This is a genomic window from Nocardia vulneris, assembly GCF_001613425.1.
GTDB classification, from domain to species: Bacteria; Actinomycetota; Actinomycetes; order Mycobacteriales; family Mycobacteriaceae; genus Nocardia; species Nocardia vulneris.
In genome coordinates this window covers 1-55,089 of record NZ_BDCI01000004.1, presented here as the reverse complement: position 1 = coordinate 55,089, position 55,089 = coordinate 1, and the positions used below count along the sequence as shown (strand labels likewise).

At 67.2% G+C, this 55,089-nt stretch carries 59 protein-coding genes and 1 tRNA gene; 32 read left to right on the top strand and 28 right to left on the bottom strand.

Annotation, left to right across the window (positions count from 1 at the left end):
- Positions 1-157 precede the first annotated feature (157 nt).
- The 14 genes from NVU01S_RS06155 (at position 158) to NVU01S_RS06095 (ending at position 11,550) form a co-directional block, all read left to right on the top strand.
- Positions 158-3,109, top strand: coding sequence for a phage tail tape measure protein (locus tag NVU01S_RS06155; RefSeq protein ID WP_043673565.1), 2,952 nt, complete (start codon positions 158-160; stop codon positions 3,107-3,109).
- A 2-nt stretch (positions 3,110-3,111) separates the two neighbouring features.
- Positions 3,112-4,014 (top strand): hypothetical protein, encoded by a 903-nt coding sequence (locus NVU01S_RS06150; RefSeq protein ID WP_043673563.1) that lies wholly within the window; start codon positions 3,112-3,114, stop codon positions 4,012-4,014.
- Positions 4,014-4,466 (top strand): hypothetical protein, encoded by a 453-nt coding sequence (locus tag NVU01S_RS06145; RefSeq protein WP_043673560.1) that lies wholly within the window; start codon positions 4,014-4,016, stop codon positions 4,464-4,466. Before NVU01S_RS06150 ends, NVU01S_RS06145 begins: the two co-directional genes overlap by 1 nt.
- Positions 4,467-6,647: a Gp37-like protein gene (locus NVU01S_RS06140; protein WP_052280794.1), complete on the top strand. Its 2,181-nt coding sequence runs from the start codon at positions 4,467-4,469 to the stop codon at positions 6,645-6,647.
- A gap of 8 nt (positions 6,648-6,655) precedes the next feature.
- Positions 6,656-7,063: a phage gene 29 protein family protein gene (locus NVU01S_RS06135; RefSeq protein ID WP_052280793.1), complete on the top strand. Its 408-nt coding sequence runs from the start codon at positions 6,656-6,658 to the stop codon at positions 7,061-7,063.
- Positions 7,064-7,143: 80 nt separating this feature from the next.
- Complete coding sequence (locus NVU01S_RS06130; RefSeq protein WP_052280809.1) at positions 7,144-7,704, top strand: M15 family metallopeptidase; 561 nt, start codon at positions 7,144-7,146, stop codon at positions 7,702-7,704.
- Positions 7,701-8,624 carry a hypothetical protein gene (locus tag NVU01S_RS06125; RefSeq protein ID WP_043673748.1) on the top strand — a complete coding sequence of 308 codons (924 nt, stop codon included), beginning with the start codon at positions 7,701-7,703 and terminating at the stop codon, positions 8,622-8,624. The genes NVU01S_RS06130 and NVU01S_RS06125 overlap by 4 nt, the downstream gene beginning before the upstream one ends.
- The gene (locus NVU01S_RS06120; RefSeq protein WP_052280792.1) at positions 8,621-8,875 is read left to right on the top strand and encodes a holin; all 255 of its coding nucleotides are present in this window, start codon (positions 8,621-8,623) and stop codon (positions 8,873-8,875) included. Before NVU01S_RS06125 ends, NVU01S_RS06120 begins: the two co-directional genes overlap by 4 nt.
- Positions 8,876-8,932: 57 nt before the next feature.
- The gene (locus NVU01S_RS43210) at positions 8,933-9,160 is read left to right on the top strand and encodes a hypothetical protein (RefSeq protein WP_156161658.1); all 228 of its coding nucleotides are present in this window, start codon (positions 8,933-8,935) and stop codon (positions 9,158-9,160) included.
- Between the two features lies 1 nt (position 9,161).
- On the top strand, positions 9,162-9,611 hold the full coding sequence (locus NVU01S_RS06115; RefSeq protein WP_156161657.1) for a hypothetical protein: 450 nt from the start codon (positions 9,162-9,164) through the stop codon (positions 9,609-9,611).
- The gene (locus tag NVU01S_RS06110; protein ID WP_156161656.1) at positions 9,612-10,526 is read left to right on the top strand and encodes a hypothetical protein; all 915 of its coding nucleotides are present in this window, start codon (positions 9,612-9,614) and stop codon (positions 10,524-10,526) included. It begins immediately after the preceding gene.
- A complete protein-coding gene (locus tag NVU01S_RS06105; protein WP_156161655.1) occupies positions 10,527-10,850 on the top strand; it encodes a hypothetical protein in 324 nt (107 codons plus the stop codon).
- Positions 10,847-11,158 carry an LtfC-like domain-containing protein gene (locus NVU01S_RS06100; protein ID WP_043673552.1) on the top strand — a complete coding sequence of 104 codons (312 nt, stop codon included), beginning with the start codon at positions 10,847-10,849 and terminating at the stop codon, positions 11,156-11,158. The genes NVU01S_RS06105 and NVU01S_RS06100 overlap by 4 nt, the downstream gene beginning before the upstream one ends.
- Positions 11,159-11,202: 44 nt before the next feature.
- Positions 11,203-11,550, top strand: coding sequence for a phage tail fiber protein (locus NVU01S_RS06095; RefSeq protein ID WP_052280790.1), 348 nt, complete (start codon positions 11,203-11,205; stop codon positions 11,548-11,550).
- Between the two features lie 131 nt (positions 11,551-11,681).
- Here the strand turns inward: NVU01S_RS06095 and NVU01S_RS06090 are convergent, their stop codons facing one another.
- Both NVU01S_RS06090 and NVU01S_RS06085 read right to left on the bottom strand, forming a co-directional pair.
- Entirely contained in the window at positions 11,682-12,011 is a 330-nt protein-coding gene (locus NVU01S_RS06090) for a hypothetical protein (RefSeq protein ID WP_043673550.1), read from the bottom strand.
- A gap of 21 nt (positions 12,012-12,032) precedes the next feature.
- On the bottom strand, positions 12,033-12,413 hold the full coding sequence (locus tag NVU01S_RS06085) for a hypothetical protein (RefSeq protein ID WP_043673548.1): 381 nt from the start codon (positions 12,411-12,413) through the stop codon (positions 12,033-12,035).
- 43 nt (positions 12,414-12,456) lie between these two features.
- On the opposite strand from NVU01S_RS06085, the gene NVU01S_RS06080 reads away from it, so the two are divergent.
- Both NVU01S_RS06080 and NVU01S_RS06075 read left to right on the top strand, forming a co-directional pair.
- Positions 12,457-13,665, top strand: a complete 1,209-nt coding sequence (locus NVU01S_RS06080) for a hypothetical protein (RefSeq protein ID WP_043673545.1) — start codon at positions 12,457-12,459, stop codon at positions 13,663-13,665.
- A gap of 32 nt (positions 13,666-13,697) precedes the next feature.
- Complete coding sequence (locus NVU01S_RS06075) at positions 13,698-14,783, top strand: alpha/beta hydrolase family protein (RefSeq protein ID WP_167829405.1); 1,086 nt, start codon at positions 13,698-13,700, stop codon at positions 14,781-14,783.
- On the opposite strand, the gene NVU01S_RS06070 is transcribed toward NVU01S_RS06075, so the two are convergent.
- The 6 genes from NVU01S_RS06070 to NVU01S_RS06055 form a co-directional block, all read right to left on the bottom strand.
- Positions 14,780-15,514, bottom strand: a complete 735-nt coding sequence (locus NVU01S_RS06070; protein WP_156161654.1) for a DUF732 domain-containing protein — start codon at positions 15,512-15,514, stop codon at positions 14,780-14,782. The two genes, NVU01S_RS06075 and NVU01S_RS06070, sit on opposite strands and share 4 nt — an antisense overlap.
- A gap of 74 nt (positions 15,515-15,588) precedes the next feature.
- Positions 15,589-15,765 carry a hypothetical protein gene (locus tag NVU01S_RS43205; protein ID WP_156161653.1) on the bottom strand — a complete coding sequence of 59 codons (177 nt, stop codon included), beginning with the start codon at positions 15,763-15,765 and terminating at the stop codon, positions 15,589-15,591.
- A 108-nt stretch (positions 15,766-15,873) separates the two neighbouring features.
- Positions 15,874-16,017 carry a hypothetical protein gene (locus tag NVU01S_RS43200; protein ID WP_156161652.1) on the bottom strand — a complete coding sequence of 48 codons (144 nt, stop codon included), beginning with the start codon at positions 16,015-16,017 and terminating at the stop codon, positions 15,874-15,876.
- Between the two features lie 50 nt (positions 16,018-16,067).
- Positions 16,068-16,328: a hypothetical protein gene (locus NVU01S_RS06065; protein WP_043673540.1), complete on the bottom strand. Its 261-nt coding sequence runs from the start codon at positions 16,326-16,328 to the stop codon at positions 16,068-16,070.
- Positions 16,321-16,830, bottom strand: a complete 510-nt coding sequence (locus NVU01S_RS06060) for a hypothetical protein (RefSeq protein ID WP_043673537.1) — start codon at positions 16,828-16,830, stop codon at positions 16,321-16,323. The genes NVU01S_RS06065 and NVU01S_RS06060 overlap by 8 nt, the downstream gene beginning before the upstream one ends.
- Positions 16,827-17,015 (bottom strand): hypothetical protein, encoded by a 189-nt coding sequence (locus NVU01S_RS06055; RefSeq protein ID WP_043673534.1) that lies wholly within the window; start codon positions 17,013-17,015, stop codon positions 16,827-16,829. The genes NVU01S_RS06060 and NVU01S_RS06055 overlap by 4 nt, the downstream gene beginning before the upstream one ends.
- A gap of 324 nt (positions 17,016-17,339) precedes the next feature.
- On the opposite strand from NVU01S_RS06055, the gene NVU01S_RS06050 reads away from it, so the two are divergent.
- Positions 17,340-18,509, top strand: coding sequence for a helix-turn-helix domain-containing protein (locus tag NVU01S_RS06050; RefSeq protein WP_043673532.1), 1,170 nt, complete (start codon positions 17,340-17,342; stop codon positions 18,507-18,509).
- The gene (locus NVU01S_RS06045; RefSeq protein ID WP_043673529.1) at positions 18,509-18,727 is read left to right on the top strand and encodes a hypothetical protein; all 219 of its coding nucleotides are present in this window, start codon (positions 18,509-18,511) and stop codon (positions 18,725-18,727) included. The genes NVU01S_RS06050 and NVU01S_RS06045 overlap by 1 nt, the downstream gene beginning before the upstream one ends.
- Positions 18,728-18,911: 184 nt before the next feature.
- On the opposite strand, the gene NVU01S_RS06040 is transcribed toward NVU01S_RS06045, so the two are convergent.
- From NVU01S_RS06040 to NVU01S_RS06030, 3 genes are read right to left on the bottom strand one after another with little or no spacing between them, the layout of a single operon-like run.
- The gene (locus tag NVU01S_RS06040; RefSeq protein ID WP_043673527.1) at positions 18,912-19,190 is read right to left on the bottom strand and encodes a hypothetical protein; all 279 of its coding nucleotides are present in this window, start codon (positions 19,188-19,190) and stop codon (positions 18,912-18,914) included.
- Complete coding sequence (locus NVU01S_RS06035) at positions 19,187-19,474, bottom strand: hypothetical protein (protein ID WP_043673525.1); 288 nt, start codon at positions 19,472-19,474, stop codon at positions 19,187-19,189. The genes NVU01S_RS06040 and NVU01S_RS06035 overlap by 4 nt, the downstream gene beginning before the upstream one ends.
- A 10-nt stretch (positions 19,475-19,484) precedes the next feature.
- On the bottom strand, positions 19,485-20,807 hold the full coding sequence (locus tag NVU01S_RS06030) for a site-specific integrase (protein ID WP_043673523.1): 1,323 nt from the start codon (positions 20,805-20,807) through the stop codon (positions 19,485-19,487).
- Between the two features lie 294 nt (positions 20,808-21,101).
- Between NVU01S_RS06030 and NVU01S_RS06020 the strand changes: the two genes are divergently transcribed.
- Together NVU01S_RS06020 and NVU01S_RS06015 are read left to right on the top strand one after the other, a co-directional pair.
- Positions 21,102-21,178, top strand: a tRNA-Pro gene (locus tag NVU01S_RS06020).
- Positions 21,179-21,365: 187 nt separating this feature from the next.
- On the top strand, positions 21,366-21,695 hold the full coding sequence (locus tag NVU01S_RS06015) for a VOC family protein (RefSeq protein WP_244467327.1): 330 nt from the start codon (positions 21,366-21,368) through the stop codon (positions 21,693-21,695).
- A gap of 86 nt (positions 21,696-21,781) precedes the next feature.
- On the opposite strand, the gene NVU01S_RS06010 is transcribed toward NVU01S_RS06015, so the two are convergent.
- Positions 21,782-22,435 (bottom strand): TetR/AcrR family transcriptional regulator, encoded by a 654-nt coding sequence (locus NVU01S_RS06010; RefSeq protein WP_052280788.1) that lies wholly within the window; start codon positions 22,433-22,435, stop codon positions 21,782-21,784.
- A 163-nt stretch (positions 22,436-22,598) separates the two neighbouring features.
- On the opposite strand from NVU01S_RS06010, the gene NVU01S_RS06005 reads away from it, so the two are divergent.
- Entirely contained in the window at positions 22,599-23,843 is a 1,245-nt protein-coding gene (locus tag NVU01S_RS06005; protein ID WP_167829404.1) for a phthiocerol/phthiodiolone dimycocerosyl transferase family protein, read from the top strand.
- A 51-nt stretch (positions 23,844-23,894) separates the two neighbouring features.
- The gene (locus NVU01S_RS06000; protein WP_082032125.1) at positions 23,895-26,156 is read left to right on the top strand and encodes a tetratricopeptide repeat protein; all 2,262 of its coding nucleotides are present in this window, start codon (positions 23,895-23,897) and stop codon (positions 26,154-26,156) included.
- Positions 26,157-26,183: 27 nt separating this feature from the next.
- Here NVU01S_RS06000 and NVU01S_RS05995 read toward each other — a convergent pair whose 3' ends face one another.
- The 4 genes from NVU01S_RS05995 to NVU01S_RS05980 form a co-directional block, all read right to left on the bottom strand.
- Positions 26,184-28,244, bottom strand: a complete 2,061-nt coding sequence (locus NVU01S_RS05995) for a helix-turn-helix transcriptional regulator (protein ID WP_043673516.1) — start codon at positions 28,242-28,244, stop codon at positions 26,184-26,186.
- 203 nt (positions 28,245-28,447) lie between these two features.
- Positions 28,448-29,383 (bottom strand): hypothetical protein, encoded by a 936-nt coding sequence (locus NVU01S_RS05990; protein ID WP_052280786.1) that lies wholly within the window; start codon positions 29,381-29,383, stop codon positions 28,448-28,450.
- Between the two features lie 3 nt (positions 29,384-29,386).
- A complete protein-coding gene (locus NVU01S_RS05985; RefSeq protein WP_043673513.1) occupies positions 29,387-30,436 on the bottom strand; it encodes a 3-oxoacyl-ACP synthase III family protein in 1,050 nt (349 codons plus the stop codon).
- Between the two features lie 87 nt (positions 30,437-30,523).
- Complete coding sequence (locus NVU01S_RS05980; protein WP_043673511.1) at positions 30,524-31,360, bottom strand: SDR family oxidoreductase; 837 nt, start codon at positions 31,358-31,360, stop codon at positions 30,524-30,526.
- 281 nt (positions 31,361-31,641) lie between these two features.
- Between NVU01S_RS05980 and NVU01S_RS05975 the strand changes: the two genes are divergently transcribed.
- Complete coding sequence (locus tag NVU01S_RS05975) at positions 31,642-32,409, top strand: trans-aconitate 2-methyltransferase (RefSeq protein ID WP_043673508.1); 768 nt, start codon at positions 31,642-31,644, stop codon at positions 32,407-32,409.
- 14 nt (positions 32,410-32,423) lie between these two features.
- On the opposite strand, the gene NVU01S_RS05970 is transcribed toward NVU01S_RS05975, so the two are convergent.
- From NVU01S_RS05970 to NVU01S_RS05950, 5 genes are all read right to left on the bottom strand, one after another.
- Complete coding sequence (locus NVU01S_RS05970) at positions 32,424-33,065, bottom strand: TetR/AcrR family transcriptional regulator (protein ID WP_043673505.1); 642 nt, start codon at positions 33,063-33,065, stop codon at positions 32,424-32,426.
- 145 nt (positions 33,066-33,210) lie between these two features.
- The gene (locus NVU01S_RS05965; RefSeq protein WP_043673502.1) at positions 33,211-34,464 is read right to left on the bottom strand and encodes an EstA family serine hydrolase; all 1,254 of its coding nucleotides are present in this window, start codon (positions 34,462-34,464) and stop codon (positions 33,211-33,213) included.
- A 161-nt stretch (positions 34,465-34,625) separates the two neighbouring features.
- Entirely contained in the window at positions 34,626-37,220 is a 2,595-nt protein-coding gene (locus NVU01S_RS05960; protein ID WP_043673499.1) for a polynucleotide kinase-phosphatase, read from the bottom strand.
- On the bottom strand, positions 37,220-38,965 hold the full coding sequence (locus NVU01S_RS05955) for a 3' terminal RNA ribose 2'-O-methyltransferase Hen1 (RefSeq protein ID WP_043673496.1): 1,746 nt from the start codon (positions 38,963-38,965) through the stop codon (positions 37,220-37,222). The genes NVU01S_RS05960 and NVU01S_RS05955 overlap by 1 nt, the downstream gene beginning before the upstream one ends.
- Before the next feature lie 72 nt (positions 38,966-39,037).
- The gene (locus NVU01S_RS05950; RefSeq protein ID WP_373864189.1) at positions 39,038-41,497 is read right to left on the bottom strand and encodes a phosphoketolase family protein; all 2,460 of its coding nucleotides are present in this window, start codon (positions 41,495-41,497) and stop codon (positions 39,038-39,040) included.
- Between the two features lie 182 nt (positions 41,498-41,679).
- Between NVU01S_RS05950 and NVU01S_RS05945 the strand changes: the two genes are divergently transcribed.
- From NVU01S_RS05945 to NVU01S_RS44765, 7 genes are all read left to right on the top strand, one after another.
- A complete protein-coding gene (locus NVU01S_RS05945; protein WP_043673493.1) occupies positions 41,680-42,255 on the top strand; it encodes an FKBP-type peptidyl-prolyl cis-trans isomerase in 576 nt (191 codons plus the stop codon).
- Positions 42,256-42,424: 169 nt separating this feature from the next.
- Positions 42,425-43,825, top strand: coding sequence for a trigger factor (gene tig / locus NVU01S_RS05940; RefSeq protein ID WP_043673733.1), 1,401 nt, complete (start codon positions 42,425-42,427; stop codon positions 43,823-43,825).
- 179 nt (positions 43,826-44,004) lie between these two features.
- The gene (locus NVU01S_RS05935; protein WP_014982580.1) at positions 44,005-44,595 is read left to right on the top strand and encodes an ATP-dependent Clp protease proteolytic subunit; all 591 of its coding nucleotides are present in this window, start codon (positions 44,005-44,007) and stop codon (positions 44,593-44,595) included.
- 69 nt (positions 44,596-44,664) lie between these two features.
- Positions 44,665-45,330 carry an ATP-dependent Clp protease proteolytic subunit gene (locus NVU01S_RS05930; protein WP_014982581.1) on the top strand — a complete coding sequence of 222 codons (666 nt, stop codon included), beginning with the start codon at positions 44,665-44,667 and terminating at the stop codon, positions 45,328-45,330.
- A 443-nt stretch (positions 45,331-45,773) separates the two neighbouring features.
- Complete coding sequence (clpX, locus tag NVU01S_RS05925; RefSeq protein WP_042264750.1) at positions 45,774-47,054, top strand: ATP-dependent Clp protease ATP-binding subunit ClpX; 1,281 nt, start codon at positions 45,774-45,776, stop codon at positions 47,052-47,054.
- Positions 47,055-47,253: 199 nt separating this feature from the next.
- Positions 47,254-47,715 carry an STAS domain-containing protein gene (locus tag NVU01S_RS05920; RefSeq protein ID WP_244467324.1) on the top strand — a complete coding sequence of 154 codons (462 nt, stop codon included), beginning with the start codon at positions 47,254-47,256 and terminating at the stop codon, positions 47,713-47,715.
- Positions 47,716-47,744: 29 nt separating this feature from the next.
- The gene (locus tag NVU01S_RS44765) at positions 47,745-48,029 is read left to right on the top strand and encodes a ribosomal protein bL12 (protein ID WP_043673487.1); all 285 of its coding nucleotides are present in this window, start codon (positions 47,745-47,747) and stop codon (positions 48,027-48,029) included.
- A 12-nt stretch (positions 48,030-48,041) separates the two neighbouring features.
- Here the strand turns inward: NVU01S_RS44765 and NVU01S_RS05910 are convergent, their stop codons facing one another.
- Positions 48,042-48,494 carry an Lrp/AsnC family transcriptional regulator gene (locus NVU01S_RS05910; RefSeq protein ID WP_014982585.1) on the bottom strand — a complete coding sequence of 151 codons (453 nt, stop codon included), beginning with the start codon at positions 48,492-48,494 and terminating at the stop codon, positions 48,042-48,044.
- Positions 48,495-48,604: 110 nt separating this feature from the next.
- Between NVU01S_RS05910 and NVU01S_RS05905 the strand changes: the two genes are divergently transcribed.
- On the top strand, positions 48,605-49,222 hold the full coding sequence (locus NVU01S_RS05905) for a LysE family translocator (protein ID WP_043673484.1): 618 nt from the start codon (positions 48,605-48,607) through the stop codon (positions 49,220-49,222).
- A 3-nt stretch (positions 49,223-49,225) separates the two neighbouring features.
- On the opposite strand, the gene NVU01S_RS05900 is transcribed toward NVU01S_RS05905, so the two are convergent.
- From NVU01S_RS05900 to NVU01S_RS05890, 3 genes are all read right to left on the bottom strand, one after another.
- Complete coding sequence (locus tag NVU01S_RS05900) at positions 49,226-49,867, bottom strand: PhzF family phenazine biosynthesis protein (RefSeq protein ID WP_043673481.1); 642 nt, start codon at positions 49,865-49,867, stop codon at positions 49,226-49,228.
- A 318-nt stretch (positions 49,868-50,185) separates the two neighbouring features.
- Positions 50,186-51,166 (bottom strand): aldo/keto reductase, encoded by a 981-nt coding sequence (locus NVU01S_RS05895; RefSeq protein WP_043673479.1) that lies wholly within the window; start codon positions 51,164-51,166, stop codon positions 50,186-50,188.
- The gene (locus NVU01S_RS05890; RefSeq protein ID WP_043673476.1) at positions 51,166-52,050 is read right to left on the bottom strand and encodes an EamA family transporter; all 885 of its coding nucleotides are present in this window, start codon (positions 52,048-52,050) and stop codon (positions 51,166-51,168) included. Before NVU01S_RS05890 ends, NVU01S_RS05895 begins: the two co-directional genes overlap by 1 nt.
- Before the next feature lie 63 nt (positions 52,051-52,113).
- On the opposite strand from NVU01S_RS05890, the gene NVU01S_RS05885 reads away from it, so the two are divergent.
- Complete coding sequence (locus tag NVU01S_RS05885) at positions 52,114-52,620, top strand: Lrp/AsnC family transcriptional regulator (protein ID WP_175068870.1); 507 nt, start codon at positions 52,114-52,116, stop codon at positions 52,618-52,620.
- Between the two features lie 308 nt (positions 52,621-52,928).
- Here NVU01S_RS05885 and NVU01S_RS05880 read toward each other — a convergent pair whose 3' ends face one another.
- The 3 genes from NVU01S_RS05880 to NVU01S_RS05870 all read right to left on the bottom strand — a co-directional run.
- Positions 52,929-53,744, bottom strand: a complete 816-nt coding sequence (locus tag NVU01S_RS05880; RefSeq protein WP_043673473.1) for a hypothetical protein — start codon at positions 53,742-53,744, stop codon at positions 52,929-52,931.
- A 191-nt stretch (positions 53,745-53,935) separates the two neighbouring features.
- Positions 53,936-54,313 carry a nuclear transport factor 2 family protein gene (locus NVU01S_RS05875; RefSeq protein ID WP_043673470.1) on the bottom strand — a complete coding sequence of 126 codons (378 nt, stop codon included), beginning with the start codon at positions 54,311-54,313 and terminating at the stop codon, positions 53,936-53,938.
- 116 nt (positions 54,314-54,429) lie between these two features.
- Positions 54,430-55,089, bottom strand: a 660-nt coding sequence (locus NVU01S_RS05870) for a PLP-dependent transferase (protein ID WP_175068869.1), incomplete at its 5' end; no start/stop codon positions are given.

Below are 55,089 nucleotides of genomic sequence, written 5' to 3'. Positions count from 1 at the left end.
AAGCACCTGCACGACCCCTCGGCCGTCGTGCGAGTCCGGCGAGAGCGAATGGCCGCGGACTCGATACCTGAAGACCTTCGCGCCATCGGATCAGATCCGCTCCCAATCGACGAGATGGATGCCTGGCTCGGCTGGGACCAGTGAGTGAGGTGATCACATGGCCGGTGGCGTGCAGTTAGCCCACGGGTACGTCACCGTCAGCGCCGAAACGGCGGGGATCCCACGCCAACTGGACCAGGCGTTCGGCCGGGCGGGCGAGCGCGCGGGCCGCGCCGGCGGCGAGGCCGCCGGCGGGGGGATCCTAGAGGGCCTACAGGGCAAGGCGGGTGCGTTCGGCGCGGTACTCGGCACGGCCATGGCAGTGGCAGGCGTCAGCGCTGGCGGACTGTTCGTCAAAGCGCTAAGCGACGGCCTGCGGCGCGAAAAGGCCCTGGATCTCACCCAAGCACGGTTGGGCATCGACGACGCGACCATGGCCAAGATCGGCACTGCGGCCGGGCGCGCTTACGCCGCGAACTTCGGTAACAGCGTCGAAGAGAACATCGATGCCGCTCGCCGCGCGATCAACAGTGGGTTGCTGGACTCCTCGGCCACCGCGCAGGAGACCCAAGCGGTCATTTCGCAGCTGAGCGGCATCTCGGACCTGATGGGCGAGGAGATCCCCGCGGTCGCCCGCGCCGCAGGCCAAGCGATCAAGACCGGCATCGCCGGGTCGGCCACCGAGGCTTTCGACCTGTTCGCCGCGGCCGAACAGAACGGCCTGAACGTCAGCGAGGACTTCCTCGACACCATCACCGAATACGGTACGCAGTTCCGCAAACTGGGCCTAAGCGGTCCCGAGGCGATCGGCCTGATCAACCAGGCGGTTCTCGCCGGCGCTCGCGACACCGACGTTGCTGCGGACGCGATCAAGGAGTTCAGCATCCGCGTCGTGGACGGTTCGAAATCCACGGTCGAGGCGTTCCAAACCCTCGGCTTCAACGCCGACGACCTGACGAAACGATTCGCGACCGGCGGCGCCACCGCGCGCGCGGCAGTCGGAGATCTCCTCGGCGAGATCAACAAGATCGAAGACCCGGTCGAGAAGAATTCGATCGCTCTCGCGCTGTTCGGAACCCAGTTCGAGGACCTCGGCGACGCGCTGAACCAGTTCAACCTTGATGACGCCGCTGCGTCGCTGGGCAAGGTGGAAGGTGCCGCTCAATCCGCACTGAACACCATGGGCGGCAACGCTGCGTCGTCGATCGAATCCGCGAAGCGATCCATCCAAATAAGCACCGACGCGATCGGTTCCGCGCTCGCGAAGGCGTTTGGCCCGGAGCTGGCCAAAGTTGCGGACTGGGTTACCCAGCACCAGCCGGAGATCCTGGCCTTCCTCGCGAAACTCGCCGACGGGGCGTTCGCGACGGCAGACGCGTTCCTGTCATTCAGTTCGATCAGCCTGCGCGCGTTCGCGACCCTCGCCGAGGGCGTGGGACCGTTGCTCGAGCACCTACTCGACCCTGTCGGGAAAGTCGCCGAGGTCATCGGCAAGCTCACCCGCAACGAGGGCCTCGAAGATCTTGGCCACACGCTTCAAAACCTCGAATCGACGATGGACGGAGCGGCCGACGCCGCGATCGGCCTTGCAGACGGGATCGACAACACCACCCGCCCCGGCCTGGACCGAATGCGAGATTCGGTCGCCTCCAATATCGAGCAGGCGGTTGCCGCCCAGGAGGTATTCAGGGCACTCGGCGATCAGGTCACGGCGCTTCCTGACGGCCACGACATCATCGTCAAAGAGAACACCCCTGAGGTAACGGCCCGTCTGGAGGCGCTGGGACTCAAGGTCACCCAAATCCCTGGCACCAAGGATGTGGTCGTCAACGCCGCGACAGCAGACGCTCAAGCAAAACTCGACGCCTGGATCGTCGCCAATACCGGACGCCCGCTCGAGCAGAAGGTAACGGTCCGTTTCGTAGACATCTACGGCAACACCACGAACGACCCCGCGCAGCAAACCAACCAGGTCACCGTCGGCAACACCCCCCGTGGCCGGTACGCCGCCGGTGGCCTGTTCTATGGGCGCGGCGGCCCTACCGACGACGCGAATATCATTGCCATCTCCAACCGGGAGCATTTGGCGTACATCACCCGTGCCCAAGCCGCGAACCCAGCAACCATTCCGTTCCTCGACGCCATCAACAGCGGCTGGGTGCCTCCGCCCGAGTTGTTGCACGGGATGGTCCCCGGGTTCGCTGGCGGCGGCCTGGCATCCAAACGCGCGCTGGACTATGCCCGTTCGCACGACGGCGAACCGTACGTCTATGGAGGGCTGGACTGCTCGGGCTACCTCTCGGGGATCTACAACCAGCTCACGGGCCAGTCTGTGCGATTCACCACCGCATCGGACTTCGCAGCCCTGGGTTTCAAACCGGGCATGGACCCCGGCGGGTTCAGTATTGGCACCAACGGCGGCGTCGGCACCAACGGCCACATGGCCGGCACACTGCTCGGAACCAACGTCGAATCCGACGGATCCAACGGCATCCAGTTCGGCGGCAGCGCGGACGGGGCGGCCGCGTTCCCGAAGGTCTGGCACCTGCCGCGCGAGCTGTGGTCTCCACCAGAAACTGACGACCCAAGCAGGCAGTCCGGCGCACCTGGGTTCAACACCCCGCAGGGCAGCAGGGCGGGAAGTCCCGGATCCGGTGCAGGTACGGGCGGCCTCGGAGGTAGCGCGGCGCCGTCCAGCGGCGGCACCTACGGGGGTGTGGCGGTACCCGCTGGCGTCGTGCCGGTGTGGGTCGTCGGCAGCGGCGGCGGGGGTGCGAACCCGGTGACGCCCGCGCCGGCGGAGTCGTTCGCGCCTCAGTCATCAGCGCCGCCGTCCTCGGCGCCGGGGGTGCAGACCCTCGAGCAGGTCGACGCCGCGGGCCGAATGAGTCAGGCAGGCACGGACTTCGTCAACGCCAACATCGACCAGTTCCTGTCCGACCTCGGTGCGCGCCGCAGTGGCGGCGCGATCCAGGCGATCGGGCAGGCCGTCTTCGACTGGACGACCAAGGCGATCCAGGAAGAGATCCGGCGCCGTAGTTCACAGGCCAACACGTTCGTGAGGAGGTGAGGGTGGCTACGACGATTGTCGAGCTCGAGAGCTACACCGGGGAGTGGTTCCGCCTGCACGGTCCTGGCCAGGGCGACCGCGGCGTTATCCTCACCGCCCTCGACGGCATCGTCGATGCACCAGTGCGGACCATCTGGACCCAGACCGCGTTCCAGCTCGGCTCGAGCCCTGGCGGCGTCCGCTGGGACGCCCGCGACGTCACCTTCAAGGTGTTCATCCGCGGCGAAGGCGAAACCTGGGAGGACCTGGACTCGGAGTTCCGCAAGGCCTGGTCCTACAGCCAGGACTCGAAGCTGTGGATCGAAACCCCCAACTCTCGAAGGCACCTGTCGTGCCGGCCATTCGAAGCCCCCCGCGTAGGGCTCGCCCGCGACCCGGGCAAGCGCGGTTACGTGGAAGTGGAGATGCAGTGCCGGGCGGGGATCCCGTGGTTCGTGGAGGCCGATGTCACCGACACCTGGGTATCGCAAGCCTCCGGCGCACAGTCCGGGACAGTGACGGTGTCCAATCCCACCGACCGGCCGATGTGGCTGAAGTGGACCATCTCCGCGCCGGGGACATGGACGCTCCCGGACTACTCCTGGTACGGGTCGGAGACCTTCTCGGCCGATGACCTGCCTGCCGACATCGCAGACCAGGCTGCCACGTCGACGGCGCGCACGATCGTCATGCCCACTCTCTCCTCCGGTGCCGCGGTCGACATCGACACCGACCCGTTCGAAGAGCAGGTCGTGCGGCCCGGTACACCGAACTTTTGGTCGCTGATGAACGGCGTGCAGTTCTTGTTCCCCGTCCCGCCGTGGACTCCGCCCACTGATCTCCCGGTCGCCTGCAACGGGCCGACCGGGTCGACGGTGCTGGTGCACTGCGCCCGCAACTGGACCCGAGCCTGGGGGATGCGCTGATGGCCTACACGAAGCAGACCTGGGCCAACGGTGAGGTCGGCGGGACGGAGGTCGACGCCGACGCACTCAACTACATCGAGGAGGGGATCTATCAGGCGTCGCTGACCCAGCCGAAGCCGTGGGCGCATGAGCTGATCGTCACCAACTCCGCCACCCGTGCCTCCGGGTTGAACGGTGCAACGCTGGGCATCGCGATGCCCGCGGGGATCACGCTGACCCGGATTCGGGTGAGGTTCGGCACCGCGGACGGCAGCGGCTCCACGGTGATCACGATCAAGAAGAACGGGTCCGCGACGGGGATGCCGACGGTCACGGTAGCGCAACCGGCGACGAACCAAACCTGGACCGGCACAGTGAGTCTCGCCCAGAACGACGTCCTCACCGCAGACGTGGCCCCAGGCGGCACGCCCGGCACCGGCCTGGCGATCCTGTTCTCCGGGACCTACGCGTAAATGCCCACCTATCTCTACCCTGGGGAGAACGTCTACCCGGGGGAGTCGGTGTTTCCCTCGGTCCCGCCGCAGGACCTCACCGCGGTGCACGCCCAAGCTGTCGCCGAGCGACGGGAGCGCAGACTCCGCCGCATCCGGCCTCCGCTGATCCGGCTGTGGGATGGCGACTGGGTGCTGCGTGGTGTGGTCCGCAACGAGATCCGTAGCGAGTGGCAGCTCCTCGACAACGAGACCGGTATCGGCGTCCTCGAGATCCCCATGTACACGCCGAAGGGCGAGAAGTACTACCTCGCCGAGTGGGCGATGGACCCCGACCGCGACCCGTACGGCATCCACGTCACCGTCGACAAAGACGGCTTGCGGTGGGGCGGGCGCATGGAAGAGGTCGACACGATCTTCACCGACCAGGGCACCGCCTCGGTGAAGATCACCTTCAAGCACGACCTGGAAGAACTCAAGCACATCCGGTGCTGGCCGAATCCTTTCTTACCGGCCGAGATCCAGTTCCCGCGGCTGTGGTTCATGTTCGGGCCGGCGAAGTGGGCGGTGAAGCTGACCCTCGCGGTGAACATCATGCGCCTGGAGTCGTCGCTGTGGATGCTCCCCGACGACCCGCTCGACCCCTCGCAGTGGTTCAACTTCGACATCTCCACCTGGAGCATGGTCGTCGCGCCGGGCGCGATCGACGAGGACAACTCCCCGTTCGCGATCCCGTTCTCGCGCATGAAATCCGCCTACGACATGTCCAAGCGGATCATGCAGGACGGGCAACTGTCTTGGGTGGCGAGGCGTTACCTCGACGGCGACCCGCCACCGTGGCCGGGCGCGAACCTGCGCCACGGCTGCCTGGTGTGGGACATCGTCGACAAGTCCGGCTGGACTACCGGCACATCCTTCGGCGGGAACCTCCTCACCGGGCTGGTGCGGGCGTTCACCACGATTGAATCCGACGGCCTCACCGAGGGTGTCGACATCATCAACGACCCGTCGTTCCCGGTTGAGTACACCCAGCCCGGATGGATGGGCACCCTCCCCGAAGCGCCGTGGGTGATCCTGCGCCACGGCATCGGCGTGCAATCATCCAGCTTCAAGCAACGGCCCGCGACGGATGTCCAAGTGACAACGGGCGGGCACTCGATGCCCGGCGTCAACGAGCTCATCAGCGCAGCGATCCAATGCGTGGCCGGGGAGACGATCATCGATGGCCCCGACGGCAAGGAGCGCATCGATGCGCTCGCCGCGCGAGGGACCCCGTTCCGCGTCTGGGCGTTGACCCCCAATGGCGAGCGAGTAGGCGCGACAGCAGATTTCGCATTCAAGAAGGGCCGCACCGAACTCTTCGAGTACACGCTCGCGAACGGCCAGACGATCACCGCGACGACGCGGCACCGCTGGCTGACCCGGGCGGGCTGGGCAGAAGCCGGGGCGACTGCGATCGGGACCGAAGTAGCCGCAGTAAGTCCGGCGACGGCGGTCGACATCGCCCCGCCCAACGACGACCTGCCGGACGCGGCCTGGATCGGAGTGCCCGATGGGGGAGCTGTCGAGTACTCACCGGTTGTATCGGCTAGGTCGGTCGGGGTCCAGGACTTCTACGACATGCACGTTCCGGGCTGGGTGACTTACTCGGGCAACGGCGTTTGGTCGCACAACACGGCCGGAGACCTCATCGCTGCAGCGGTGTTCATCCCGCCCATCGGCGGTACCCTCGACGCGATCCTCAAGCCGCTCTACACCGACGTCCTGTTGGCCTTCATGTCCTGGAAGTCGCCCGAGCGCGCACAACGGTTGGGGTGGAGCCACTATCACGAGAAGTGGGGCGACGGCGCTGACCGCGCCTACAGCCTCGCTGCCCTGATCGCTCTGCGGACCGGGTTCTGGCTGACCCGCGAGCAGACCTCCCACAGTGTGGTCGTCGCTGACGGCGCGCCGTACCTCGTCGGGGCGCGCGGGTTCGGGCACATGGACATCGGTGACCGCGTCGGCACCACCGTCAAGGGTATGCCCGCCGGACGGGTGTTCGTCGACCGCATCACCGAACTCACCCTCGCGGCGTCACGTGACGAAGCGCCCGCTTGGAAGATTCAGGTCGGCGAGCGGGAGTTCGAAGACCCCGTCCTGAAGGCGCTCGAAGTTCTCCAGGACGTCCTCTCGATTGCCCAAGATCTGGGCGTGCTCTAGGAGGTGACATGACCCGCATCCCGCACCAATCCGAATGCAACATGGACGACCCCGAGGAGCACGCCCTGTGGGCGCTCGTGTGCCCGCCGGCGACCGGTCAGACGCCGATACTGCTGCCGCTGTTCGTGGCCAAGAATCTCGCAAAAGCATTGTGGAACTGCGGATTCCGGCACCATCCCGAGTTGCAGACCGTGAAGTTCCAGCGTCCCTTCCGGGGGCAGCAGCATCCAATGAACGGCATGGGTCGCTGGGTGCCGATCGACACCCCCGAACCCGACCTGCCGATCCTGCCGAACCTCGCCGAGATGACCCCGCACGAGGTCGACGACATCGTCCAGCAAGCCCGCGCGCTCGGCGCCGTCCCCGAGATCCCCGAACCGCCGAACCATGCGCGCGTAGTGAACGGAGACGCATAGATGAATCACGACACCATGACCCTGGTCCTGCTCATCCTGGCCATCGTCTCGCTCGCGCTGCAGCTTGCTCGGTGGCCGCGATGAGCTTCCGCACCGTCTACGGCAACACCCACAGCGAAAACGGCTGGCGGATGTGCAACCGTAACGAATGCGAAATCGCTTCCGTCCCTCTGCATTTCATCGATACCGCCCCGCTCCGCAAGGGCGACGTGAGCACCATCCTCGGCGCGTGGATGGTCTGGTACGACCGCAACGTCGAGGAGATCGTCTCCCCGGTGTGGGGCTGGTCGGCCACCAACGACGTCCCCAACTCCAACCACCTCTCAGGCACGGCGATCGACCTCAACGCCCCGCAATATCCGTGGGGCCGCCGGGTGATGCCGCAAGCCCGGATCGCGAAAGTCCGTGCAGGACTGAAGCTGTTCGAAGGCACCGTCTTCTGGGGCGCCGACTGGAACCGAGCCGATGAGATGCACTACCAGATCGGCTACGAAGAGGGCTACCCGTGGATCGCCGAATTCGCAGCCCGTCTGCGTGACGGACACCTCGGCATCTACGGGCCCGAGCCAGCCTCACAGTACAGCCAGCGAGTAGTCGAAGGATTCATGCAGCTCATCCCGCCATCCAGGTGGCCCCGATGACCGCCTGGGCCGACGTCAGCCAATACCAAGGGATCCCGGTCGACGACACCTACCCGCATCCGCTGTTCTGCTTCCGCACGAACTCCGGAGACCGAGTAGACACCCTCGGTCAGGTCAACGCCCGCCGCGCCCGCGACATGCTCGACAGCGGGAAGCTGCAGGCGGTCATCGCCTACTACTTCTTCCGGCCCGGGCAGATGAACTGTGACCTCCACAGAGATCAGCTCACCGAAGCCGGACTGTGGGGGCACCCGCGGCTGGTCACGATGATCGACGTCGAAGACGCCGGCGGCGTGATCCGCGGTGACCAGTCCGCGGAAGTGAACGACGAAGCCGAGCGGCTGGCTCGCTGGCACGGCGACAACCGCCGTGTCATCGGCTACTGGAACCCCGTTTCGAACTTCGACCTCTGGCCGACCCGACCGGCGTGGATGCGTCTGGTGGTGCCGTCCTACGGCCGCACCCCGGGCAGCCCCGCGAAGAAGCCTTCCGGGTATTTCGCGCACCAGCACACCGACTCCGGACGGTGCGCGCCCTGGCCGGGTGGCGTCGATCTGAACTTCACCGACCTCGAACTACCAGATCTGCTGGCTTCGTTCGGAATCCAAGGAGGAACACCCGTGGTAGACATCGTCGCCGAAGGGGCGGGGCAGCTGCATCCGTTCCCCAACAAGATTCGCCAAATCGAGAACGAGCAGCACGTCCAACCCTCGACGCGGACACCGGAACAGCCGTGGCCCTACGACATGTGGGTCGACCTGTGGAACAACGTCGTCTGGGATGGCTTCACCCTCGAAGGCGTCGGCGACAACGCGGAGAAAAAGACCCTCGTCGGCTGGGTGCTCGACACCGATGCCCGCGTCCGCGCATGCGAGTCCAAGCTCGACGAGATCCTTTCCCTGCTGCGAGGTGGGAAATGAGGACTGCAAAGTTTTGGACCGACACGGCGGAGCGTGCCGGGAAAACGTTCGCGCAGGCACTGCTGGCGTCGATGACGGTTGGCGTCGCGATCACAGACATCGACTGGGCGTCGGCGCTCAGCATCGCGGGGACGGCGACATTGGCCAGCGTTCTGATTTCAATGGCCTCCAGCGGATTCGGTAACCGGAGCACTCCGAGCCTGTTGGGCGGCGATGCTGCTGGCGACGCCGCTGGCCGCCTGGAGGACTGACGCCCCTACTCGATTACTCCAGGCGCTCGGCTGGAGGTGGCTTACGAGGAGGGGTAAATGGGCGCGCCTGAATACGGCGTCTCCACGCGAACGCTCACAGTTCTGGTCTATATCGTCACCGTTGTCTGGGCAGTGAATATCGTCGCCCCGTTGCTTTTCCAAGCATACGAGAGCAATACGGGCGCGAATGGAATCATGGGCGCACTACTCGGGCTCTTGGGCGCCGCACGCTACCAGGCAAGCCGAAACAAGGAGCCTAAGAAGAAGGCAGATCCCAGTGAATAGCGTGATTCTGCAATTGCTTTTCGGGACAGCTTGCATCGGAATAGGGTTCTTCGCTGGCCTGTCGATGTCGTGGCGCGAGTACAAGTTCGGCGACAAGCACATCGCCGCACCGACCTTGCCGCACACAGATCGGCAGCAAGCCTACGTGCTCGTGGTCGTCGGCGTGCTGAGCGTCGCGAGCGTCGCCTACGGCGGAATGCAGTCCGCCGCACAGGCTGAATGCAACCGGGAATTTCGTGAGTCCCTTGTCGCGCGCTCGAAGATCTCCACGGAGAACCAGCGGCAGCTCGACACAATGATGGGTGTCATCGCGGACTCTATTTCAAACCCTCAATCGGATTCCCGTGAGCGAACGCAGAAGGCAATTCTCGACTATCGCGTGTGGTCTGTGTCGGCGGACCAACAGCGTGCCGCGAATCCGATCGGTGACCCAGTCTGCGGCGGAGGGTGAATGACAACTCCTGGCGGCGTCCCTCCAGATCAGGCGTGGGTCCGCGGCGGTGGCGAGTGGCGATACGGCCAAGACCTCACCGAAGCCTCCGCGAAATCGATCATGAATGGCGGCGTGCAGGGCTCCTACGGCGGCGCGCGCCAGATCTACGAGAACGACGTGAAGGCCCCGATCACCGGCTACGCCGGATCGATCACCAACCACGAAACCCGCATCGTCGCACTCGAAGACGGCGGCACCATGACCGTCTACTCCGGCAATGACACCTGGGTCAATCAAGGCGGCCGGATCGGTGTGGCGGTGATCAACGGCGGCCAGGCAGGCCAGGCGGGCAGCGGCGCGAGCAGTCAGAAGCTCGGCGGCACACACGGCGGATATGCCTACCAGGAATTCAACGCCGCAGACCTGCCGTCCACCGTGGCGATCACCGTCGGCGCGCCGGGCACCTCGGCCGGGCAAGCGGGTGGCGTGTCGTCGTTCGGTTCCTACCTCGTCGGGGCGGCGGGCACGATCGGCGCGATCCTCACCTCACGCGGCGCGGTGTCGTCCTCATCAGCACCAGGCGCGGGCGGCAACAACGGCGGCGCATTCGCGAGCAGCGGACTCCCCGGCGGCGCAACGGCGCTCGCCGCGGGCGGCGCCGGTGGCGCGGACGGCAGTGGCGGCGGCGGCGCGGCCGGTGACGGCGGTGACGGCGGCAGCGTCTCGACGGGATCGCTGACCCCATGCGGGGGAGGCGGCGGTGGCGCCGGTGGCGGGGACGTCGGAATCTTCGGCTCCGGCGGCGACGGCGGAAACGGCGGCAGCCCGGGCGGTGGCGGCGGCGCAGGAGGCAACTGCGACGGCGGTAGCGCAGGCACTTTCGGCGTCGGTGGTTCGGGGCGGGTGTATGTCATTCAATCGGCGGGAGCGTAAATGCGAACTGCGACAGTGCATGTGCCCCTCGTGCAGGGGATCTATCCGGGGCCGACACGCTGCTACAAACTGAGTCCTCCGCTGCCGAACCCCGACGGTGCGGGCGAATTCGAGTACGTCGCGGTGTGCGTGCAGCCCGGCCGGCCACGCCACCAACTGCCCGAACTGCTGGTGTATGCGGCCGAGCCGGTGCGCGGCGCGCCGGTCGGGCCGAGCATGAAGAAGCTCCCCGGTTCGCAGCCTCTGTATGCGGCGCCGGCCGACGATGACGACGGCTGGCGGTGGGCGCTGCTCAGCCTCGGAGTCACCGAGGTGACCGAATGACGAAGACGCCGCCGTTCCACAAGCTCCTCGACAACGGGATCGGCGCAGACTTCGTGTTCACCGCCTCGATCAGCGGCTCGACGTTTCCGCTCGACACCGAAGCGCGCATCGAGGTGTACGACACCGACAACACCACCATCCTCGACACCTTCGACGGCACGTACGACACCACCTCGTTCTCGTGGGCTGAAACCTCCACCACGATGGACGCCCTGCCGGACCGGCCCCACTACCGGTGCTACGTGAAGTTTCCGAACACCCCCGACGACTACCTGTGGTTCTACGGAACCCTCCGCCGCATCGGCTGACCTAACCCCCATTCAGGGCCTGCGAATCCTGAAGGGACACAACGATGGCCATCGCCACCACCGGCCTGAAGAACACGATGTGTGACGCCTACAAGGGCGCTGGCACGTGGCTGTCGCTGCACACCAGCAGCCCTGGCTCGACCGGCGCGAACGAAGCGACAGGCGGCAGCCCCGCGTACGCGCGCAAGCAAACCACCTGGGGCACCTCCAGCGGCGGCGCCGTCACCGGCACCTCGGTCACCTTCGACGTCGCCGCGGGCACCTACACCCACTGGGGCCTGTGGACCGCGTCCTCGGGCGGCACCTACCTCGATGGCGGCGCCCTGTCCGCGAGCCAGTCGCCCGGCGCGCAATCCCAGATCGTCGCCCCGATCACCTACACCCAGACCTAAACGCGCGCGATGGTGTTGTCGAGCGCTCCCGCCGCTCAGGCGCTGACCTCGAAGGCTCCAGTCCCGGCGACGCTGCTGTCGACCGCGCCGACGGGGCAGACGTTCGTCAGTGGCGGAGAGTGGGTGCCGTTCTATCCGCTGCCGGCGTTCATCGACGCCAGCGGGACCGGCACGGCAACGGTCATTACGAGCGCGCGCACAACCATCGCAGCCTCCGGCGCCGGGACGTCCACAGTCACCTCGGTCGCGCAGACCGCCATCGCCGCTTCCGGGTCCGGCACGTCGACTGTCACAGCGTTCGAACTCTTCACCACCTCTATCGCCGCCTCAGGTTCCGGCACGGCGGCAGTGACCGCGGCCGCGCACTGCACCGCACAGGCAACCGGCTCGGGAACGGCGACGGTGCCGACGACTACCACCACGACCATCGCTGCGACAGGCTCCGGGACCGCGGCGGTCACCCCGCAGGCGGTAGTCGACATTCAGGCGTCCGGCTCGGGCACCGCCACGGTCGGCGGGCTACTCACCGACATGCAGGCCTCGGGGTCGGGCACGGCGGCAGTGGTACCGGTCGCACAGACCACGATCGCCGCCTCGGGGTCGGGCACGGCGATTGTCACGGCAGGAGCGGCGACCGCGATCAGCGCCAGCGGCACCGGCACATCCGCTGTGACCGCGTCGGCGGCGACCGCGATCGCCGCGTCCGGCTCGGGCACCGCCACGGTCACCTCGGTCGCGCAGACCGCCATCGCCGCTTCCGGGTCCGGCACCGCGGTGGTGAATGCCGCGCCTGCCGCGCCGACCAGGGTTGCCTCCAATGGAGCGATCTTCGACGCCTCGCCTTCGGCGCCGACGAGCTTCACCTCGAACTACCCGTCCGGTAGCGCCAGCGGCGATCTGCTGGTCATGCAGGTCCACATCAGCAAGTCGGCCGCGGCCGCGGTGGCGGTCACGCCGGACGGGCTGACCGGCGGTGCGCAATGGAACTTCATCCAGCAGCGCGACGACAGCGCCAGCAATGGCGTCTACATGGCCTACTTCTGGACGATCCGCGGTTCGGAGACCTCGGTGACGATCACCCCGTCGCCGACGACGAGCATCCGCGCGATCATCACCACGATCGTCGCCTACGTCGGCGCGACCGTGGACAACGGGATGCCGATCGGCGATTACAGCAACGGCTACCTGCTCACCAACAACACCACCGGTATCGCCGCCCCCGCGGTCGCTACCGGGCTGGACAACACCGAGGTATTGCTGTTCAGCACCTCGTCCAACGCCACCGATACAGCCCTCACCACCACATGGACCAACGCCGACGCCGAAATCCTCGACTCCCGCGAATGGGTGTCTGCGCAAACCTCGAACTTCCAGCACTCCGCGGCCTACGACGTCCAACCAACCGCCACCACGACCACGACGTACACGGCCACTCCGAGCGCGACCTCGGCGGGTAAGGTCGCTGCGGCGCACGTGATCCGCCCGCAGATCACGACCTTCCCCAGGCTCGCCGCGTATCTCACCGACTTCGCCGACTCCAACGGCACCAGCACCAACATCACCATGCCTACCGCCGCGACCGGTGACCTGCTGCTGGTCGAATTCCAAGCCGATGGATCGCAAACGACGATCGGTACCAGCTCGAGCGGGTGGACGAAGATCGGCCAATACGCCAACTCGACAGTGTCGACGTTCGCGTTGTTCGCTGGAATCCAGGGCACCGCCGCGGCATTGACGATCACCAACACCACCAGCCTGCACCGGGCGTGGACCGTCCGCGTGATCAAGAACTGGTCCGGCACCATCGCCGACATCGAGGTCGGGTCGACGACTGGCTCGGGCACGAACATGAACCCGCCGTCTCTGACCCCCGCTGCGGGGTCGAGGAACTGGTTGTGGGGCGCGATCGGCGTGGGCAGCCAGAACTCGACGTACCCGACCGTGCCGCCCGCGTCGTGGGGCAACTTCGTCAACGTCCGCTGCAACTCCTCCGCGGGCTCCACGCACATCGGGCACGGCGACGCATGGACGATCGCCGCCGGCACCTCCATGGATCCGCCCACCTTCACCTCGGCCTCCGGCGCGTGGCTCGCGCTGACCGTCGCCATCCGGTGATCCGTTTCCCCTTCTGCACAAAGGAGCCCGCTGTGGCCGTGACACTTCTGCCTGCAATGACCGGACCGAACCCGGTCGGCAACCGCAGGCTGTTCATCAGCGACCCGCGCAAGGACAACTTCACCAACGTCGCGCCGCGCAAGATCTCCGTCACCGCCTGGTATCCGACCTCCACGACCGGTCCCGTCGCGAGGTACCTGTCGGCGGTCAACGCCTACGACAACACGATGGCCAGCCAAATCACCAACGGCATCGAGGTGCCTGGCTGGTTCACCCCGCAAAGCCAGACGATGTACCCGAACGTCAACCAGCGCGACACCCGAGCGGTGCTGAACGGGGACGTGCGCACCGACCTCGGCCTACTGCCCGTGGTGATCTTCTCGCCTGGGTTCGGTGTCCCCGGCAACTGCTCCTCGATCCTCGCCCAGGAACTGGCCTCGCACGGCTACCTGGTGCTGACCACGTCGTGCACCTACGAATCGGTGTGCACGGAATGGTCCAACGGCGTGATCAACCAGAACGCTGGCTACGTCGGGAACCAGTGGGCCAAGACCCTAGCCGCCCGGGTCGCGGACGTCCGCTGCCTGCTTGGCCAGATCTCCGCCCTGCCGAACGGGATCGGAGCGCAGGCCGACGTCGACAAGGTCGCGGTCGTCGGCCACAGCTACGGCGGCACCACCGGCATGGAAGCTGCCTATCAAGAACCTGTCCGCATCAAGGCCGTTGCTCTGTTGGACGGCCCCGTCGGATACGCAGGCACCACGAACCTCGCCCAGAACAACGGCATCCCGCAACCGGTCATGCTGCTGTCCGGACCGGTCAACGCCAGCGACGGATTCACCACCGGCGCCGAAATGGCCGGCTGGTCCACCTACGCCGCCACCAACCACGGACCCCTGCACCGCTACCAGGTCGCCGGCGCCCGGCACTACGCGTTCACCGACGTCGGCCTGCTCACCAAGAAGCCCGCCACACTGCTCGGCACCATCGGCGCCGCGCGGGCGATGGAAATGCACCCCCGATGGACACGAGCATTCCTCGACACCTACGTCCGCGGCGTACCGGATCCGCTGCTGACGTTGCCCGCGGTGGACTGGCCGGAGGTCACTGCGATCTAACGACCGGTGACGCAGCCCTGTACGGCGATCCCGTCGTCGTCTCCGGCGCTGACGTTCAGGACGTCGCGGCCGTCAGGCAGTGTGGTCTGCCGTCGAGCATCGCCGGAGATCGCGTAGGTTACCGGCCCCTTCGAGATCCACACATCAGCGCTCGAGACCTTCGTGGCTCCGTTCATGATGTTCCCGCCGACCCAGAGCAGTTCACCAACCTGGATCGCGGACACGTCCGCCAGCCGGTACGCAGAGTTCTTGAACGCACCGTTGATCGTGGAGACGACACCATCTGGTGCTGGCTGGCATCGCCCCCTTGCGGTCGGCGCCGGTGCAGTGGTCGGTGCTGCGAGTCCGGTCAACTGGCCCGGGCAGAATCCCACCGCGGACGCGTAGAGGAAATCACCAGCCTGCGCGATCTTGACGGGGTCACCCTGGACACTCCCGTCGATGATCGTGCCCCCGGATAGCTGAGCCAAGGCCTCCAGTTTCTGGCCGGACGCCATCTGGTTGCACGCGATACTCGCCGCCTGGACCAGCTTCGTCGTGTCGCCGCTTGCCCGCCAATACGGGGTGAGGGCGTCCAAGAACTTCTTGTCCCGGGTGCCCGGCCCTTCTTCGCTGTTCGGTACGACGACCGGCGTGCTGGTGGTGCTCGCCGAGGGCTCGTCGCTGCCACATCCGGCGACGGCGCCAGCCATGCCGACAGCGATTGCCACAATTGCGATGGCGGTTTTCATCGGGTCCCCTCGGGCGTTGTTGGCCGCAACCATAGACCCACGACATCGCCCCCGCTGGAAATTCCCGCGTGGTGTTACTCGGCCGCGATCAGGTCGGCGGTGTTGTAGACGAACGGGTAGCGGCCCGGCGCGGATGCTTCGGCTTGGATCAGGACGCGTTCCGGGTTGCCGTCCACGTCGGTCTCGACGATCTCGAACACCGACACGGGACTGGCCTTGATCTGTACTCGGTCCCCCACTTGAAACGCCACCGGCACACAATATCCGGTGGTGGGTGACGAGTCGTGCGACATGCTCGGCGCCGACCCAGTGCTCGGCGTACTCGCGAGCGAGCGCGGCCGCGGCGGCGAGCAGGCGGGTCACCGCCACGCTTCTTTCGGCATTGTCGCCCAGACCTGTTCGCTGGCGTGGTGCAGCGCGATTCGCCGCGCCTTTGCCGGGTCGGCGGTTGAGACGCTGGCCGCGCCCGCGTCGAACAGTTCTTCCAGGATCAACCGCACCATCGCCTCACGACGAGCCCCACCTCCTTCGGGAGGTGGGGCTTCTTCGTCGTTCACGAGGCTCGGCGGATGGCGCGGCGCTGCATGGCCCGCGCCAGGACGGCCAACCCGGCAGCTGCAGCGGTGGCGATGCTCATCGCCACGACGGGGCCGCCGTTGTAGACGTTCAGGATCAGCACGCCCGCGGATACGGTGGCCGCTGCCAGGCAGGCTGTGAGGAACCCTGCCCAGAACCAGAGCGCCCCGCCGCGGGCGGTTATGCCCTGGCTTGCGGTGTAGCCGATGGTCACTTCGGGGCCGTCGTGATCAGGCACGCGTTCCTCCAGGGGATCGGCGCCCAGTGTTCGCTCGTTCGCGTTTCGCCCACTCATCGAGGGCAAACCGTTCGCGGATGACGGCGCCCACCAGGAATGTGTCGCCGCGCGCGAGCGCTTCGAGGACCTGCGTCAGCATCGGGGGGATATGACGACCGTCAGGCAGGAGCACGCAGGGCAGCACGCCGAATTGGTTGCGTGGTCCTGATATATCGCGTGGCGCGTTGACCCATTCGCCGCAGCGGAGAAGCAGCATGAATGTGTGACCGACGGATCGATTCCATCGGTCGGCAACTGGGGTGATGACTCCGTTGGGGTGCCAGTCGATATCCGGCGGGAAGAGCCGTCCGGCAACATGTTCAGCACTTTCGAGCCCTTTGAGCGTGTAGGCATTGAGGTCGCGCATCTCGGGCGCGTCACTGACACGGAACCGGGTGAGGTCGACAGAGAACTGTTCGGACCAGTTTCGCCATCCGTGGGGATCGATCTCGGTGATGTTCATGCCAGCCCCCGGCATCCGCCGCTGTATGCCTCGGCGGCGAGGTACTGCAGGCAGGCGGGGCCGTGCGCGGCGTGGGTGGTCATGACGTAGCGGGCTTCGTCCAGGCTGGCCGGCGCGGATTCGTCGCCGCAGAAGCGATGCTGGAGATCCCAGCGTTGGCGGGACGCGATGGTCGCGGCGTTCACCGCTCATCCTCCGCGCGGAAGAGGTGCCAGTCCTTGATTGCGAGGACATAACAGATGACGGCCATGAGGCCGAGGCATGCCGCGAGCACGAGCGCTGCGACGTATGGTGCGGGCATTGGGCGATACCCCTCGGATGCGTGTGTGTGGTTGGAGTGCACCCGGTGTCGGGGAGTTCCCTCACCCCTGATCGGCTCTGGGGCTTCGGGGGTCCTGCTTCGCCGGTCGGGGCCGTGACCCGACACCGAGTGCTAACTTGACGTTAAAGTCCTGATAGACGGGCGAAGTTCAAAAAAAGTTCAAAATTTCGGTGCTACCGTAGATGGCGTGATTGAGAACGATTCCGTCGGCGCGCGCATCAAGCGGTACGCCAAGCTGCGTGGCCTCACCTACGAACAGCTGGCACAGAAGTCAGGCGTAAGCCTGAGCATGATCAAGCAATCCACCAGCGGTCATGCCTCGCCGAGCAGGTTCATCCTCGGCAAGCTCGCGCTCGCCCTTCAGATCGATGCGGCGAAGTTCGACGTAGCAGACGATCTGGAGCAATTGGAGACCTTGGATATTGTTCCGATTCTGCGGCGCACTTTGGCCGCGACCGACTTGATGGATGACGACCTGGAGCCCGAGCCGGTCGATCAGCTGCGGCCGCTCGTCGCGAAGGTGGGCCAATGGCGTCGGGCCACCAACTACAAGAAGATCGGCGAGGTGCTGCCCGGCCTGGTCGACCGACTGTTGATTGCTGGCCAAGTCGAGGGCGAGCCCGCCTACGCGCTACTCACCGATGCCTACCGGGCAGCGAACAGCCTGGCCCACAAGATGGGGTACAACGACCTGAGCATGACCGCGACCGAGCGGATGGTTTGGGCGGCAACACTGTCTGGCGACCCGCTCCGGCTTGCCATCGTGCAGGACCTGAAGGCGGCGACACTCACCAGGATCGGCGCAGGGAAGCAGGCTATGCGCCTGCTCATCCGTGCGATGTCCGACATCGAAGACCTGGTCGGTTCGGACCCGACCGCCGCGGCGGTCTACAGCGTTCTGCATATGCGCGCGGGAACCATCTCCGCGACGATGGGTGACGCCGACACCTCACGCGACCACCTTGCCGAGGCGGAAGCGCTGGCGCAACGCTTCCCGGAAGGTGTCGTGTACGAGACTGTCGTCGGGGAGACCAACGTTGCGCTCTACCGGCTCGCCGCGCACAACGATCTCGGCGATGTGGGTCAGGCCCTGGAGATCGCCAATGGCACGCATATCCCCGAGGGAATGGCAAAGGAGCGCACCTCGTACTTCTGGCTCGACTCAGCTCGTGCTCACCTCGCGGCGGGAGATCTTGATGCCGCCGAGGAGGCGTTGTTGGAATCGCGGGCGATCGCTCCTCAGCACTGGCGCTCCTCGCCCGCCGCCAAGGCGGCAGTCCGGGCTGTCGCAGACCGGCAGCGGTACCGCTCGGACACGCTGCGCTCGCTCGCGAACTCGTGCGGGATCCTGGACTGATGGCCCTCCCCACCGAGCCCGGGCTCTACGCGGACGCCGATGACGAGCTGTGGCTGCTGCGTGATGACGGTATGTGGCAGCAGGTCGGTCGCCAGCTTCCGTTCGGTGGCGTCCAGCTCGATCCTTCCGCTGAGCCGCTGCCGCCGAGCGCACTCGGGCACGGCACAGCGCCGCACCCGAGCCGCCGAGTCGAGATCCCGCCGGACGTCCTTAGCTGACTGCGTCCGACTCCGGCTTGCGGCGGCGGGGGCGTGTGCGGTTCAGGTACGCGGCGACTTCGGCAGCGTTCCGCCGCTCGCCGCGGTCAACGCCCAGGTCTGGTTCGGACTTCGGAGCAGGCTTCAAGGTCGGGCGTGGTTTGGTCATGCAGGGTTAGACGCGGCCGCGGCCGCGGCGGTTCCATCAATACCGCGGGTCGACGTAGTCTTCGGCGTCGTCGCTGTCCTCGTCGATGCTGCCGTCGAGGATGCCCAGTACGCGGGTGAGGACGTTCGCCGGGTACTTCCCGCGCCGGAACCGGACCTTCTCGTTGCGGAGGATCGCGAGGACGTGCCCGACGTCTTCGACGGTGTCGAGGATCGTCTCGGGCAGCCGCCGGTGGACGTCCTCGGCGGTGACCGCGCTCGAGGAGTTGAGTACGCCGACGACGGCGAGGAGTAACCGTTTCTGCTCGTGCGTCATGGGCGGCCATCGAACGGGTTGTGGACGCACTGCTCGGTCTCGGGCGGGTAGTAGGTGATGTGCCCGCAGGTGCGGCAGTAGTAGGTGCGATGCCCACCGGTGGCCAGGCAGGCTTGGTGCGCGACGGTGACCGGCGCGCCGCGCAGCTCGAGCCCGCACCGGCACTCGATCGGGGCGGGGCATTGCCATCGGCCGGCAACCTCGTAGAGGCGGGCTGGGTTGACGTCGGTCCGGCCGTCACCGAGCCGCCAGCGAGGAGTCCAATCATCGTCTATCGAACTCATGTTCGACAGGCTACCGCCTTCGCTGCGCGGGCGGAACCAGTTTCTCCGGCAGCAGCATCCCCGCCAGCACGTTCTGGCCGGCCCGCAGCTTCTCCAGATCCTCGTGCAGGTACAGCCGGTTCGCCGCGGCGGTGGACTGGCCGAGGAACTTCATGCGGTGGGCCTCATCGACCGGGATCAACGTGTTCGCGGTGTGCCTCGTGCCGTGGCCTTGAATGTGCTGGACCTCGGCGCGGGCTTGGGCATCGGCCCATGCCTCGTTTTCGTACTCGCGGCGGATCGGCCGGAACTGCTCGGTCACCCACACCAGCCCGAACTGGTTCGGGATGCGGTTCTCCAGGTAGATCATCAGCATGATCGCCAGCTCGACCGGGATGGACACGATGTGGGACTTGCGGGTCTTGGGTCGCACCAGGGCGAGGTTCTTGTACAGCGGCTTCACCTCGTAGGTGTCCGGCGCGTCGAACCGGTCCGGGCTGTCGCTGTTCTTCATGCCCGGTTTCAGCGGCAGCTGCTGGAGCTGCCAGGCGATATCGATGGTCAGGTTCTCGAAGTCGATCCGGTCCTCGGTCAACCCGAGCAACTCGCCCTGGCGTTTCGCGGTGAGATACCGCGTCACCCACAACGTCACCAGCGGGTCGCCCCATCCCAGGGCGGTCTCGAGCACCCGCTGCGCTTGCGCCGGTGTGTGCGTGCCGCGTTCCTCGCTGATCGCGATCGGCCGGTCGACGAGGGCGGCGACGTTCTCTCGGATCAACCGGGGGCGCTCCTTGAGTTCGTCGTCGAGCCAGTCCCGAACACGGTCGTAGGCGATCTGCTTGGTGCGGGACTTCCACCGCGGGATCTGCTCGGTGGTGACGGTGCCGTCGGGGTGGGTGACCTCGACCGGTTTGGTCTGGTCGTCCATCCAGCTCAGCATGTAGTCGATGTGACCGGTGCCGAGGGCTTTGAAGTCGGCGCCGCCGATCGATGGTGTGATCTGCTGGTTGATCGTGGACAGGACGTTCTTGTAGTGGTTGGGGCTCCAGCCGCGGGTCTTCTTCTTCTCGGCCCAGCGCCGGATCCGGTCGTCGACGCGGATCTTCTGTGCGGGTATCTGGGCGATGCCGTTGCGGGTGTCTTCCTTGAGCTTGTCGAGCTTCTTCATGCACTCGTTCTTGTCGCGCGAGTACACCGGCATCGACCGGTTGCGTTTGCCGTCCGGGCGCGGGGGCAGCGATACCGTGCCGACCCACATGCCGTCGGCGCGCTGGAACAAAGAGCCCTCGCCGTACTGGCGCTTGCGTTTCTTGCCGGGTGTGCGGAAGGAATTCTTCCGGGCGGGAGATGTCATGGATCGGCCCTCGAGGAACTATCCTGGGCTGCATGACATCCAGACGCGGTCGGGCACGAAGCGCCCTCCGATTTGCGGATGCCTACTGTAGCCAATTACTGTAGCCAATGGTACAGATCTGTACAGATCTGTACCAACGGATCGGGAGCTTTGACCAGGGAGAACGCATAGTTCATCTGGGTGGATGACGGCGAAGCCTCAGCCTTCCAAGCTGATGGTGCGGGTTCGATTCCCGTCACCCGCTCCACACAGGATTCAGCCTCGGCGGCGGCCGATCACCCGCCGCGAGGGACACGGGGTGTAGCGCAGCTTGGTAGCGCATCCGCTTTGGGAGCGGAGGGTCGCAGGTTCAAATCCTGTCACCCCGACCAGTTTTCAACTCTGTCTTCACAGGTCAGAGACTTGTGCCGGGTACGGCGACCTGTTCGATGCCACCGTCGCTGTCCGGTGCGCGGTAGGTGCGAACGGTCCTCGCTCTCCGATGATTTTCTGCCGCAGGGGTCGTCCGATCTTTCGTAGCGGACGACGGGAGTGGTGGAAATGGACCTGTACAGCGTCATGTGTGTGCGTGATCGGACCCGGGCGCGGAGCTGGTACGAGGTGTTCTTCGGGCGTCCGGCCGATGAGGTCATCGGCGAGGAATGCCTGTGGCAAGCCGGTGCGAACGCGTGGATCGTCATCGATGATCGCGAGGTTCGGGCCGCCCGGGTGGGCGGATCGATGATCACACTGGGCGTTGCGGACCTCGATGTCTTCCTGGCTCGTTTTGCCGAACACGGCATCGCCTACGGACCGGTCGAGACCTACAGCAACGGGGTGCGCCATGTCGAAGTGCTGGATCCTGACGGCAACAGCCTCTCGCTCGCCGAAGCGCCGCCGGACCTGTGAACCGGTGACCTCAGTGCCCGACCTGTCCGCGGAGTCGACGTTGGTCGGCGGGGCGGGTTCGTAGCCGGCGATCCCGGTCGGTGCGGCTACGAGAGTGCGTCGGGGGTGCGGAGTTCGGCCGCAAGACGGGTGAAGATGTCGAGCAGGTCGGTCGCGCTGGCGTGCGTGGCCTTGTCTGCTTCGTGGCGGTCGGTCCATTCGGCCAGTGCCGCGGTCATGATTCCTTGCGCCACGAGAAGGAGTAGGCGGACGCGGGAGCGGGTGGCGAAATCGGCCTGTCCGGCCAGTAATTCGAGGGCAGCCTTGTTTTCCGTGTCGAACGCCGCGAAGGTCGCCGCGGCCAGCTGTGCAGAGTCGGCGGTCACGCGGTGGGTGCGCGCGAGAGCGTCGGTGGCTTGCTGGTCGTCTATGAGATCTCGGATGAGGCCGAGGTAGACGCTCTCGATATCGGCCAGGCGCAACGTGCGGCCGGACACGGTCGTGGCCATCCGCCGAATCGCGCGACCGAAACCCCACCGGTCGTGCGCGATCGCGCTGTCCTTGGTCGGGAAATAGCGGAAGAACGTCCGCGGCGACACCCCCGCGCGGGCCGCGATGTCATCCACGGTCACCCGGTCGTAGCCGTGTTCGATGGCCAGTTCCAGTATGGCGGAATGTATTTCGGCTTGCGTCTGGGCTCGGCGGCGGGCCCGCAGGTCTGGCGGGCCGTCTTCGGGGTCGCCATCGACGGTGCTCTGCATCACTCGATGGTAAAGCATGTGACAGAGCTTACCTAGATGACATAAAATGCCCTCTTGGCAGATTCTGCCAAACGAGTATTCTGGGTCGAATAGATGGATTGTTTTGCCAGTTCACAGGTCTGAACCGCCCGCGCGTTGCGGGCGACAAGAGCCAGGAGAAGGCATGAATAGGCATTCCGCATCGGGCATACAGGTCCGTCAGCTCGATCCCACCGAAGAACGATTCGCCAGAATGGGTCTCTACACGGGCTATGTCAGCCGGGTCCGCGGACCGCTCGACCCGTGGTCGCTGTTGGAAGCCTTCGAGCTCTTACAGCACGAGTATCCGATCCTGTCCTGCCGGATCGCCCAAGACGCGACGGCCGGGCAGCCGTATTTCGAGGCGGCTCACGGTCTGCCGCCTGTGGTCGATTGGCGGGACAGCGACAGTGTGGAGTCCGCACTCGTTCTCGCGGGCCGGGTCGCCGCTGTCCAGGTGGTCGAGACCGACGTCGATACGGCACAGGTCAATCTGCTGACCCACCACTCGGTCGCCGACGGCCATCACTCGATGCAGCTGCTTTCCGATCTGTGGAGCTTCTACACTGCGGTGAAAGAGGGACGCCACGCACCGCCGGCCAGCCACCCCTACCCGCGATCGCCGGAACAGCTGCTGGCCGAACGAGGTTTCGGCTTCGACCCCGACGAGATACCGGACGTGCCGCTATGTCCGGGACGCACGGCCGATCCGGCAGACGTTTCGGTGCCGACGGTACGCGGTCCGCGGGTCCGGCTGACCGTTGAGCAGACGAAAGTTCTTGTCGCACTGGGGCACCGGGCCAAGACCACGATCAACGGGCTGGTCTCGGCGGCGTTGCTGATCGCCACGGCCGACACCCTCGGGATCGGCCTCAGCGATGTGCTCTACACCTACCTGGTGAATCTGCGTACTCGGATCACTCCCTCGGTGGGGTACACGGACGGCACCAACGTCCTCGGCTCGGCGCTGTTCATCCCCCGGCAGGACGCCCCGGCAGACCTCGTGACGCTCGCCTGCGCGGTGAACGATCAGCTCGCGCGCGACCTCGCCGCAGGCCGGATCCAGCGATCCATGCTGGCCCCGCCGGAGCAGCTCGACGTGATGGTGCCCCTCATCCAGGCGTATCCGGGTTCGGTGCTCTCGACGAACTGGGGCAAGATCCCCGCCCTGGCAACGCCTGCGGGAGTCGTCATCGAGGACTTCGAGCCAGGTGTGCACCTGGAGACGACACTGTCCGGACCAGCGGTCGCCCTGCCGTCGCCGCCGCGCTCCTGCATCATCACCAGTTTCCGCGACCAACTCACCATCGACCTCGTCGGCTTCGCCGGCGCGGACGCCTTCGCCGAACGGCTCGGGGCGGTGCTGACCAACGTGCCGGTGACCGCCTGATCAGGCGTCAGTCTGTTATCGAGCAGCACTGGTGTTGGGGTTGCGGGGAAGATGAGGTCGGTGCGGTGGGTGATCTCAGGAAACTGCCCTGCGGTTGCTGCCGTCTTGCGGACGATCCCTTGCGCACCTAGAGTCGGCGCGCAGGGGAGGCCGCTGGCCGCGACGCGCACGATTTCGAGATCTGTTCCGCGCCATCGGCAAGCGAGGCGGCGTCCGACCGCTATCGCTGGAAAGGTTCGAACCCGAAACGTGCATCCCATCGACATCATTACGACCGCCGTGGCAGCCGGGGCTGCCGGACAACCAGGCACCACTACCACGGCGGTGCTCGACGCATACGGTCAACTGCGGGACCTCATCGGCCGGCGTTACCCCGGAGTCGATCTGCGAGACATTGCAGCCGAACCGGATTCGGCCACGGCACGCGCGACGCTGACCGCTGCCTTCGCCGCCCAACAGGCCGACTCTGATACCGAGTTTCTCTATGCGGCACAGCAATTCGTCGACACCGCGCTGAGCAATCCGGCGGCTGATCGCACCACCGCGATGCTGTACGAGGTGTTGCTGGCGGGGGCTGAGCAGACGCAGGGCGCCGACAATCCGGAAACCCTGACGATCCGGCACGAACTGGCCCAGACCTATCACTCCATCGGTGACATCGACAGTGCCATTACGCATTTCGAGGCGACGCTCGCCGCTCGCGAACGGGTGCTCGACGCCGGGGACACCCTCACCATCACGACCCGAACCTGCCTCGCGAACTGCTATCGGGAAGTGGGTCGGGTCGATGACGCCATTCCCTTGGACGCTGCTGTGCTCACCGCGCGTGAACAGTTCTTCGGTCCGGCTCATGACAATCCGGTCGGCTACCGCGACTTTCTCGCCGACGCGTACGAGTCCGCCGATCGCTTCGGCCGCGCTATCGAGTTGCGCGAGACCAACCTGCAGATGCGCCGTCGAGAGCTGGGGGCGGACCACCCCGACACTCTCGGAACGCATGTGAGCATCGCGCGCTCATACGCCTCGGCCGGGCGAATCGAGGAGGCGGTCACCGCGTACGAGACAGCGCTGACCGAGTACGAGCGCGTGTTCGGTGCTGCGCAGGCGCAGACGATCCTGGTTCGCTACACGCTGGCTCGCGCCTACGCCGCGAACGGACGTTTCGACGAGTCGATCGCGTTGCACACCAAGGCGATCGAGGAATACAGCCGGATCGTCGGCCCGGACCATTCCGATCCGGTAGCCATGCGTAACAGCCTGGCACGCGTGTACGAGGACGCCGGACGGATGGACGATGCCATCGCCACCTATACGCGTGTGCTGGCGGACTCCGAACGTGTCTACGGCGTCGAGCACGACCTCACCGACCAGGTGCGCGGCTGGCTGGCCCATCTCACTCGATCGACGGGCGGAGCGGCACCTGCCGGGGACGCGCGACGTGATCTCGAAGATCTCACCCAGCAGCTCGGCAACCGACTGGTCGACCTGGTCGGCGAAACAGGCTGGCGCCGGATAGATCTGATCGCGCGTTCGAGCGGGCAAATCCACGATCTGTCGCTGACGGTGCTGCCGGACAACGGTGGGGCGACCGCGCTTGCGGCGCCGACCGAGCTGGCGCCGCTGCTGGACGCCATCAAGGTTGCACACTACGAGCGCGATCCCGAACGCGGCGCATGGTTGTCGGCAAGGTTCCTCATCGACTCGTCCGGCTCGTTCTTCCGTTCGTACAACACCGATTACGAGCCGGACTGGCCGTCAGCCGTCGATGCGGCGACGTATATCGAAGAACTCGAGCGGTTTCCGCGCGAACTCGAGTACACGCCGGAATGGCTGCTGGATCGGCTGCCGAAATGGCAAGGGCGGTACAAGAATACCGACACCGACATCACCGAGCTCATACCGCTGAATATGCAGCTCGTCGCGATGGTGCTCGACAGTTACCGTGATCATCTGCTGCACCGGTTGCCGAGCGACTGGCAGCAGCTGTTCATCGACTTCCGGTCGGTCGGCGAGTACGTAGAGACGCGGGCGCAGGTTCTCACCGTGCTCGGTCAGTCGATCGAGTGGGAGGCCCCGCAGTCGGTGACCTTCTTCAGCGAGCTGCGCCGCGACATGTACACGCCGTGGCAGGGCACGTGGACCTCCGTCCGGTTCCACCTCGTGGTGAACGGGAAGTACAACGCGGAATACGACTGGGACCACGAGCCGGACTGGGACCATCGACCCGACGCACGCGCGTTCCAGCAGGAATTGCACATGTTTCCACGCAGCGCAGAGCACGTGCCCGCCTGGCTCGATGCCCGGCAGCACTGAACCGCGCTTGCGCTGGGCCGGGCCTCGTCAGGCGGGCGCCGATACCGTGTTCGGAGCGTTCAGAGTGAAGGTGAGTTCGGTGCGGCGGGTGATCTCCAGTTTGCGGTAGACGCGGGTGAGGTGTTGTTCGACGGTGCTGGTGGTGATGGCCAGGGCGGCGGCGATCTCGCGGTTGCGTTTGCCGTGTGCGGCGAGTTCGGCGACGCGGCGTTCGGCGGGACTGAGGGCGGCCACGCCGGTGGGTGTCGCGGTGAGCGGGGAGACCGTGGGCGCGGGCTGGCGTTCGCCGAGCAGCTCGCGCAGCAGCGGGTCGGCGCCGCAGGCTTCGGCGAGGCGCACCGCCTCGCGAACGAGCATGCGCGCCTTCTCGTGATCGCCGACGGCCCGGTGCGCGGCGCCGAGATCGCCGAGGACCGTGGCGAGTTCGAGATCGCAGCCGGCGGACCGCGCGATCGCGGTCGCCTCGCGCAGCAACCGGACCCGCTGATAGCGGTCGGCCGTCGCGGCGAGCAGACGCAGCGAGACGCCGCCGGTGCGGTGGGCCGGCGCACCGCCGAGCAGGTCGAGGTGGCGGGTGGCGAAGGCGCGGGCATGTCGACCTTCGCCGAGCGCCAGATGCGCGACGGCGATGTCGTTGCGCCACGGCACCAACCACGGGAAGTCCATCCGCCAGCGGCGCATCAGCTCACCGCAGCGCCGGAAGGTGCGCAACGCTTCGCGCGGCTGGCCGGTGGCGAGCTGGAAGTGGCCGTGCGCGTGCAGGTACAGCAGTCCGAAGCGGGACTCGAACAGCGCGCGCGGCACCGGCCTGCGCAACTGTGCCTCGGCTTCGGCCAATCGGCCCGCGGACGTCAAGGCGCGCACCCGCACCGCGATCGGGATCCCGACCCACACACCGAGATGTTCGGCCGGAACATGATTCAGCGCGAGCGCGGCCTCGTTGGCCGCGGCACGCGGATTGCCTTTGCGCAGCATGGTTTCCGCGCGCAGTCCGGCGAAGATCGCCTGCCAGGTAGGGGCTTTGCGCGCCTCGGCCTCGGCGAGCAGTGAATCGCACCACGCGGCGGCGGTATCGAGCCGATCGGTGTAGATCAGGCAATGTACGGCCGCGGCAAGGGTTTCCACGGTGGTGGAGGCGAGTCGATGACAGGTGAGCAGGCGCTGGGCCAGTGTGGTGGTGTCGTCGAGCGGATGGGTGGTGCACAGCCGGGTGAGCAGCTCGGCGCCGAGCAGGTGCGGTGGCCGCTGGTCCGGCTGCGTCGGTCTTCGTGGCTCGACGGCACCGGGTGCGGGTTCGGGTAATCGGTCGTCGGCGGGCAGGCGTCCGTCGGTGAACAGACCCTGGTGCCGCGGCACGTAGGGCGGGTGGGTGAAGCGCAGCCAGGCGCGCAGGAACTCGGCCTGCGGCGCGGGTTCGTCGCGCGGGCACGAACTCAGCTGTCCCAGCGCTTGATCCGCGCGCTGGGTCTGGCCGTGCCAGAGCAGGAACATGACGGCGGCGGGCAACTGTGCGGCGGGCACCCGGCCGCCGCGCAGCGCCGCTCGCATCCGGCTGAAATTCCGGGTCCGGCTCGAAGGGCTGCCGCGCCAGTCGACGCAGACCAGCCGGACCGCGAGCGCGCCGCGGGCGCTCGGCTCCCGGGTAGCGCGATAGGCCAGTTCCAACCGGTCGGCCGCTCGGTCGATCTGATCGTTGGCCAGGGCCTCGTCGGCGGCGGCGAGCAGCACCCGGGCCGCCCACGGATAGTCGGCGACACCGGCCTCGACCAGCTGGTCGGCCACCGTCGCCGCCGGGAAGCCCTTGCTGTGCAACAGTTCCGCCGCCCGACAGCGTAGTTCCGGATGGGCGGGCGCGGGGATTTCGCGGGGGCGCCGCTCCACGGCGTCCAGATCGTCGATCACCACCCGGGCCGAGGACCGCGCGGCCAGCCTGCGCACCACGGTGCGGACCGCCGTCTCGTCCACGGCGAGCAGCTCCGCGATCAGGCCGACGGTGCTGCACCCGCCGAGCACCGCCATGGCCTGGCCGATACTGGATTCCGCGATGGTCGACCACTGGGTGTTCTGTACCGAGATCGGCCGTTGCATGCCCTAGTCCCTTCATCGATGAGTGTGCCCGACTGTGGAAGGGCACCATCGATGCGTCGTCGCAGCAGGGGCATGTCCGGATGCCCCGTTGATCCAGCCGGTGCAAACAGCCTAAGCCGCCTTCCCTGACCTGTCCCGGCATTGCGGCGACAAGGCCGCCGCAATGCCGGTAATGCATGGAAAATCGTGGAAGCTCCCGGACGTCAAGGCCTTTCGGTTTCCGTGACGGCAGCGCGGCCGACGAAGGCCGGTACCGGCTGCCGGTAGGGCAGACACGCCGCCGAGGCGTCGTCGGCGGCCAGGAAAAGCACCGTCTCCGCGGCGGCGAGCACACCCGACTCCTGCGCGTTCAGGTAGGCGTGTACCGGAGCCGCGGAGTAAGGGTCACCGACCTCGGTGGGCACGCCGACCAGTGATTCCGGTGTGAGCCCGAGGATTTCGGCCAGGCGTGCCCGGAACCCCAGCGCGGGCGCGGGTGTGAGCAGCAGGGCACGGCCCGTGGCGAAGTCGTCGCTGTCGATGCCCTCCTCGGCCATGCAGGCGCGTACCGCGGTCGCCGCCAGCGTGAGCGGATCTTCGTCGCCGGGCCGCACGCGCATGGCCGAGCGGCCGTTCGCGCCCGCCTCGCCGAGCGCGACCCAAGCACTGGGGCGGGCGTCGCCGTCGGTCCGGCTGGTGTACAAACGGCCGAATCCCGCTGCGAAAGGGGTGCTTTCGAGCAGAACCGCGGCCGCCCCGGTGGTGTACGGGAATCCGGCGACATACCGCTGCCGCGACGGATGGGTATCGCCGGCCAGGATCAGGGCGTACTCGACTTCGCCGGTGGACAGGAAGCATTCGGCGGCCGTGACCGCGTGCAGCAGACCGGCGGAGCCGTGCATGAGGTCGAAGGAGAAGGCGGGGACTCGGCCCGGCTCGTATTCGAGTCCGATGCCGACCCGCTTCTGGATGAGCGCCGAGACCGCGGGCTCGGAAATATTGTCATCGCGGAACACTCCGGTATTGACCAGCATGCCGACCTCGTCGACGGAGACGTCGGCCTGCTCCAGGCAGGACATCGCCGCGCGGGTCGCCAGCTCGAAATAGCTGCCGGTGTCCAGATCGGTGTTCGTCGCCGCCGCGACGATGGTGGTCGCCATGACTCAGGCCTCCAGCCGCGAGACGGTCGCGGCGAGATAGCCGGAAACGGTTCCGGAGGCCGCGGGGATCATCAGGATCTTCGAACCCTTCGGTATCTGCTGTCGCGCGAGATACTCGTGCAATACCAGGAAGTGCGAGGTCGACGCCGTATTGCCATACTCCTGCAACACATTCAGCGCCTGTGGCATCGCCGTGCCGAAGTGTTCCCCGGTGAGCTGCCCCAGGTATTCGAGTGCCGGAGCGCTGAACTGATGATGGATCCAGTAGTCGAATTTCTCGGTCTCCCAGGATCTTCCGCTCTCCCGCAAGAAGGTGTCGATCCGCTCGATGCCCTGGCGGTAGCGCGACTCGTTCTGCATGGCGCGGTTGTCGGTGTAGAGCGCGATACCGGCCGACCGGTCGCTCGGCATGCCGAGGCAGTGCTCGGCGCCCTCCGCGGTGGTCATCAGCTCGACGTAGTGGATCTCGTCGTGGTCGTCGCCCTGCTCGTCGAGGATCACCGCGACCGCCGCGTCACCGACGGTCAGCGCGGCGAACTGCGGGTCGTACGGTTGGCTGATCTCGCGCATCGCGGTTTCGGCGATCGGGGTGATCTGCTCGCCGCTGACCACCATGCCGTTGCGCACCACCCCGGCCTTGATCATCCGGTCCAGCACGAGCACGCCGGTCATCATCCCGGCACAGGCATTGGACACGTCGAAGTGCCGGGCCTCGGTCGCGCCGATGGCGTTGCCGAGCATCAGCGCGAACGCCGGTGCGTAGCAGAAGATTTCCTTCCCGCGGGTGCGGGTGATCGACGCCGAGATGATGATGTCCAGATCGCCTGCGGCGTAATCGGAATGGCGCAGGCAGTCGTCGATGGCGCGCAAGGCCAGCTCGAACGACGATTCGTAGCGGTCCGGATGGGAATCGTAGACTCGCCGCTGTTCGATTCCGGTGATCCGCGCCAGATCCAACGACCGCGGTACCGCGAGGCCGGCGATCAGTTCTTCGGTGGAACGGACAGTGGCCGGAGTGTACGAGCCGATGGACTCGAAACGCGTACGCTGCATTGTCCCTGCTTTCTACAGCTCAGTCGGTGACAAACTATTTGTGTCGCTAGGACTTTCGACAACGTTGTCGTTGACTGTGTGGCGTGCCTATCCGGTGGCGGTGACCAGGTTCGCGCTCACCGTGTAGAGCCGCTGGCCGAGCACTTCGTCCTGAGCTCGGCGCGACGGCGTCTTGATGCGGTTGTGCTGGAAGTAGGCCCCGCTCACCCCGGCCACTTCCGCGCCGGTGGCGAGGTAGGCCAGCGCCTGCCCGCCCTCCTCGGCGGTGATCATGAACAGCCGCTTGGCCAGCGCGACCAGCGGCTGCCCGAACCACGGCATGTCATCCCAGATGCCGGTGGCCACTGCGCCGGGGTGGAAGGCGTTGACCGTTACCCCGGTGCCCTCCAGGGTCCGGGCCAGTGCCCGGGCATACAGGATGTTCGCGAGTTTCGATCGGCTGTAGGCTTTTTCGCCCGAGTATCCGCGGCGGAACGCGAGATCGTCGAGATCCAGACCCGCGCCGAAGTGCAGGACCGAAGAGGTGAACAGGATGCGCGAGGGAGCGCTGCGCACCATCAGTTCGGTGAGCAACTCGGTGAGCAGGAAGCCACCGAGATGATTGACGGCGAAAGTCTTTTCGACGCCCTCCTTGGTCACGGTCCGGTCTTTCTGGTAGCCGCCCGCGTTGTTCGCGAGCACGTCGAGCCGGTCGTACCGGGACAGCACCGCCTCGGCGAGTCGCCGCACCGAGTCCTGCTCGCCGAAGTCGCACTCGAGGGTGTCGACCGCACCTGCTCCGGCGGCGCGGACCTCGGCCGCCGACTCGGCGAGTTTGCGCGGATTCCGGCCGACCAGCACCAATCGATCGCCCCCTGTCGCGATCTGCCGCGCTGCCGCGAGTCCGATACCCGACGTGGCCCCCGTGATCAGGATCGTCTTCATAGCCGATCACCCTGCCACACACGCAGACCCCGAAAGGCCGTCGTGACCGGGGGTTATCCGCAACCGTGCGTATCGCGAAAGATGCTGCCCCGGAACAACATCAGCGAAGTCGCGCAGGTCGGCAGAGTGAGGTGTAAGCACCCGTAATGCCGGGTACTCGGGCAGTGCCCGGTTGTCGGCGCGGCCGATAGGGGGTGATAGGGGTTCGGCATATCTGCCTGTCAAGCCATACAGTACAATCGTACTAAGTACGCCCGTACTGTTAAATGAGGAGGGTTCGTATGTGGGATCCGAAGAAGTATCTCGACTTCGCCGATCACCGGGCACGCCCGTTCTTCGAGCTGATCGGGCGCATCGACGCCGAAAAGCCGCGGCGCGTGGTCGATCTCGGATGCGGGCCGGGCAATCTCACCGAAGTGCTCGCGCAACGCTGGCCGGACGCGCGACTGGACGCGTTCGACTCCTCGCCGGAGATGGTGGACGACGCGCGGCAGCGCGGGATCGACGCCAAGGTGCTCGACGTGCACGACTGGCAACCGGACGAGGAAACCGACGTCGTCGTCTGTAACGCTGTCCTGCAATGGGTTCCGGATCATCTCGCGCTGCTCGCCGAGTGGTTGCCCGAGTTGCCGCGTGGCGCCTGGTTCGCCATGCAGGTCCCCGGCAACTTCGATGCGCCGTCGCATCGGGAGATCCGCGCGCTGGCCGGCGAGGCGCGCTGGCGGTCCCGGCTCGCCGACGCGATGCTGCGCGGGGTGGACGCGGTGCCCGAACCGGCCAGGTACGCGGCGGTGCTCAGCACCGAGCACACCGTCGCCGATATTTGGGAAACCACGTACTACCAGCGCATGCAGGGACCGGACCCGGTACTGGAGTGGGTCACCGGCACAGCACTGCGACCGATCCGGGCCGCACTGGACGACGAGGACTGGCGCGAATTCCGGACCGAGCTGGCCCCGCGCCTGCGCGTTGTCTACCCGGCCATGCCGGACGGCACCACCTGGTTCCCGTTCCGCCGTATCTTCGCGGTGGCGCACAAGTCGGCGTGACTGCTGCGCGCGAGTCAGGGGGCGGTGAGGAACCCGTCGACGATGCGGCGCGCGCGGCGCATGGCCGCCGTGTCGCCGACGCGCAGCGCGGTATTGGTGGCGCAAAGGACCGAATCGATCTGGAATGCGGCGAGTTCCACGTCGAGTTCGGCGATCTCCCGGGCCGTCACCGCGCGCCGCAATTCGTGTTCGAGCACGCGTACCCAGGCGTGCCGGTCGCGCAGCAGCGCGTCGAGCACCGGGCCGGGTCTGCTGTCCTGTTCCGGTAGCGCGGCCATCCAGAAGCAGCCGCCGGTGAACAGTGGCGCCTCGATGTAGGCCAGCCAGTATTCGATCAGCGCCCGCAGCCGGGGCAAACCGCGGGCGGTGCTACGGGCGGGTTCGATCACCGCCTCGACGAACAGGTCGCGCGCATGGTCGATGGCGGCGAGCTGCAGGGCTTCCTTCGTTTTGAACAGCGTCTGGATGCCCGCCTTGCTCAGGCCGGACTCGGCCGCGAGCCGGCCGAAGCTCAGCCCCTCGAGTCCGTCGAGCGAGGCGATGTCCACGGCGTGCCGCAGCACCGTCTCCCGGGTTCGTGCCCCGCGCAGCAGGCGCTTGTCCGTGATCTCGGCGGGTTCGCGCCGGGTGAGGACGGAGTCGGGGCCACTTTCCATACGGTCGATCGTACTCAGGCTGGCGAGAATCGGTCACCGGCCGATATGTAGTGTCCTCGGGTGCAGGGCACGCGGCGGCGGGATGATTTCGTACCCGAGCCGTACGGCAGTAGTGCGCGGCCAGTCGGTGCAGGACTGTGCCGGGTCAGCCCGCCGCGGCCTGCCGCGTGACCGGCAGGCTGCCCGCGGCTCTGCCGAGGGTGCCCGCACGCCTGGCGAGGGCGGCGAGGGTGGGGAGTCGCGCGTCGCCCAGCGTCATCCCGGAGTAGCCGAGGTGATTGGTCACGAAGGCGACGGAGACGCCGACGCCCGGCATGGCGATCGCGCCGGAGCCGCCGACGCGGAAGTGCCCCAGCGCTTCTCGGGTCAACCTGGTGCCGACGATGCCGCGGTGATAGCCGAGCGCCCAGTGCGGAGGCGCGCCGAGCACGTAGTCGAAGCGACTGTTCGGCGGCATCTGCGCGATCATCCGGGTGGTCTCCGGCCGCAGCAGCCGGCGGGTGCCGACCACGCCGTCGTTGGCGATCGCGCCGTACATCCTGGCCAGCGAGCGCGCTGTGAAAACGCCACCCCAACTGGGCATCACGGCATCGTAGGGCCGCTGGCCGATGCTCATGTCGGCCCAGCCGTCGTAGATCGCGCTGTGCGCGGACTGCACCCTGCGCAGTGCGCCGAACGGCGCGATCAGCCGGTCCACCGGAACCCGGCCGATGGTGAGCCGCGGCGCGAGGGTGGCGAGCCGGTGTCGTTCGCCGCGCGGGACGCCGAACCAGAAGTCGTTGTCGCCCAGCGGTTCCGCGAGCTCGGCGTGCACCACCTCGGCGAACGAGCGCCCGGTGGCCCGCTGCGCCAGCTCGGCGACGAGGGTGCCGAAGGTGAGGCCGTGATAGCCGGAGGCGCGCAGCCGCAACGGATCCGGTGCGGAGGCGGCCAGTGCCGCGGCCAGGCTGTCGTGGTCGAGCAAGGCGTCGTCGTCCAGCACGGCGCCCTGGCTGTCGACCAGCCCGCGGATGCGTTGCAGCCCTGCCCGATGGTTCAGGACATCGCGAACGGTGATGGCATCCTTGCCGTTCGCCGCGAACTCGGGCCAGTAGGTCGCCACCGGTGCGTCGAGGTCCAGGACGCCGCGCTCGATGAGCCGGTGCGCGACGGTCGCGGCGACGCCCTTGCCCGTCGAATACGTCAGCGCCATCGTGTCCGAGCGCCAGCGTCGTTCCGGATCGGCCCATCCGGCCCAGATGTCCAGCACAGGCTCGCCGTCGAGGTAGACCGCGAGCGCGCCACCGCCTTGTCGCCTGCGCCGGAACATGGCGAAGAACTTGGCGGCGACGGCCGTGAAACGGTCGTCGACCAGCATGCGGCCGGTGCTCGAGGCGCCGTCCGGGGTCGCTGCGGGCATGGTCAGACTCCCTTGTCCAGTACACCGGGCGGCTTGCTGTATAACACTTGCAAGCGGCCCGCTAACTCGCACGGTAACGCGTTTCAGTTGCCCCGTGCAAGGGGGCCCGGCGCCGGGCCGCGAGGTGCCGACACCTCGCGCTCAGCGCCGAGTGAGGGACGTCACAACCGCGGGTCGACCGGTTCGGACTCCAGCGCGAGCACCGCGAAAACCGCCTCGTGCACCCGCCAGAGCGGCCCACCCGCGGCCAGCCGGTCGAGGGCCTCGAGCCCGAGTGCGTACTCGCGCAAGGCCATCGAGCGTTTGCGGCCGAGGCCACGGGAACGTAGCCGTCGCAGGTTGTCCGCGCGCAGGTACTCCGGCCCGTAGATGATCCGGAGATACTCGGGCCCACGGCATTTCACGCCGGGTTGGACCAGCCGGCCGTCATCCGTCGTCGCCTCGTCCTTTCGCGGGCCACGTGCCAGCGCCTGGCGCGGTTTGACCACCATGCCTTCCCCGCCGGCCGCGGTCAGTTCGCTCCACCACGCGGTGGCGGCCGCGATGCTGTGCTCGTCGTTCAGGTCGACGAACACGCGCCCGGTCGGCGCGCACAGTTCCGGATCGGCGGCGACCAGCCGGTCGATCCGTTCCAGGTGCCAATCATGTTCGCGCACCGCGTGGTTCGCGCCTTCGGCGGCGAGTATCTGGAAGGGGGCGAGCCGCAGACCCGCCGTGCCGTCCACCGGCCAGCAGTAGCGGCCGTACGCGGTGGTGAACGCCGCGGCGTCGTCCCGGCGTGCGCCGGTGCGGTGCGCGAGTTCGCCCACGTCCAGGCCGCGCGCGGTCACCGCGGCCAGCACCTCGCCGGCGGCGTCGAGCGCGCCGCGCGCCGCCGCCCCGACCGCCGCGTACTGCGCGCGCAGCAGGCCGAGCGCCTTCGCCGACCACGGCATCAGCTCGGTGTCGAGCAGCAGCCACTCGCTGTCGAGTTCGGTGAAGAGCCCGGCACGCTCGGCGGCCGCACGGACCCGCGCGAGCACGGCCTCGGTGTGGTCCCGGTCGTCGAAGAACGGACGCCCGGTGCGGGTGTAGATCACGCCGGTGCCGCCGTCGTCGACGCCGAAGCGGTCCCGCGCCGCCTGCGCGGACCGGGCCACCAGGACCACCGCCCGCGAACCCATGTGCTTCTCCTCGCACACGAGGCGGTCGACGCCCTCCGCGCGGTAGTACGCGAAGGCCTGGTCCGGGTGCTCGAGGTAGCCGTCCAGCTCCGAGGTCGCGCACGGCGCCATCGTCGGCGGCAGGTACACCAGCCAGCGTGGGTCGAGCGCGAACCGGCTCATCACTTCCAGTGCGGCACCGGCGTTTTCCTCCTGGACGCCGACCCGGCCGTGGTAGCGGGTCTGTACCACCCGGCGGCCGAGCACGTCCGCCAGATCGAGCACGCCGGGATCCCGGTGCACCACGCCTTCGGCGGTGCCGATCGTGGTGGCCTGCAGCGGTCGTACCGGTTCGTACCAAACCTGTTCCGCGGCAACCGAGACCGGCTCGCGTTCCGGGTAGCGCAAGGCCGAGAGCCTGCCGCCGAACACCACGCCGGTGTCCAGGCACAGGGTGTTGTTCACCCACTGCAGGTCGAGCACCGGGGTGTGCCCGTACAGCACGGTGGCCGTGCCGCGGTAGTCGTTCGCCCACGGATAGCGCACCGGCAAGCCGTATTCGTCTGTCTCGCCGGTGGTTTCGCCGTACATGGCGAAAGAGCGGACCCGGCCCGAGGCACGGCCGTGGTACTCCTGCTTCAACCCGGCGTGCGCGACGACGAGCTTGCCGCCGTCGAGCACGTAGTGGCTCACCAGGCCGCGGCAGAACTCGTGCGCGGCCTTGCGGAACACCTCGTCCTCGGCGTCGAGCTGAGCCAGCGACTCGGCGAGGCCGTGCGCGACCCGCACCTGCTTGCCGTTGAGGGCGCGGACCAGCTTGTGCTCGTGATTGCCGGTGACGCACAGGGCCGTTCCGGCGGCCACCATGCCCATCACCACGCGGAGCACGCCCGGTGTGTCGGGTCCGCGGTCGACCAGGTCGCCGACGAACACCGCCGTCCGCCCCGCCGGATGGTGCGCGCCGACCGCGCGCCCGCTCTCGTCCCGGTCGATGACGTAACCGAGTTCGCCGAGCAGCGTTTCCAATTCGCCCCGGCAACCGTGCACGTCGCCGATCACATCGAACGGGCCGGTGAGCTCGCGCTTGTCGTTCCACGACTTCTCGTCCACGATCGTCGCGGCCTCGATCTCGGCGGCGCCGCGCAGCACGTAGACCTTGCGGAAACCCTCTCGCTCCAGCCCGCGCAGGCTGCGGCGCAGCTCGCGCTGCTGCCGGACGACCACGTGCGCGCCGAGACCCGCGCGGTCGGGCCGGGTCGAATTCCGTTGCAGGCACACTGAATCCGGGACGTCGAGCACGATGGCGACCGGCAGGACGTCGTGGGCGCGCGCCACCGCGATGAGTTCCTGCCGCGACCTGGCCTGGACATTCGTCGCATCGACCACGGTGCGCAGACCGCGGCGCAGCCGAACGCCCGCGATGTGGTGCAGCAGGGCGAAAGCTTCGGCGGTGGCCGACTGATCGTTCTCGTCGTCGCTGACGACGCCGCGGCAGGCATCGGAGGAGACGATCGCGGTCGACCGGAAGTGCTTGCGCGCGAAGGTCGACTTGCCCGAGCCGGTGCTGCCGATCAACACCACCAGCGACAGTTCGGGCACCGAGAGTTCCGTCATCACGCTGCTCCTTCCTGGATCAATGTGGTGAAGATTGCCATCTGGGTCGGCGCGCCCACTGCTGGGTCGAGTGGGCCGATCGGCACGAAGCGCACGGCGTAACCGTGCGCGGCCGCCACCCGTGCCGCCCACGACTCGAATTCTGCACGGGTCCACTCGAATCGGTGATCGGCGTGCCGGAGTTTCCCCGCGGGCAAGGTCTCGTAGCGCACATTGAACTCGGCGTTGGGTGTCGTCACGAGCACCGCCCGCGGTGCGGCCGCGGCGAACACCGCGTGCTCGAGCGCGCCGAGCCGCGGCGGATCGACGTGCTCGATGACCTCCATGAGCACGGCCGCGTCATAGCCGCGCAGCTCGGCGTCGGTGTAGGTGAGTGCGCCCTGACGCAGGGTCAAGCGGGCCGCGACCCGCTCGGGCAGCCGATCCAGTCGCAAGCGACGTTCGGCGATATGCAACGCCCGCATCGAGACATCGATGCCGACGATCTCCCCGAAGGCTTTGTCCGCCAGCAGTTCCCGCAACAGCACACCTTCACCGCACCCGAGATCGAGCACCCGCCCGGCCCCGACCTCATGCAACGCGGCAATCACCGCCGCCCGCCGAGCCACCGCCAGCGACGGCGTCCGCAGGCCGGTTTCGCCCGTCGCCTCGGACACCCGCAAAGCCGAATCATGTTGTGCCGGCTCGGACCGCGCAGGAACGAGCCGCGCCGCATCGGGCAACGCCGCGTCGGACGCCGCCGCGTCGGACGCCGCCGGATCGGACTGGGTCGCACTGGACAGCGCCGGCTCCCGCTGCGCCGAAGCAGCTTGTCTCGGCGCGCGGTAAGCCGGAAAACATTGCGCCGCAGCGCTTAATGTGGCCTCGGTGGCCTCGGTGGCCTCGGTGGCCTCGGTGGCCTCGGTGGCCTCGGTGGCCTCGGTGGCCTCGGTGGCCGTGATATCCGCGCCTTCGTCCCCCTCCTCGACGGCGTCGAGCTCCTCCGGTTCCACCTCGTCCACTTCGGCGAGGCGGGCGAGTGCGGCTCGTACGAGCGACTGGCGGCGGGCCAGGTATCGGCGGGTGATCCAGGCGCGTTCGGGGTGTTCGGCCAGCCAGCCTTGGCCTGCGCGGATCAGCTTGTCGACCTCGTCGGCGGCCAGCCAATAGTGTTTGGCCCCATCGAGGACCGGCAGCAGCACGTACAGGTGTGACAGTGCGTCGGCCAGCCGCATCGTGCCGGTCAGCGCCAGCCGCAGATGGTGAGAATCGCCCCAGTCCGGGAAGGCCGGATCCAGTGGCAGGGGAGTCGCGGTCACCGTCCAGCCCAGCGGCGCGAACATCCGCTCGGCCACTTCGGCGCCGCCCTTGCACGGCACGGCGGGCAATTCGAGCTGTAACGGCAGCGCGGTCTGCGCCAGTTCCGGTCGCAGGGTGCAGCGGCCGTGCAACGCGGTGCGGAACACCGCGCCGATGGCCACCGACAGCAGGGACGACGCCGCGTACGGCCGGTCGTTCACGTACTGGCCGAGGCTGAAATCCGGTGTGCCACGCGAACGTCCGCGTACCAGTCGGATCGGGTCGATCTCCAGTAGCAGGGCGGCGGTGCACCGCTCGGCCGTGGCTTGCGGGTAGAGGACGTGTGCCGTGCCGTACGACTGCTCGAACGCCTGGACCCGGTCGGGGTTCTTGTGCAGCAAGAACCCCAGATCGGTCGCCGGCCACGCGGCGCCGTCCGGCGGTGTGCAGGTGATCGTCAGCAGCATGCAGCGATCGTCGCCCAGTCGCGGGAACCCGCGCAAGGAAGTTTCATCCTGGTGGCAGTGCCTGGCAGCCCGTCACCGCGTCGGCTGCGGCCAACTCCAGTCCGCGACCTCGGGGATGTCCTCGCCGTGCTCGCGCGTCCAGGCCCGTGCCGTCCAGCGGGCGTCCACCATCTCCTGGCGCAGTCCCGCGGCCCGCTCACCGAGGCTCGGCACCCGATCGATCACGTCCATCACCAGGTGATACCGGTCCAGGTCGTTGAGCATCACCATGTCGAACGGTGTCGTCGTGGTGCCGCGTTCCTTGTAGCCGCGCACGTGCAGTCCGGCATGGTTGGTTCGCTGGTAGGTCAGCCGGTGGATCAGCCACGGGTAACCGTGGAAGGCGAAGATCACCGGCCGGTCGTGGGTGAACAAGGTGTCGAACTCGCTGTCGGGCAGGCCGTGCGGGTGTTCGTCGTGTGGTTGCAGGCGCATCAGGTCGACCACGTTCACCACGCGAATCCGTAACTCCGGCAATCGTTCCCGCAGGATCGCCGCCGCCGCGAGCGTCTCCAGCGTCGGCACGTCGCCCGCGCAGGCGAGCACCACATCCGGGACGGTGCCGAGCTCGTCGTTGTGCCCGGCCCAATCCCAGATGCCGATGCCACGTGCGCAGTGCTCGGCCGCGTCGTGCACCGAAAGCCAGTCCGCCTGTGGCTGTTTGCCCGCGACCACCACGTTGACGTAGTGCCGCGACCGCAGGCAGTGGTCGTAGGTGGACAGCAGCGTGTTGGCGTCCGGCGGCAGGTAGACGCGCACGATCGAGGGCTTCTTGTTGAGCACCACATCGAGGAAGCCGGGATCCTGATGGGTGAACCCGTTGTGGTCCTGTCGCCAGACATGTGAGGAGAGAAGGTAATTCAGGCTCGCGATGGGCCGCCGCCACGGCACCGCCGCACTGGCGTCGAGCCATTTGGCGTGCTGGTTGAACATCGCGTCGACGATGTGGATGAACGCCTCGTAGCAGGTGAACACCCCGTGCCTGCCGGTCAGCAGGTAGCCCTCGAGCAGGCCCTGGCACATGTGCTCGGACAGCACCTCGATCACCCGCCCGGTGCGGTCGAGTTTCTCGTCGTGACTGCCGATTTCGGCCTGCCAGTTGCGTCCGGTGACATCGAGGACGTCCTGTAACCGATTGCTGGCCAGCTCATCCGGGGCGAAGGTGAGGAAGTTGTCCGGGTTGGCCCGGGTCACCTCGCGCAACCAGCCGCCGAGCACCCTGGTCGCCTCGTGCGACGTGGCGCCAGGCGCGCTCACCTCGACCCCGAAGTCCCGCCAGTCCGGCAGGTTCAGATCGCGAACGAGCATGCCGCCGTTGGCAATCGGGTTCGCGCTCAGGCGCCGCTCACCCTCGGGCACCTGATCGAGCAGCTCCGAGACCGGCCTGCCATGGTCGTCGAACAGCTGCTCGGGACGATACGAGCGCAGCCATTGCTCCAGCACCGCACGATGATCGGGATTCGAGCGCGCACCGGGCAGCGGCACCTGATGGGCCCGGAACGTGCCCTCGACGGGGTCGCCGTCGACCACCGGGGGACAGGTCCACCCCTTGGGCGTGCGCAGGACGATCATCGGCCAGACCGGCCTGCTGCCGTCGGCGCCACCGCGGGCGGCCCGCTGGATCTGCGCGATGCGTTCCATACAGGTGTCCACCGCCGCGGCCATGGCCTGATGCACCGCCGCCGGGTCGCTGCCCGCGACCACGATCGGGTCGTATCCGTACCCGCGCAGCAGCGAGACCAGCTCGGTCTCCGGAATGCGGGCCAGGATGGTCGGATTCGCGATCTTGTATTCGTTCAGCGCCAGAATCGGCAGCACCGCGCCGTCGCGCGCCGGATTGACGAACTTGTTGGCATGCCAGCTGGCAGCCAGCGGGCCGGTCTCCGCCTCGCCGTCGCCCACCACGCAGAACACCGTGAGATCCGGGTTGTCCAGTGCGGCGCCGTAGGCGTGCAGCAGCGAGTAGCCGAGCTCGCCGCCCTCGTGGAACGAGCCCGGCGTCTCCGGCGCGCAGTGGCTGGGCACGCCGCCGGGGAAGGAGAACTGGGCGAAGAGCGCGCCCATCCCCGTCCCGTCCCGCGGAACATGGCTGTAGAGCTCGGAATACGTGCCTTCCAGCCAGGCGCACGCGTTCGGGCCGGGCCCGCCGTGTCCCGGCCCGGCCACGAAGACCGCGTCCAACCCGCGCTGCCGGATCGCGCGGTTGGCGTGCACCCACACCAGATTCAATCCGGGCACGGTGCCGAAATGACCGAGCAACCGCGGTTTGACGTCCTCGGCGCGCAACGGCTCGCGCAGCAGCGGATTCGCCATCAGATAGATCTGACCGACCGCCAGATAGTTCGCGGCCCGCCACCACGCATCGATCGAGGCGAGCTCGTCGCGTTCGAGTGGTCCGTCGACGGCTGCCAGCCGGTACGGCTCCGGTGCGACCGTCTCGCCGCCGGTGCTTTCGACATTGTCGGCGGCGGTGTCACCGCCGGCGCTCGCCATGTGGGTCATGCGCCGCCTCTCCTCGTGTTCGGGGTCCTCAGTAGCCGCGATACCCAACTGAACGGTGTGCACAAGTCCGCACGGAGAATTCACGGCCAGCGTAGTGCGCGGTGGCCCCGTGGGCGGGGGACTCGGACATGTCGGCTCGGACATTCGGGCCGGTGTGGTCTAGGGTCCGCCGCATGCAGACACTCGGCAGGATCATCGCGATCGGCACCATGACCGCGGCGGCGTGCACGCTGGTCGCGTGCGGCTCGGACGACAAGTCGTCGCCCGCTCCCTCCACCACCTCGGCCGCGCGGGCCGCCGCCACCTCGGCCGCCGCGGGCCCGACCCAGAGCAAAGGCCGGGAATGCACCGCCGACGACATCGCCGTGAGCGGTGAGTTCGGCGCCGCCCCGACGATCACCATCCCGGACAACTGCGATCCGCCGAAGCAGCTGATCACCAAGGACCTGAACCCGGGCAGCGGACCCGGCGCCGAGCCGGGCCAGCAGCTGACCATGAACTACGCGCTGATCACCTGGTCCAACAAGCAGAAGAAGGACAGCTCCTTCGACCGCGGCAAGCCGTTCCAGCTCACCCTCGGCGCGGGCCAGGTCATCCAGGGCTGGGACCAGGGCCTGGTCGGGGTGCAGCAGGGCGCGCGGCGGCTGCTGATCGTGCCGCCGGACCTCGGCTACGGCGCGGGCGGGCGCGGGATCGCGCCGAACGAAACGCTGGTCTTCGTCACCGACGCCGTGTCGATCGGAAAGTAGGGGCCGGGCGACCGGCCGAGTGCAGCCCGCCCCGGCCGGTCAACTAACCTGGTCGGGATGCGTACGCCGCGTCCCTCGCCACCCGGCGGGTGCCGGTGTCCCGGAGCATGTCCGGGATGACGGGGGATCGCGTCTCAACCAGAACAGACGACGAACAAGGAGCATGTCCGTGAAGAGCACCGTCGAGCAGCTGAGCCCGACCCGGGTCCGGATCAATGTCGAGGTGCCCTTCGAGGAACTGAAGCCCGACTTCGATCGCGCGTACAAGGCACTGGCCAAGCAGGTCAAGATCCCCGGCTTCCGTCCCGGCAAGGCGCCGGCCAAGCTGCTCGAGGCCCGCCTGGGTCGCGGCGCGGTGCTGGAGCAGGTCGTCAACGACGTGCTGCCGGGCCGCTACAGCGAGGCCGTCACCGCGGGTCAGGTGAAGGTCATCGGCCAGCCCGAGATCGAGATCACCAAGATCGAGGACGGCGAGGAGCTCGCCTTCACCGCCGAGGTCGACGTGCGCCCGGAGATCACGCTGCCCGCCTACGACGGCATCGAGGTGACCGTCGACGCGTTCACCATCGGCGACGAGGACATCGAAGAGCAGCTGCTCTCGCTGCGCCAGCGCTTCGGCACCCTGACCGGTGTCGAGCGGGCCGTGCAGGACGGCGATTTCGTCTCCATCGACCTGTCCGCCACCGTGGACGGCGAAGAGGTGCCCGAGGCGGCCACCACCGGCCTGTCCCACGAGGTCGGTTCCGGCCAGCTGATCGAGGGTCTCGACGAGGCGCTCATCGGCCTGAGCTCCGGTGAGTCCAAGGAGTTCACCTCCACCCTGGTGGCCGGTGAGCACGCGGGCAAGGAAGCCGTCATCACCGTCACCGTGCAGTCGGTGAAGGAGCGCGAGCTGCCCGCCGCCGATGACGACTTCGCCCAGCTGGCAAGCGAATTCGACACCCTGGACGAGCTGAAGGAAGACCTGCGCACCCGGGTGGAGCGCAGCAAGAAGGTGCAGCAGGCCGGCGAGATCCGGGACAAGGTGCTGGAGACCCTGCTGGAGCAGGTCGAGGTGCCGCTGCCCGAGGCCGTCGTCAAGGCCGAGATCGACGCCGTCACCCACGACGCGGTGCACGGTTTCGACCACGACGAGGCCAAGCTCGCCGAGGCGCTGGAGGCGCAGGGCTCGAGCCGCGAAGAGTTCGACAAGGACGCCAAGGAGTCCGCCGAGAAGTCGGTGAAGACCCAGCTGCTGCTGGACGCGATCGCCGAGGCGGACAACACTCAGGTCGGCCAGGAAGAGCTCACCGAGCGGATCCTGTTCCAGTCGCAGCGTTACGGCTTGGCGCCGGAGCAGTTCATCCAGCAGGTGCAGCAGGCGGGCCAGCTCGGCGCGATCTTCGCCGACGTTCGTCGCGGCAAGGCGCTGGCGGGCGTGGTCGGCAAGGTCAAGGTGACCGACTCCGCGGGCAACGCCGTGGACACCGCCGAAATGTTCGGTGCGCCTGAGGATTCCGCGCCGGAGATCGACGCCGAGGGCGTGCTCGAGGTCGAGTCGGACGAGACCGCCGCGGCGAAGGCAGAGTAGTAGAGCACAGCGCAGCTGAGCGCCGCGAAGTTGCGCTGTGAGCGAAGTAGGGCGGTACCGGGAGTTCGGTGCCGCCCTGCTTCGTTAATGTTTGTGACAACGAACCAGAGATGGCCGTCGGCCAGCGAGCCGGTATGAGAAGGCAGGTATCCGTGACAAGTAATCAGGCAGGGATCGCTATGACGTCCGCGACTGCTGGGCTCAACCTCAGTGATTCGGTGTACGAGCGCCTGCTTCGCGAGCGCATCATCTTCCTCGGCACCCAGGTCGACGACGACATCGCGAACAAGATCTGCGCGCAGATCCTGCTGCTCACGGCGGAGGATCCGACCAAGGACATTTCGCTCTACATCAACTCGCCGGGTGGCTCGGTGACCGCCGGTATGGCCATCTACGACACCATGCAGTTCGCCGAGTGCGATATCCGCACCGTCGGCATGGGCCTGGCCGCCTCGATGGGCCAGTTCCTGCTCACCGCGGGCACCAAGGGCAAGCGCCTGGCCCTGCCGCACGCACGGATCATGATGCACCAGCCCTCGGCCGGTATCGGTGGTTCGGCCGCCGATATCGCGATCATGGCCGAGCAGTTCGCGCACACCAAGCGTGAACTGAACGAACTGCAGGCGCAGCACACCGGCAAGTCCGTGGAGCAGGTCACGGCCGACGCCGACCGCGACCGCTGGTTCACCGCCAAGGAGGCCCTGGAATACGGCTTCATCGACCGGGTCGTCAGCCACGCGAACCAGACCGGCGGCGTGAGCGACAACTAGGCGCGATCGGCGACTCTTCGCCGGTGCCAACGCCCCAGCCGCTTACCCACAGAGACTTTGGAGACCAAGATGGCCAACCAGTTTGACCCACGCGCACTCGGCGGCATGGCGCCGCAGGGCCCGCAGTCGCGCTACATCCTGCCGTCGTTCATCGAGCACTCGAGCTTCGGCGTCAAAGAGTCCAACCCGTACAACAAGCTGTTCGAGGAGCGCATCATCTTCCTCGGCGTGCAGGTGGACGACGCCTCCGCGAACGACGTGATGGCGCAGCTGCTCGTGCTCGAGTCGCTCGACCCGGACCGCGACATCACGATGTACATCAACTCGCCCGGTGGCTCGTTCACCTCGCTGATGGCCATCTACGACACCATGCAGTACGTGCGCGCCGATGTCGCGACCGTCTGCCTGGGTCAGGCCGCCTCGGCCGCCGCCGTGCTGCTCGCCGCCGGCACCCCGGGCAAGCGCGCCTGCCTGCCCAACGCCCGCGTGCTGATCCACCAGCCGTCGCTGGAGGGTGGCATCCAGGGTCAGGTGTCGGACCTGGAGATCCAGGCCGCCGAGATCGAGCGCATGCGGCGCCTGATGGAGACCACGCTGGCCCGGCACACCGGTAAGGACGCGGACACCATCCGCAAGGACACCGACCGCGACAAGATTCTCACCGCCGAAGAGGCCAAGGAATACGGGATCGTTGATACGGTGTTCGACTACCGCAAGCTCAGCGCACAGAAGTGATCTCGTCGCGTGTCGCCGTTTCCCGGCGGCGATTCGCGCGCGAATAGCTGTACCCCACGGAGTTCCGGCCGGGAAGCACGCCAGGTGGCATGCTGCCCGGCCGGACTGCTTCAATGACGACGTCGGCGCCGAAACACTTCGGTCTCCGGCGTCGATGAACAAGCGGCCGGAGCTCGAACAGGCCGTCGCAATGACAGAACGCGCTCCGGTGCCGTGAGAACTCGCACAACCCGGCGGAGAAACATGCTCGAGTTGTCGACCTCCATCGCACACACCAGGTACGGTCAACCTAGGGACCTTTGCTCCCGGTTGACAGCACTGCCGTACACACCGGAACCGGTCGACGCGTTTTCGACCACGCCGTGGTGCCGACAAGCAAGGCGGCAGATAACTGGCAACCTGGACGACGGTTGCACGCGGACAAGGAAGTAGGGACCCACGAGATGGCGCGCATCGGAGATGGCGGCGATCTGCTGAAATGCTCGTTCTGCGGAAAGAGCCAGAAGCAGGTCAAGAAGCTCATTGCGGGACCAGGGGTGTACATCTGCGACGAGTGCATCGATCTGTGCAACGAGATCATCGAGGAAGAACTCGCCGAGTCCAGCGAGGTCAAGCTCGATGAACTGCCCAAGCCGGCGGAGATCCGGGACTTCCTGGAGAACTACGTCATCGGGCAGGACACCGCCAAGCGCACGCTCGCGGTGGCCGTGTACAACCACTACAAGCGCATTCAGGCCGGCGACAAGGGCCGCGACAGTCGCGGCGAGGTCGTCGAACTCACCAAGTCGAACATTCTGATGCTCGGGCCCACCGGCTGCGGCAAGACCTACCTCGCGCAGACCCTGGCCAAGATGCTCAATGTTCCGTTCGCCATCGCCGACGCGACCGCGCTGACCGAGGCGGGCTACGTCGGTGAGGATGTCGAAAACATCCTGCTGAAGCTGATCCAGGCCGCGGATTACGACGTGAAGCGCGCCGAGACCGGCATCATCTACATCGACGAGGTCGACAAGATCGCCCGCAAGAGCGAGAACCCGTCGATCACCCGCGACGTCTCCGGCGAGGGCGTGCAGCAGGCGCTGCTGAAGATCCTGGAGGGCACCCAGGCGAGTGTGCCGCCGCAGGGCGGTCGCAAGCACCCGCATCAGGAGTTCATCCAGATCGACACCACCAACGTGCTGTTCATCGTGGCGGGCGCGTTCGCCGGCCTGGAGAAGATCGTCTCCGACCGGACCGGCCACCGCGGCATCGGTTTCGGCGCCGAGGTCCGCTCCAAGGCCGAGGTCGACACCACCGACCACTTCGCCGAGGTGATGCCGGAGGATCTGATCAAGTTCGGTCTGATCCCCGAGTTCATCGGCCGGCTGCCGGTCGTCGCGTCGGTGACCAACCTGGACAAGGATTCGCTCGTCAAGATCCTGTCCGAGCCGAAGAACGCGCTGGTCAAGCAGTACATCCGGTTGTTCGAGATGGACGGCGTGGACCTGGAGTTCACCACCGACGCGCTCGAGGCGATCGCCGATCAAGCCATCCTGCGTGGCACCGGCGCCCGTGGCCTGCGCGCCATCATGGAGGAAGTGCTGCTGCCGGTCATGTACGACATTCCCAGCCGCGACGACGTCGCCAAGGTGGTCGTCGATTCCGACACCGTCACCGAGAACGTGCTGCCGACGATCGTGCCGCGCAAGGCGCAGCGCACCGAGCGCCGGGAGAAGTCGGCCTAGTCCTTCGGTACGAACCTGCCGTTCGAAGAAGCCACCGCGACTCGCGGTGGCTTCTTTGGTTTGTCGCGAGCCGTCGCTGGGTAATCTGCTTTCAGGGTTGAGTAGACAGCCCAGCTCGGGATGGCGATGTCGCATCAGGGCGAAAAATCTTGCCGGCAACCGGACTTCATTTGCCGCGCGCGACAGGACCGAGGTCCTCATGTCGACCACACTCGCTACTTCAGCATTCCTCGTCGACAACAAGGCGAGATCCGCGACCATCCCGAAGCGAGGTGGGGCACCGAGTCGAGCCACGGTGCCGAATCGTCCCGACCCCCTGGATCGGCTGCGCGTCTCCCTGACCGCACCGAGTGACACGGTCACGCTGTGTGCGCTCGCCGGCGAAGTCGATTTCTATACCGCGGACCTGTTCCGCTCCCGGCTGACCGATGCGCTCGGCGATGCGGCGTCGACCGTGGTCATCGACCTGTCCCAGGTGACGTTCTTCGGCGTCGCCGGGCTGCACGTGCTGCTCGAGGCCCGAACCTGGGCCGAGCGCAGCGACCGCAGGATTCGCCTGGTCACGGGCCCGCGGTGCGTGAACCGACTGCTCGCCGCGGCCGGTGACGTTGCCGCCTTCGACACCACCGACAATCTCGCCGACGCGGTGCTCGCCGCCTGAGCGTCGACGGCGGTCACTACGATTCGAGCATGTTCGCCCACCGCCGCCTCGAGCGGAAGATCGACGCACTGCACGTCAAGCTGGATCTGATCCTCGATCATCTGGGGATCCAGGAACGTCCCGACCTCACCACCGCCAAACCCATCCCCGCCATGCCGGTCGCTCCGCGTCCCGTGTCGTTCAGCTGGGCCGAGATCGATGATCTTCTGGTGCAGGGCAAGAAGATCCAGGCCATCAAGCGTTACCGAGAGCTCACCGGCGCTGGGTTGAAAGACGCCAAAGACGCTGTGGAGCAACACGAACGGCGGTACTGAACGCTGTCCTCGTCACAGTGGCACCGGCCGCTCGTGCACCACATGTTTCATCACCAAGGTCGACGTGAGGTGTTGCACGCCGGGCAGCGTCGCCAGGCGCTCGTCGTAAAGCTGTTGGAACGCAGGCAGATCCGCGGCCACGACGCGCAACAGGAAGTCCGGGTCGCCGAACAGTCGCTGTGCTTGCAGCACATGCGGTATCTCCGCGACCGCCTGCTCGAACGCGGCGACGGTGGGGCGATCCTCCTGCCGCATCGTGACGAACACCAGCGCCTCGAAGGTCAAGCCGACGGCCGCCGCGTCGACCAGTGCGCGATAGCCGCGGATCACCCCGGACTTCTCCAGCTCCCGTAAGCGGCGGTGACACGGCGAAAGACTGAGGCGTACCCGGGCGGCGAGTTCGGTGATCGTCAAACGGCCGTCGTGCTGCAGCTCGGCAATAATCTTCCGGTCGATCCGATCCATGGGGAAGATTCTTCCACAATCCCGCGCTCACCAGCGAAAAGTTGGAATCACCTCCCCGTTGATCACACCTATCCTTCCTTGGGGTCGCTGTTCGAGGGAGAGGGTTGGGTATGGCTGTCGGGTACATCGCCGCGTTCTGGACGGTGTCGGTGCTGCTGATCCTGGTTCCCGGTGCGGACTGGGCGTACGCGATCGCGGCGGGTCTGCGGGAGCGGTCGGTGGTGCCCGCGGTCGGTGGGCTGCTGCTGGGTTATGTCGCGTTGACCGTGGTGGTCGCGGCCGGCGTCGCGGCGGTCGTCGATCGGAATCCGGTTGTGCTGACGGCACTTACGGTATTCGGCGGGCTTTATCTGATGTGGCTCGGCGGGACGACGCTGGCCGCGTCGAACGCACCCACCGCAGTGGCGGGGGAGCAGAACCCCGCGCCGTGGGGTGCGAGCCTGCTGCGCGGCATCGGGATCAGCGGCCTGAATCCCAAGGCGCTGCTGCTTTTCGTGGCATTGCTGCCGCAGTTCACCGACCGGACCGGGAGTTGGCCGCTTGCCGCTCAGATCGGCGCACTGGGCTTGATCCACACCCTCAGCTGTGCGGTGATCTACCTAGGCGTCGGCATGCTGGCTCGGACTGTGCTGCGTGCCCGGCCGACCGCGGCCGGGATCGTCACCAGAATCTCCGGCGTGGCAATGCTTTTGATCGGCGGGCTGCTGCTGGTGGAGCGGTTGATCTGAGTCCTACTCGGCTGTTACGCGTCCACCGACTTCGATCAGCCCGCCCGGCTGCGGTGCGGTCACGATGATCGAACCGCGACCTTGCGAAATATGCAGGGGGCGTGCGAGTTCGGCGGTGAGGAGTAGGGCGGCGGCGCCTGTTGCTTCGTCCTCATCGATACCGTCGCCACGGCCGGGGAAGGCGCGGGCCCGCACGTGACCGGCCTGCTCGTCCTGCCATGCCCAAGCGTAGATCCATTCGCCCGGTTCGGGCACAGGCAGCGCGTCCACCTCGGCCGCGGATCCGTACTGGCGCAACGTCCGCGGCGGTGCCCACTCGGATCGTGCTGCGATATAGGTGAATTCGTCGTCATGCCGGGCACCGACGACGCCCGCCGCGGTCACCAGTTCGGACGCACCGAGCAGCCAGGCGGTCCCGACGCACGGATGCCCGGCGAAGGGGAGGCGCAGCGTAGGAGTGTAGATATCGATGGCCCCGCGCTCGGCGTCATCGACGAACACCGTCTCACTGAACCCCAACTCCGCGGCAAAACGTTGCCGCGCCCCGACCTCCGCAACAGCACCCCCGTCCCGCACCACCCCGAGCCGGTTCCCGAAACCGCCCCCTGGCCCACAGAACACGCGCACCACGTCGTACTCGATCACCCGACGAGTCAACCACGCCCGCACCGGTGGATGCAGGCACCTTCGGCGGCAGGTAAGTGTGCGTACCAGCCGACGGCGGCAGAGGTGCGCGCGTGCGAAGCGGCCCCAGTGTCGCCGCAGCCGCACCCGTTCTGTGTTCCCGCACCGGCTGTGGCGGGCCGTAGCGGGTGCGAAGACTCAGAAAGGGTGCGGCGCAAAGGAAGCGGGGGCGACGGGTCGTGACGGTGGGTGGTGGCCGTCGTTGTCGTGGCTGCGTCATCGCGAGTTGGTGCCGGGGCGGCCGCGCTTTGTGGCGGCCCCGGGTTTCAGGCGACCGGGTTACTGGTGGCCGAGGATGGGGTGGGGGCGGTAGGGGGTTTCCAGGGTGGTGATTTCGGCTTCGGTGAGGTGTAGCCGCACGGCGTCGAGTGCGTCGTTCAGATGGTTCGGGTTGGTGGCGCCGATGATGGGGGCGGTGACGCCGGGGCGGTCGAGTAGCCAGGCGAGGGCGATCTGGGCCGGGGGCAGGTTGCGGGCGGCGGCTACTTCGCGGACCGCGGCTACGACGTCGAAATCGTTGTCGGTGTACATGTTTGCGGCGATGTGGTCGGAGCCGGCGCGGGCGGTGGTGGGGTGGCCGCCGCGCGTGCGGGAGCCGGTGAGGAGTCCGCGGGCGAGGGGACTCCAGGGGATCACGCCGACACCCTGGTCGCGGCAGAGCGGGAGCATTTCGCGTTCCTCCTCCCGGTAGACGAGGTTGTAGTGGTTCTGCATCGCGACGAACTTCGTCCAGCCGTGCGTTTCGGCGACGTGCTGCGCCTTCGCGAACTGCCAGGCGAACATGCTGGATGCGCCGAGATACCGAGCTTTCCCGGCGGTGACCACATCGTGGAGCGCCTGCATGGTTTCCTCGATCGGCGTCTCGTCGTCCCAGCGATGGATCTGATACAGGTCGACGTGGTCGACGCCCAACCGATCGAGCGAGGCATCGATGGCGGACATGATGTGCTTGCGGGACAAGCCTTTGTCGTTCGGTCCGGGACCCGTCGGGAAGTACACCTTGGTGGCCAGTACGTAGTCGTCGCGGCGCGGGAACAGCTTGCCCAGCAGCCGCCCGGTGATCGATTCGCTGACTCCCGCGGAGTACATATCCGCGGTGTCGAAGAAGTTCACCCCGGACTCGGCAGCCTGCCGGACGATCGGTTCGGCGGCGTCCTCGCCGAGCACCCACGCCCACGACGCGGGATCGCCGTAGCTCATCATGCCCAGGCAGATCCGGGACACGGTGAGGCCGGTGCTGCCCAATCGGCGGTATTCCATCAGTTCTCCTCGTTGTCGTGATGTCGGTGGATCGAGACGCCCGCGGCGATCAGCGCGATGCCGGCCAGTTCCTGGACAGTGGGGACTTGGGCGAGCACCACGATCCCGATCACCGCCGCGACCGCGGGCAGGATGCTGAGCAGCAGGGCGAAGGTACTGCGGCGTAGTCGCGCCATGGCGAGCTGATCGGTGACGTAAGGAATGACCGAGGAGCAGAGCCCGACGCCGATCCCGGCGAGCAATGCCACGGGACTGGTGAACGCCGGGACGGCAGCGCCGAGACAGAACGGAGTCGCCACCACCGCGGCAATCGACATCGCGGCGGCGAGCTGGTCGAGGCCGGAAACCGCTGCGCTGTTGGCGATCCGGTGGCCGAGCAGCACGTACAGCAGAAACAGCGCGCAGTTGGCGAACGCGAAGACGAATCCGGTCGGCGCGCCGGCCAGCTGGATATCGGTCAGCGCGACGACCCCGCCGACCGCGAGCATGAGCGCGAGCACGTTGCGCCCGTTGCGCAGACCGATCGCGGCGAGCACGATCGGCCCGAGGAATTCGATCGCGCCGACGGTGGCCAGCGGCAGTCGTGCGATGGCGAGGTAGAACGTCGCGTTCATCGCCGCGAGCACGATCCCGAGCGCGAGCAGCATCCGTCGCTGCTCGGCGGTGCCGTGCCGGAGCAACCGCCACGGCCTGCGCCAGGCCGCGAACACCAGTGCGGCGCCGACGATCCGCAGCCACGCCACGCCGAGCACATCCACCCGGGCGAACAGCAGCACGGCGCAGGCGGGACCGAGGTAGTGGAAGACCGCGCTGATGCCGAAGTAGGCCACGGCGGGCACGCGTGGGGCCGTGCGCTGTGCGATGCCCCGCGGCGATTCGGTCATGCGGAGTATCTTCCGAAGAAATACCCGCGGCCGGAATGGCACTATCCAGGAAGATGACGTGAGTTGTCTGGAAAATCAAGGCAGAACGGCCATATTGCCTTCACCGATCGGGCACGGCTGTTGGACGAGGTGAATGTGCGCCTGCTCAACGAGTTGCACGCCGATCCGCGACTGTCCATGTCCGAACTCGCGCGCCGCGTCGGCATGTCGGCGCCCGCGGTCACCGAGCGGGTGCAGCGCCTGGAGCAGAGCGGCGTGATCACCGGCTTCCGGATGGAGGTGGACCCGGCCGCGCTCGGCATGCCGGTGACCGCGCTGGTGCGCATCCGGCCCGGGCCCGGCCAGCTACCCAAGATCGTGGCCGCCGCTCGGGACACCCCGCAGGTGGTCGAATGCTTCCGGATCACCGGCGAGGACTGCTTCCTGCTGAAGGTGCACGGCCCGTCGATCGGCGAACTGGAAGAACTACTCGACGGATTCCTCATGTTCGGCCAGACCACCACCTCGATCGTGGTATCCGAGCCGGTGCCCCGCCGCCCCCTACCGGTCCCGCTGCAGCACAAGCGCTAGCGAGCGCGGCGGGTGGGGCGCGTGTGCCCAGCGGCCGCTGCGCCACCGAACCCGAGTGCCGCACCCGTTCTGCGTTCGCGCACCTGTTGTGGCGGGTCGTAGAGGGTGCGAGGGCTCAGAAGGGGTGCGGCGCAGCAGAAGAGCGCCGCGGAGCATGTGGCGTGCCGCGGAGCAACTGGTGCCCGTCGCCGGGCGAGTGGTGTGCCGCCGAGCAGATGGTGTCCACCCAGCGAGTCGTGCCCTGCCAGCAAAGTTTCCCGCTGGGCCGTGGGGGTGGGAGCCGCGCGGACTTTGCCGCGGTCGTGCGATTACGCGCGAGCGGTGTTGAGGAGGCCGCTTTCGGCCCTCGGCCAGGGGGTGTTGGGGTTGTCGCGGATGTGTTCGGTGGCGCGCGCGATCGCTTGGCTGTAGCGCGAATTCGCGGCGTCGTGGGTGAGTAGGGCGACGCCGATCATCACGGGTGCGACGGCGTGCACGCCCGCGTCGAACCAGCGGCCGTCGCGCACGTGCGGGTAGGTGTTGAGCCCGACCGTCAGCGCGAGCAACGCGACCTCGGCGGCGACGACCTGGGTGCGACTGTCCAGCACGCCCCACTCGGTGATCTTGGTGGTGCCCACCATGATGATCACCAGACAGACGCTGATCATCGCCTCGACCAGGTAGCTGAACCAATACAGCGGATCGCTGGCACCCTCCGGCGCGATGTTGTGCTGCACGTTGACCGCCGACCACAGCATGCCCGCGATCACCACGCCGGCCAGCGCGCGCAGCGACCACGTGCGGTGCCGGTACAGCGACGCCAGCTGGGCGTGCGGGCTGGATTCCCGGCGTTGCGCGGCAATGGCCTTGCGCGCCATCAGCAGATCGCGGATGTCGGCCTTGTCGATGGCTTCCTTGGTCTGCCGGGCGCGGTCTGCCGCGGCGGACACGGCCTGGGCGTACTTCCACCGCTGGCCGCGTTCCTGCGTGCGGATGCGTTCGGCCAGCTCGCGCTCGGCCTCCAGCTCGTCCTCGGCCAGTGCATCGGTCAGCGCGGGATCGAACTGGTAGGCCAGCCGTCCGCGGGCCCGCTCGACCCGCCTGGCCAGCTGTGCGACTTCGTCGATGGGGTGTTCGTCGGGCATGCGGCTCCAAAAGTGGATGTGCTGAACGGAACTCGACAAATAGCAAGACGCCGGGCAGCCCGCTCACCGAGAGCTGGGTCCCAGCTCGATGAGAGGGTATCGGACGCGAGGCCTCGATACCCACTCTTCCTAGTCGATTCCGCGCGCCAACAACACGCCACACGGTCGATTGCACCGAAAAACGCGGCGCGTCACTCCGGTTCGATGGCCATGTCGTCCTGGCTCCAGAAGGCGCGCATGCGCACGATCTTGCCCGAGTCGTCGAATTCCATGTAGTCGATGGGCGACATGGTGAAGCGCTGGCCGCCGACGCGCGTGATGATCGTGAACTGGAAGGCCACCTCGTTGCCCGCGACGCGCACCGAGTCGGTGCGCAGCTCGGTCTCGCGGTCCAGGGGCGCGAGGATGTCGTAGAACTCGCGGATGGCGTCGTGTCCGTGCCGCACCGGGGCGCCCACCGGATCTTCGACGGTCGCCTCGGGTGCGTAGAGCTCGACGATGGCTTCGGTCGGACCCGAGCCGACCAACTTGACGTACCGGTCGACGACATCACGGATCTGCTCGGTCATCTGAACTCCTGCGGAATTGAAACGTGTTCTAATTCCGGCAGCGTAGCAGCATGTCGGCACGAAACGGCAACGGGCGGGATGGTTTCGCCCATCCCGCCCGAGCGCGTACCCGCTCGCTACCCGGCGGCGGCGAACCCGGCGCGCAGATCGGCGAGGATGTCCTCGATCCCCTCGATGCCCACCGCGAGCCGGACCAGTCCGGGGGTGACGCCGGAGCTGAGCTGTTCGTCAGGGGTCAGCTGGGAGTGCGTGGTGGAGGCCGGGTGGATGACCAGCGAGCGCACATCGCCGATATTGGCGACGTGGCTGTGCAGGGTCAGCGCCTCGACGAAACGCTTGCCCGCGTCGACGCCGCCGGCGAGTTCGAACCCGATCACCGCGCCCGCGCCCCGCGGCGCCAGCGTCTTCCCGCGCTCGTACCACGGCGAGGACGGCAGCCCGGCATAGGACACCGAGGTGACTTCCGGCCTGCTGCTGAGGAATTCGGCCACCTGGTGGGCATTGCTCACGTGCCGTTCGATGCGCAGGCTCAACGTCTCCAGTCCCTGGCTGATCAGGAACGCGTTGAACGGCGAGACCGCCGCGCCCAGATCACGCAGCAGCTGCACGCGGGCCTTGAGCGCGAACGCGGGCGCACCCAGATCCGCGTACACCACACCGTGGTAGCTGGGATCGGGCACCACGAAGCCGGGGAAACGCGGCTCCTCGCCGGACCGGACGGTCCAGTCGAAGGTGCCGCCGTCGACGATGACGCCGGCGATGGCCGAGCCGTGCCC

Bases quoted from the DNA above. Each gene is read 5' to 3' on its own strand.
- NVU01S_RS06105 (WP_156161655.1), top strand. From the start codon at position 10,527: ATGCGAACTGCGACAGTGCATGTGCCCCTCGTGCAGGGGATCTATCCG.
- NVU01S_RS06140 (WP_052280794.1), top strand. From the start codon at position 4,467: ATGCCCACCTATCTCTACCCTGGGGAGAACGTCTACCCGGGGGAGTCG.
- NVU01S_RS05875 (WP_043673470.1), bottom strand. From the start codon at position 54,313: ATGACCGAGCAGATCCGTGATGTCGTCGACCGGTACGTCAAGTTGGTC.
- NVU01S_RS06010 (WP_052280788.1), bottom strand. From the start codon at position 22,435: ATGCAGAGCACCGTCGATGGCGACCCCGAAGACGGCCCGCCAGACCTG.
- NVU01S_RS05995 (WP_043673516.1), bottom strand. From the start codon at position 28,244: ATGCAACGGCCGATCTCGGTACAGAACACCCAGTGGTCGACCATCGCG.
- NVU01S_RS06040 (WP_043673527.1), bottom strand. From the start codon at position 19,190: ATGACGCACGAGCAGAAACGGTTACTCCTCGCCGTCGTCGGCGTACTC.
- NVU01S_RS05980 (WP_043673511.1), bottom strand. From the start codon at position 31,360: ATGAAGACGATCCTGATCACGGGGGCCACGTCGGGTATCGGACTCGCG.
- NVU01S_RS06125 (WP_043673748.1), top strand. From the start codon at position 7,701: ATGACCGCCTGGGCCGACGTCAGCCAATACCAAGGGATCCCGGTCGAC.
- NVU01S_RS05955 (WP_043673496.1), bottom strand. From the start codon at position 38,965: ATGCTGCTGACGATCACCTGCACACCGCCGGACGGCGCCGCGTGGCCG.
- NVU01S_RS06135 (WP_052280793.1), top strand. From the start codon at position 6,656: ATGACCCGCATCCCGCACCAATCCGAATGCAACATGGACGACCCCGAG.
- NVU01S_RS05920 (WP_244467324.1), top strand. From the start codon at position 47,254: ATGTCGACCACACTCGCTACTTCAGCATTCCTCGTCGACAACAAGGCG.
- clpX (WP_042264750.1), top strand. From the start codon at position 45,774: ATGGCGCGCATCGGAGATGGCGGCGATCTGCTGAAATGCTCGTTCTGC.
- NVU01S_RS05880 (WP_043673473.1), bottom strand. From the start codon at position 53,744: ATGCCCGACGAACACCCCATCGACGAAGTCGCACAGCTGGCCAGGCGG.
- NVU01S_RS05890 (WP_043673476.1), bottom strand. From the start codon at position 52,050: ATGACCGAATCGCCGCGGGGCATCGCACAGCGCACGGCCCCACGCGTG.
- NVU01S_RS06045 (WP_043673529.1), top strand. From the start codon at position 18,509: ATGGCCCTCCCCACCGAGCCCGGGCTCTACGCGGACGCCGATGACGAG.
- NVU01S_RS05895 (WP_043673479.1), bottom strand. From the start codon at position 51,166: ATGGAATACCGCCGATTGGGCAGCACCGGCCTCACCGTGTCCCGGATC.
- NVU01S_RS05910 (WP_014982585.1), bottom strand. From the start codon at position 48,494: ATGGATCGGATCGACCGGAAGATTATTGCCGAGCTGCAGCACGACGGC.
- NVU01S_RS06110 (WP_156161656.1), top strand. From the start codon at position 9,612: ATGACAACTCCTGGCGGCGTCCCTCCAGATCAGGCGTGGGTCCGCGGC.
- NVU01S_RS06060 (WP_043673537.1), bottom strand. From the start codon at position 16,830: ATGAACATCACCGAGATCGATCCCCACGGATGGCGAAACTGGTCCGAA.
- NVU01S_RS06130 (WP_052280809.1), top strand. From the start codon at position 7,144: ATGAGCTTCCGCACCGTCTACGGCAACACCCACAGCGAAAACGGCTGG.
- NVU01S_RS06070 (WP_156161654.1), bottom strand. From the start codon at position 15,514: ATGAAAACCGCCATCGCAATTGTGGCAATCGCTGTCGGCATGGCTGGC.
- NVU01S_RS06120 (WP_052280792.1), top strand. From the start codon at position 8,621: ATGAGGACTGCAAAGTTTTGGACCGACACGGCGGAGCGTGCCGGGAAA.
- NVU01S_RS06035 (WP_043673525.1), bottom strand. From the start codon at position 19,474: ATGAGTTCGATAGACGATGATTGGACTCCTCGCTGGCGGCTCGGTGAC.
- NVU01S_RS05935 (WP_014982580.1), top strand. From the start codon at position 44,005: ATGACGTCCGCGACTGCTGGGCTCAACCTCAGTGATTCGGTGTACGAG.
- NVU01S_RS06005 (WP_167829404.1), top strand. From the start codon at position 22,599: ATGAATAGGCATTCCGCATCGGGCATACAGGTCCGTCAGCTCGATCCC.
- NVU01S_RS43210 (WP_156161658.1), top strand. From the start codon at position 8,933: ATGGGCGCGCCTGAATACGGCGTCTCCACGCGAACGCTCACAGTTCTG.
- NVU01S_RS06030 (WP_043673523.1), bottom strand. From the start codon at position 20,807: ATGACATCTCCCGCCCGGAAGAATTCCTTCCGCACACCCGGCAAGAAA.
- NVU01S_RS06000 (WP_082032125.1), top strand. From the start codon at position 23,895: ATGAGGTCGGTGCGGTGGGTGATCTCAGGAAACTGCCCTGCGGTTGCT.
- NVU01S_RS44765 (WP_043673487.1), top strand. From the start codon at position 47,745: ATGTTCGCCCACCGCCGCCTCGAGCGGAAGATCGACGCACTGCACGTC.
- NVU01S_RS43200 (WP_156161652.1), bottom strand. From the start codon at position 16,017: ATGGTGCGGTTGATCCTGGAAGAACTGTTCGACGCGGGCGCGGCCAGC.
- NVU01S_RS06100 (WP_043673552.1), top strand. From the start codon at position 10,847: ATGACGAAGACGCCGCCGTTCCACAAGCTCCTCGACAACGGGATCGGC.
- NVU01S_RS05985 (WP_043673513.1), bottom strand. From the start codon at position 30,436: ATGCAGCGTACGCGTTTCGAGTCCATCGGCTCGTACACTCCGGCCACT.
- NVU01S_RS05950 (WP_373864189.1), bottom strand. From the start codon at position 41,497: ATGGCGAGCGCCGGCGGTGACACCGCCGCCGACAATGTCGAAAGCACC.
- NVU01S_RS05930 (WP_014982581.1), top strand. From the start codon at position 44,665: ATGGCCAACCAGTTTGACCCACGCGCACTCGGCGGCATGGCGCCGCAG.
- NVU01S_RS06015 (WP_244467327.1), top strand. From the start codon at position 21,366: ATGTGTGTGCGTGATCGGACCCGGGCGCGGAGCTGGTACGAGGTGTTC.
- NVU01S_RS05965 (WP_043673502.1), bottom strand. From the start codon at position 34,464: ATGCCCGCAGCGACCCCGGACGGCGCCTCGAGCACCGGCCGCATGCTG.
- NVU01S_RS05990 (WP_052280786.1), bottom strand. From the start codon at position 29,383: ATGGCGACCACCATCGTCGCGGCGGCGACGAACACCGATCTGGACACC.
- NVU01S_RS05945 (WP_043673493.1), top strand. From the start codon at position 41,680: ATGCAGACACTCGGCAGGATCATCGCGATCGGCACCATGACCGCGGCG.
- NVU01S_RS05960 (WP_043673499.1), bottom strand. From the start codon at position 37,220: ATGACGGAACTCTCGGTGCCCGAACTGTCGCTGGTGGTGTTGATCGGC.
- NVU01S_RS06155 (WP_043673565.1), top strand. From the start codon at position 158: ATGGCCGGTGGCGTGCAGTTAGCCCACGGGTACGTCACCGTCAGCGCC.
- NVU01S_RS05975 (WP_043673508.1), top strand. From the start codon at position 31,642: ATGTGGGATCCGAAGAAGTATCTCGACTTCGCCGATCACCGGGCACGC.
- NVU01S_RS05970 (WP_043673505.1), bottom strand. From the start codon at position 33,065: ATGGAAAGTGGCCCCGACTCCGTCCTCACCCGGCGCGAACCCGCCGAG.
- NVU01S_RS06095 (WP_052280790.1), top strand. From the start codon at position 11,203: ATGGCCATCGCCACCACCGGCCTGAAGAACACGATGTGTGACGCCTAC.
- NVU01S_RS06080 (WP_043673545.1), top strand. From the start codon at position 12,457: ATGCAGGTCCACATCAGCAAGTCGGCCGCGGCCGCGGTGGCGGTCACG.
- NVU01S_RS06145 (WP_043673560.1), top strand. From the start codon at position 4,014: ATGGCCTACACGAAGCAGACCTGGGCCAACGGTGAGGTCGGCGGGACG.
- NVU01S_RS05905 (WP_043673484.1), top strand. From the start codon at position 48,605: ATGGCTGTCGGGTACATCGCCGCGTTCTGGACGGTGTCGGTGCTGCTG.